The organism is Streptomyces sp. NPDC086766, from assembly GCF_044746005.1.
GTDB lineage: Bacteria > Actinomycetota > Actinomycetes > Streptomycetales > Streptomycetaceae > Streptomyces.
Window position 1 is genome coordinate 169381 of sequence record NZ_JBIVBI010000008.1, and the last position, 56773, is coordinate 226153.

General features: G+C 73.9%; 50 protein-coding genes (2 of these 50 running past the window's edge). 24 read left to right on the forward strand and 26 right to left on the reverse strand.

From position 1 onward, the window contains the following. Nucleotides 1-1228, reverse strand: partial view of an SAV2148 family HEPN domain-containing protein gene (locus ACIPM1_RS17605; protein WP_402435209.1) — the 5' portion only. The gene continues 11 nt to the left of window position 1, outside the view; 1228 of the gene's 1239 nt are visible here — the first part of the coding sequence; its start codon is at nucleotides 1226-1228; the stop codon falls past the left edge of the window. Nucleotides 1229-2088: 860 nt separating this feature from the next. Between ACIPM1_RS17605 and glgX the strand changes: the two genes are divergently transcribed. The 3 genes from glgX (at nucleotide 2089) to ACIPM1_RS17620 (ending at nucleotide 8167) form a co-directional block, all read left to right on the forward strand. After that, the gene (gene glgX, locus ACIPM1_RS17610) at nucleotides 2089-4206 is read left to right on the forward strand and encodes a glycogen debranching protein GlgX (RefSeq protein ID WP_402435212.1); all 2118 of its coding nucleotides are present in this window, start codon (nucleotides 2089-2091) and stop codon (nucleotides 4204-4206) included. A 171-nt stretch (nucleotides 4207-4377) separates the two neighbouring features. Then, a complete protein-coding gene (treY, locus tag ACIPM1_RS17615) occupies nucleotides 4378-6753 on the forward strand; it encodes a malto-oligosyltrehalose synthase (protein WP_402435215.1) in 2376 nt (791 codons plus the stop codon). A gap of 163 nt (nucleotides 6754-6916) precedes the next feature. Then, nucleotides 6917-8167: a M14 family zinc carboxypeptidase gene (locus ACIPM1_RS17620; RefSeq protein WP_402435218.1), complete on the forward strand. Its 1251-nt coding sequence runs from the start codon at nucleotides 6917-6919 to the stop codon at nucleotides 8165-8167. A gap of 142 nt (nucleotides 8168-8309) precedes the next feature. Here the strand turns inward: ACIPM1_RS17620 and ACIPM1_RS17625 are convergent, their stop codons facing one another. From ACIPM1_RS17625 to ACIPM1_RS17635, 3 genes are all read right to left on the reverse strand, one after another. Further along, the gene (locus tag ACIPM1_RS17625) at nucleotides 8310-8735 is read right to left on the reverse strand and encodes an SSI family serine proteinase inhibitor (RefSeq protein WP_402435221.1); all 426 of its coding nucleotides are present in this window, start codon (nucleotides 8733-8735) and stop codon (nucleotides 8310-8312) included. After that, nucleotides 8732-10096: a M14 family zinc carboxypeptidase gene (locus tag ACIPM1_RS17630; RefSeq protein WP_402435498.1), complete on the reverse strand. Its 1365-nt coding sequence runs from the start codon at nucleotides 10094-10096 to the stop codon at nucleotides 8732-8734. The genes ACIPM1_RS17625 and ACIPM1_RS17630 overlap by 4 nt, the downstream gene beginning before the upstream one ends. A 270-nt stretch (nucleotides 10097-10366) precedes the next feature. Then, a complete protein-coding gene (locus tag ACIPM1_RS17635; protein ID WP_402435224.1) occupies nucleotides 10367-10918 on the reverse strand; it encodes an FHA domain-containing protein in 552 nt (183 codons plus the stop codon). Nucleotides 10919-11091: 173 nt separating this feature from the next. Here ACIPM1_RS17635 and treZ point away from each other — a divergent pair, with 173 nt between their 5' ends. Beyond that, complete coding sequence (treZ, locus tag ACIPM1_RS17640; protein ID WP_402435227.1) at nucleotides 11092-12846, forward strand: malto-oligosyltrehalose trehalohydrolase; 1755 nt, start codon at nucleotides 11092-11094, stop codon at nucleotides 12844-12846. Nucleotides 12847-13052: 206 nt separating this feature from the next. On the opposite strand, the gene ACIPM1_RS17645 is transcribed toward treZ, so the two are convergent. From ACIPM1_RS17645 to cyc2, 4 genes are all read right to left on the reverse strand, one after another. Then, nucleotides 13053-13997, reverse strand: coding sequence for an aminoglycoside phosphotransferase family protein (locus ACIPM1_RS17645; protein WP_402435230.1), 945 nt, complete (start codon nucleotides 13995-13997; stop codon nucleotides 13053-13055). 49 nt (nucleotides 13998-14046) lie between these two features. Further along, a complete protein-coding gene (locus ACIPM1_RS17650; RefSeq protein WP_402435233.1) occupies nucleotides 14047-15174 on the reverse strand; it encodes an aminopeptidase P family protein in 1128 nt (375 codons plus the stop codon). 291 nt (nucleotides 15175-15465) lie between these two features. Further along, nucleotides 15466-16026 (reverse strand): PDZ domain-containing protein, encoded by a 561-nt coding sequence (locus tag ACIPM1_RS17655; protein WP_402435236.1) that lies wholly within the window; start codon nucleotides 16024-16026, stop codon nucleotides 15466-15468. 184 nt (nucleotides 16027-16210) lie between these two features. Next, complete coding sequence (gene cyc2, locus ACIPM1_RS17660) at nucleotides 16211-18367, reverse strand: germacradienol/geosmin synthase Cyc2 (protein ID WP_402435239.1); 2157 nt, start codon at nucleotides 18365-18367, stop codon at nucleotides 16211-16213. 152 nt (nucleotides 18368-18519) lie between these two features. On the opposite strand from cyc2, the gene ACIPM1_RS17665 reads away from it, so the two are divergent. Further along, nucleotides 18520-19302, forward strand: coding sequence for an alpha/beta fold hydrolase (locus ACIPM1_RS17665; RefSeq protein WP_402435242.1), 783 nt, complete (start codon nucleotides 18520-18522; stop codon nucleotides 19300-19302). Next, complete coding sequence (locus tag ACIPM1_RS17670) at nucleotides 19299-20564, forward strand: cytochrome P450 (protein WP_402435245.1); 1266 nt, start codon at nucleotides 19299-19301, stop codon at nucleotides 20562-20564. The genes ACIPM1_RS17665 and ACIPM1_RS17670 overlap by 4 nt, the downstream gene beginning before the upstream one ends. Before the next feature lie 51 nt (nucleotides 20565-20615). Here the strand turns inward: ACIPM1_RS17670 and ACIPM1_RS17675 are convergent, their stop codons facing one another. The 4 genes from ACIPM1_RS17675 to ACIPM1_RS17690 all read right to left on the reverse strand — a co-directional run bounded on the left by ACIPM1_RS17675 (nucleotide 20616) and on the right by ACIPM1_RS17690 (nucleotide 23616). Beyond that, nucleotides 20616-21794 carry a damage-control phosphatase ARMT1 family protein gene (locus ACIPM1_RS17675; RefSeq protein WP_402435248.1) on the reverse strand — a complete coding sequence of 393 codons (1179 nt, stop codon included), beginning with the start codon at nucleotides 21792-21794 and terminating at the stop codon, nucleotides 20616-20618. 5 nt (nucleotides 21795-21799) lie between these two features. After that, nucleotides 21800-21946, reverse strand: a complete 147-nt coding sequence (locus ACIPM1_RS17680) for a hypothetical protein (RefSeq protein WP_402435251.1) — start codon at nucleotides 21944-21946, stop codon at nucleotides 21800-21802. A gap of 30 nt (nucleotides 21947-21976) precedes the next feature. Continuing rightward, nucleotides 21977-22624: a ScbR family autoregulator-binding transcription factor gene (locus ACIPM1_RS17685; protein ID WP_356184388.1), complete on the reverse strand. Its 648-nt coding sequence runs from the start codon at nucleotides 22622-22624 to the stop codon at nucleotides 21977-21979. A 71-nt stretch (nucleotides 22625-22695) separates the two neighbouring features. Continuing rightward, entirely contained in the window at nucleotides 22696-23616 is a 921-nt protein-coding gene (locus ACIPM1_RS17690; protein WP_402435254.1) for a ScbA/BarX family gamma-butyrolactone biosynthesis protein, read from the reverse strand. A 175-nt stretch (nucleotides 23617-23791) separates the two neighbouring features. On the opposite strand from ACIPM1_RS17690, the gene ACIPM1_RS17695 reads away from it, so the two are divergent. The 3 genes from ACIPM1_RS17695 to ACIPM1_RS17705 all read left to right on the forward strand — a co-directional run bounded on the left by ACIPM1_RS17695 (nucleotide 23792) and on the right by ACIPM1_RS17705 (nucleotide 26336). Continuing rightward, nucleotides 23792-24439 (forward strand): ScbR family autoregulator-binding transcription factor, encoded by a 648-nt coding sequence (locus tag ACIPM1_RS17695; protein ID WP_402435257.1) that lies wholly within the window; start codon nucleotides 23792-23794, stop codon nucleotides 24437-24439. Nucleotides 24440-24442: 3 nt separating this feature from the next. After that, nucleotides 24443-25291, forward strand: coding sequence for an NAD(P)H-binding protein (locus ACIPM1_RS17700; RefSeq protein WP_402435260.1), 849 nt, complete (start codon nucleotides 24443-24445; stop codon nucleotides 25289-25291). 127 nt (nucleotides 25292-25418) lie between these two features. After that, nucleotides 25419-26336, forward strand: a complete 918-nt coding sequence (locus tag ACIPM1_RS17705; protein ID WP_402435501.1) for a lytic polysaccharide monooxygenase — start codon at nucleotides 25419-25421, stop codon at nucleotides 26334-26336. A gap of 18 nt (nucleotides 26337-26354) precedes the next feature. Here ACIPM1_RS17705 and ACIPM1_RS17710 read toward each other — a convergent pair whose 3' ends face one another. Further along, the gene (locus ACIPM1_RS17710) at nucleotides 26355-27008 is read right to left on the reverse strand and encodes a Tat pathway signal sequence domain protein (protein ID WP_402435263.1); all 654 of its coding nucleotides are present in this window, start codon (nucleotides 27006-27008) and stop codon (nucleotides 26355-26357) included. Between the two features lie 537 nt (nucleotides 27009-27545). Here ACIPM1_RS17710 and ACIPM1_RS17715 point away from each other — a divergent pair. Beyond that, entirely contained in the window at nucleotides 27546-28247 is a 702-nt protein-coding gene (locus ACIPM1_RS17715) for a DUF6230 family protein (protein WP_402435266.1), read from the forward strand. 4 nt (nucleotides 28248-28251) lie between these two features. Further along, nucleotides 28252-28737, forward strand: a complete 486-nt coding sequence (locus ACIPM1_RS17720) for a DUF6114 domain-containing protein (protein WP_402435269.1) — start codon at nucleotides 28252-28254, stop codon at nucleotides 28735-28737. On the opposite strand, the gene ACIPM1_RS17725 is transcribed toward ACIPM1_RS17720, so the two are convergent. The 10 genes from ACIPM1_RS17725 to ACIPM1_RS17770 all read right to left on the reverse strand — a co-directional run bounded on the left by ACIPM1_RS17725 (nucleotide 28728) and on the right by ACIPM1_RS17770 (nucleotide 39945). Further along, nucleotides 28728-31706: a glycosyl hydrolase gene (locus ACIPM1_RS17725; RefSeq protein WP_402435272.1), complete on the reverse strand. Its 2979-nt coding sequence runs from the start codon at nucleotides 31704-31706 to the stop codon at nucleotides 28728-28730. The genes ACIPM1_RS17720 and ACIPM1_RS17725 overlap by 10 nt on opposite strands. Before the next feature lie 329 nt (nucleotides 31707-32035). After that, complete coding sequence (locus tag ACIPM1_RS17730; RefSeq protein WP_402435275.1) at nucleotides 32036-32995, reverse strand: ABC transporter substrate-binding protein; 960 nt, start codon at nucleotides 32993-32995, stop codon at nucleotides 32036-32038. 147 nt (nucleotides 32996-33142) lie between these two features. Further along, entirely contained in the window at nucleotides 33143-33811 is a 669-nt protein-coding gene (locus ACIPM1_RS17735; RefSeq protein ID WP_402435278.1) for an ABC transporter permease, read from the reverse strand. Continuing rightward, nucleotides 33808-34524 carry an ABC transporter permease gene (locus ACIPM1_RS17740; protein ID WP_402435281.1) on the reverse strand — a complete coding sequence of 239 codons (717 nt, stop codon included), beginning with the start codon at nucleotides 34522-34524 and terminating at the stop codon, nucleotides 33808-33810. The genes ACIPM1_RS17735 and ACIPM1_RS17740 overlap by 4 nt, the downstream gene beginning before the upstream one ends. Then, nucleotides 34521-35687: an ABC transporter ATP-binding protein gene (locus ACIPM1_RS17745; RefSeq protein ID WP_402435284.1), complete on the reverse strand. Its 1167-nt coding sequence runs from the start codon at nucleotides 35685-35687 to the stop codon at nucleotides 34521-34523. Before ACIPM1_RS17745 ends, ACIPM1_RS17740 begins: the two co-directional genes overlap by 4 nt. 152 nt (nucleotides 35688-35839) lie before the next feature. Continuing rightward, nucleotides 35840-36214, reverse strand: a complete 375-nt coding sequence (locus ACIPM1_RS17750; RefSeq protein WP_402435287.1) for a DUF6479 family protein — start codon at nucleotides 36212-36214, stop codon at nucleotides 35840-35842. Nucleotides 36215-36344: 130 nt separating this feature from the next. Next, a complete protein-coding gene (msrB, locus tag ACIPM1_RS17755) occupies nucleotides 36345-36752 on the reverse strand; it encodes a peptide-methionine (R)-S-oxide reductase MsrB (protein ID WP_356184350.1) in 408 nt (135 codons plus the stop codon). A 14-nt stretch (nucleotides 36753-36766) separates the two neighbouring features. Further along, nucleotides 36767-38155, reverse strand: coding sequence for a UDP-N-acetylmuramate--L-alanine ligase (gene murC / locus ACIPM1_RS17760; protein WP_402435291.1), 1389 nt, complete (start codon nucleotides 38153-38155; stop codon nucleotides 36767-36769). 74 nt (nucleotides 38156-38229) lie between these two features. Next, nucleotides 38230-38703 carry an indole-3-glycerol phosphate synthase gene (locus tag ACIPM1_RS17765; RefSeq protein WP_356184344.1) on the reverse strand — a complete coding sequence of 158 codons (474 nt, stop codon included), beginning with the start codon at nucleotides 38701-38703 and terminating at the stop codon, nucleotides 38230-38232. 414 nt (nucleotides 38704-39117) lie between these two features. Further along, nucleotides 39118-39945: a pyrimidine reductase family protein gene (locus ACIPM1_RS17770; protein ID WP_356184341.1), complete on the reverse strand. Its 828-nt coding sequence runs from the start codon at nucleotides 39943-39945 to the stop codon at nucleotides 39118-39120. Nucleotides 39946-39982: 37 nt separating this feature from the next. On the opposite strand from ACIPM1_RS17770, the gene zapE reads away from it, so the two are divergent. The 6 genes from zapE to ACIPM1_RS17800 all read left to right on the forward strand — a co-directional run bounded on the left by zapE (nucleotide 39983) and on the right by ACIPM1_RS17800 (nucleotide 45863). Continuing rightward, the gene (gene zapE, locus ACIPM1_RS17775; RefSeq protein WP_356184339.1) at nucleotides 39983-41098 is read left to right on the forward strand and encodes a cell division protein ZapE; all 1116 of its coding nucleotides are present in this window, start codon (nucleotides 39983-39985) and stop codon (nucleotides 41096-41098) included. Between the two features lie 206 nt (nucleotides 41099-41304). Next, a complete protein-coding gene (locus tag ACIPM1_RS17780; RefSeq protein WP_402435295.1) occupies nucleotides 41305-41703 on the forward strand; it encodes a hypothetical protein in 399 nt (132 codons plus the stop codon). A gap of 360 nt (nucleotides 41704-42063) precedes the next feature. After that, the gene (locus ACIPM1_RS17785; protein WP_356184333.1) at nucleotides 42064-42642 is read left to right on the forward strand and encodes a carbonic anhydrase; all 579 of its coding nucleotides are present in this window, start codon (nucleotides 42064-42066) and stop codon (nucleotides 42640-42642) included. An 8-nt stretch (nucleotides 42643-42650) separates the two neighbouring features. Then, nucleotides 42651-44165: a SulP family inorganic anion transporter gene (locus tag ACIPM1_RS17790; RefSeq protein WP_402435298.1), complete on the forward strand. Its 1515-nt coding sequence runs from the start codon at nucleotides 42651-42653 to the stop codon at nucleotides 44163-44165. A 114-nt stretch (nucleotides 44166-44279) separates the two neighbouring features. Next, on the forward strand, nucleotides 44280-45209 hold the full coding sequence (locus tag ACIPM1_RS17795; protein ID WP_402435301.1) for a slipin family protein: 930 nt from the start codon (nucleotides 44280-44282) through the stop codon (nucleotides 45207-45209). Between the two features lie 105 nt (nucleotides 45210-45314). Beyond that, nucleotides 45315-45863, forward strand: a complete 549-nt coding sequence (locus tag ACIPM1_RS17800) for a YbhB/YbcL family Raf kinase inhibitor-like protein (protein ID WP_402435304.1) — start codon at nucleotides 45315-45317, stop codon at nucleotides 45861-45863. Nucleotides 45864-45963: 100 nt separating this feature from the next. Here ACIPM1_RS17800 and ACIPM1_RS17805 read toward each other — a convergent pair whose 3' ends face one another. Then, nucleotides 45964-46395: a hypothetical protein gene (locus tag ACIPM1_RS17805; protein ID WP_402435307.1), complete on the reverse strand. Its 432-nt coding sequence runs from the start codon at nucleotides 46393-46395 to the stop codon at nucleotides 45964-45966. 266 nt (nucleotides 46396-46661) lie between these two features. On the opposite strand from ACIPM1_RS17805, the gene ACIPM1_RS17810 reads away from it, so the two are divergent. From ACIPM1_RS17810 to ACIPM1_RS17820, 3 genes are all read left to right on the forward strand, one after another. After that, entirely contained in the window at nucleotides 46662-47564 is a 903-nt protein-coding gene (locus tag ACIPM1_RS17810; protein ID WP_402435505.1) for a polysaccharide deacetylase family protein, read from the forward strand. Nucleotides 47565-47635: 71 nt separating this feature from the next. After that, the gene (locus ACIPM1_RS17815) at nucleotides 47636-48376 is read left to right on the forward strand and encodes an aminoacyl-tRNA hydrolase (protein ID WP_402435309.1); all 741 of its coding nucleotides are present in this window, start codon (nucleotides 47636-47638) and stop codon (nucleotides 48374-48376) included. Between the two features lie 251 nt (nucleotides 48377-48627). Next, nucleotides 48628-50232 (forward strand): DUF692 family multinuclear iron-containing protein, encoded by a 1605-nt coding sequence (locus ACIPM1_RS17820; RefSeq protein ID WP_402435312.1) that lies wholly within the window; start codon nucleotides 48628-48630, stop codon nucleotides 50230-50232. A gap of 68 nt (nucleotides 50233-50300) precedes the next feature. On the opposite strand, the gene ACIPM1_RS17825 is transcribed toward ACIPM1_RS17820, so the two are convergent. Continuing rightward, entirely contained in the window at nucleotides 50301-50816 is a 516-nt protein-coding gene (locus tag ACIPM1_RS17825) for a hypothetical protein (protein WP_402435315.1), read from the reverse strand. Nucleotides 50817-50971: 155 nt separating this feature from the next. Between ACIPM1_RS17825 and ACIPM1_RS17830 the strand changes: the two genes are divergently transcribed. The 4 genes from ACIPM1_RS17830 to ACIPM1_RS17845 all read left to right on the forward strand — a co-directional run bounded on the left by ACIPM1_RS17830 (nucleotide 50972) and on the right by ACIPM1_RS17845 (nucleotide 56147). After that, complete coding sequence (locus tag ACIPM1_RS17830) at nucleotides 50972-52321, forward strand: BTAD domain-containing putative transcriptional regulator (protein WP_402435318.1); 1350 nt, start codon at nucleotides 50972-50974, stop codon at nucleotides 52319-52321. 287 nt (nucleotides 52322-52608) lie between these two features. Further along, a complete protein-coding gene (locus ACIPM1_RS17835) occupies nucleotides 52609-53391 on the forward strand; it encodes a DUF4142 domain-containing protein (protein WP_402435321.1) in 783 nt (260 codons plus the stop codon). Between the two features lie 107 nt (nucleotides 53392-53498). Then, a complete protein-coding gene (locus ACIPM1_RS17840; protein WP_402435324.1) occupies nucleotides 53499-54275 on the forward strand; it encodes a TIGR04222 domain-containing membrane protein in 777 nt (258 codons plus the stop codon). 156 nt (nucleotides 54276-54431) lie between these two features. Continuing rightward, nucleotides 54432-56147 (forward strand): alpha/beta hydrolase, encoded by a 1716-nt coding sequence (locus ACIPM1_RS17845; protein WP_402435327.1) that lies wholly within the window; start codon nucleotides 54432-54434, stop codon nucleotides 56145-56147. 31 nt (nucleotides 56148-56178) lie between these two features. Here ACIPM1_RS17845 and hemQ read toward each other — a convergent pair whose 3' ends face one another. Continuing rightward, on the reverse strand, nucleotides 56179-56773 hold the 3' portion of the coding sequence (gene hemQ / locus ACIPM1_RS17850) for a hydrogen peroxide-dependent heme synthase (RefSeq protein WP_402435330.1). Its footprint extends 137 nt past the window's final position; the window shows 595 of its 732 coding nt (coding positions 138-732); its start codon lies beyond the right edge, outside the window; it ends in the stop codon at nucleotides 56179-56181.

Genomic DNA, 56773 nt, shown 5'->3' on the forward strand with positions numbered 1-56773 from the left:
GGCGCGAATCCGCCCACATCAGCTCGAACTCCTCGCGATAGGTGGAGAAGAGACCGCCTTCGTCCACGTGGTCCGACTTGACGACCCGGTTGCCGTTGCGCAGCACGAGCACCGGCGCCTCCATGCCCCGGCTGTGCCGCAGATAGGACTGCACGACCGCGATGCCGTCGGAGCCGTCGCCGTCGACCAGGTAGGCCGTGGCGCGCGGCGTCTCGTCGTAGACCTGGATCTCGAAGGCGCCCGGGTCGCGCAGCCGGGAGCGCACCCGGCGCATGTGCAGGATGTTCATCTCCACGGACCGGCTCAGCTCGCCGCGCTTGAGGCCGAGTTCGCGCTCGCGCCGCTTGACGGCGCTGGAGGCCGGGTTCAGGAACAGCAGCCGCACCCGGCCGCCGGCCTCGCCCAGGCGCACCAGGCGTCGCCCGGAGAAGTTCTGCACCAGCAGGTTCAGGCCGATGCCGATGGCGTCGAGGCGGCGGGCGCCGCCGAAGATGTCCTCGGCGGGGAACTGGCGCAGCAGCCGCACCCGGTCCGGGTGCACCGCGACCACGTCCGCATAGCGGTCGCCGACCAGGTCCTCCACCGCGTCGACCGGCAGCCGCCGCGCGGAGGGCACGTCGCCACCCGTCCCGAGGATCTCCAGGAGCCGCGCCGAGGCGCGCTCGGCCTGGTTCAGCACCGCCTCCGACAGGGCCCGGTTGCGGGAGACGACGTTGCGGGTGACCTCCAGTTCGTCCAGGGCGAGTTCGACGTCCCGGCGCTCGTCGAGGTACGGCTCGAAGCAGGGCCAGTGCTGCACCATCAGCTCGCGCAGCTGCGGCAGCGTGAGGAAGCTGATCACGTTGTCGTCGGCCGGGTCGAGCAAGTAGCCCTTGCGGCGGCTGACTTCGCGGACCGCGACGGCGCGCTGCACCCACTCCTGGCCGGCCGGTCCGGCGGCGGCGACCACCCACTCGTCGCCGTGGACGGGTTCGTAGACGGGCCGCAGCACGGCGGAGACGACGGCGCGCAGCCGCTGTTCGACGAGATTCAGCCAGATGTAGGCCCGGCCGGCCCGCTGGGCGCGCGTGCGCACCTCGCGCCAGGCGTCGGCGTCCCAGTCCAGCTCCGGTCCGATGGCACCCGCGTCCATCGGCCGCGCCAGGGACACCGCGCCGGGCGGGACGTCTGCGGAGTTCCCCTCGTGACCTTCGTCACCAGAGGGCAGCTCCAGGCCTCCCGAGCCCACCCGTGCACCGCCTTCCGCTCCCCCGAGCTCTCCCCGTCCCAACGATCAAGGAAGGGTACTCCGGGACCGGTCCGCGGTGCAGCCGGATGGACAGCTCGTTTCTCAACTACCTTCTCGCATCCACCCGTTCCGATCGGCCGGCTGGGGCTGCGTGAGCGGATTCATAGCGGTGACGTCGCGCGCGACGAGGAGAAGCCCTGCCGGTGGACGTGGTGCACGGGAGGTGGTGCACGGACCCTTGACGTTCAGCCGTTTGCGGGTCCCCTGCAGGCCCGCGGCCGGCGGGCCGGCGGTCAGAAGGCGGGCGGCCGAGGTGCTCTCCTCCCGGCTCGGCGGCTGGACGCCGTGCCGGGTGCCGGTGTGCACGACCCGCCCGACGGCCGGGTCCACCGTCCGGGTGACGAGGGTGTCGTTCCGGTAGCCGCAGAAGGGGCGGGGGCGCGCAACGGGTGGCCGACCGGCTCGACGGTCACGTCGGCGCGCCGGGGCGGGTGCCGGTCGTCCCGCCCGTCCGGCCCGGGTGCGGCGAGCTCGGCGCCCGTGCCGGGCAGAGCGGCCGCCACCGCCGCGGCGGCCCCCGCCACCGCGACGGCCGTCCCGGCCACCGTCTCGCCCGGATGCCGGTGCACCGCTCCGCGCACCTCTTCCCCCTGCTCCCTTCGGTCACGGGAGTACTCGATTGCCCCACTGGTTCGGCATACGGGTGTACGCGCCGGTCGCTCGACAAGAGGGCGTCATACCGCGTATGCACTGGTCGACGGGTAAGAGGGACATAAGTCATGGGTGGTTCCCTCGCTTTCGGGGAGACTCGGAGGCAAGGCGCCACCGGCGGTGCCGCACACCTGAAAGAGTCGTGATCCATGCAGGTCTGGCCTGGAGAGGCGTATCCGCTCGGCGCCACGTACGACGGCGCCGGTACCAACTTCGCGGTCTTCACCGAAGCCGCGGACCGAGTAGAGCTGTGTCTGCTGCACGACGACGGCTCGGAAACGGCGGTGGAACTGCGCGAGAGCGACGCGTTCGTACGGCACGCGTACGTGCCCGGCATCATGCCGGGGCAGCGGTACGGGTTCCGGGTGCACGGTCCGTACGCTCCCGAGCGCGGTCTGCGCTGCAACTCCTCGAAACTGCTGCTCGACCCGTACGCGCGTGCGATCAGCGGCTCGGTCCAGTGGGGCGAGGAGGTGTACGGCTACCACTTCGACGACCCCGACCGGCGCAACGACCTGGACTCGGCGCCGCACACGATGACGTCGGTGGTGGTCAACCCGTACTTCGACTGGGGCGACGACCGTCCGCCGCGCCGCGGGTACCACGAGACGGTGATCTACGAGGCGCACGTCAAGGGCCTCACCATGCGGCACCCGGGGCTGCCCGAGGAGCTGCGCGGCACCTACGCGGCCCTGGCCCACCCGGCGATCATCGAGCATCTGACGGAGCTCGGGGTCACGGCGCTGGAGCTGATGCCGGTGCACCAGTTCGTCAACGACCACCGCCTGGTCGACATGGGCCTGAACAACTACTGGGGCTACAACACGATCGGCTTCTTCGCCCCGCACAACGCGTACGCCTCCTGGGGCGACCGCGGTCAGCAGGTCCTGGAGTTCAAGTCGGCGGTCCGGGCGCTGCACGAGGCCGGGATCGAGGTCATCCTCGACGTGGTCTACAACCACACCGCCGAGGGCAACCACCTGGGTCCGACGCTGTCCTTCAAGGGCCTCGACAACCCCCAGTACTACCGGCTCACGGACGACCCCCGGTACTACATGGACACCACCGGCACCGGGAACTCCCTGCTCATGCGGTCCCCGCACGTGCTGCAGCTGATCATGGACTCGCTGCGGTACTGGGTCACGGAGATGCACGTCGACGGCTTCCGCTTCGACCTGGCGGCGACCCTGGCCCGGCAGTTCCACGAGGTGGACCGGCTCTCGTCGTTCTTCGACCTGGTGCAGCAGGACCCGGTGGTCTCGCAGGTCAAGCTGATCGCCGAGCCGTGGGACGTGGGCGAGGGCGGCTACCAGGTGGGGAACTTCCCGCCGCTGTGGACGGAGTGGAACGGCAAGTACCGCGACACCGTCCGGGACCTGTGGCGGGGCGAGCCGCGGGCGCTGGCGGAGTTCGCCTCACGGCTCACCGGCTCCTCCGACCTCTACCAGGACGACGGCCGGCGGCCGCTGGCCTCGATCAACTTCGTGACCTGCCACGACGGCTTCACCCTGCACGACCTGGTGGCCTTCAACGACAAGCACAACGAGGCCAACGGCGAGGACAACCGGGACGGTGAGAGCCACAACCGGTCCTGGAACTGCGGGGCCGAGGGCGAGACCGGCGACGAGGAGGTCCTGGAGCTGCGCGCCCGCCAGATGCGCAACTTCTTCGCCACGCTCATGCTCTCCCAGGGCGTGCCCATGATCAGCCACGGCGACGAGTTCGCCCGCACCCAGCGCGGCAACAACAACGCCTACTGCCAGGACAACGAACTGTCCTGGGTGCGGTGGCCGGACCCCGACAAGAACGGCGACGAGCTGCTGGACTTCGTCCGGGCGATGGCCGAGCTGCGCAAGGAGCACCCGGTCTTCCGCCGGCGCCGGTTCTTCCACGGGCGGCCGGTGGAGGGCACCCACGACGACCTGTCCGACATCGCCTGGTTCACCCCCGAGGGGGCCGAGATGACCCAGCGGGACTGGGACTCGGCGCAGGCGTCGGCGCTGACGGTGTTCCTCAACGGCAACGCGATCTCGGAGCCGGGACAGCGCGGGGAGCGGATCAGCGACGACTCCTTCCTGCTGATGTTCAACGCGGCGCCGGAGCCGCTGGAGTTCCTCGTGCCGATCCATCACGGGCACGAGTGGCAGGTGGTGGTCGACACCGCCCGCACGGACCCGGTCCCGCCGGGCACCGGGTCGAAGGTGCAGGCCGGGGAGCGGATCACCCTGAGGGACCGCAGCCTGACCGTGCTCCAGCGGCCGAACTAGCGACGCCCGCGCCCGCCCGGGCAGGCCGAGAGGCCGCGCCGGGCGGGTTCCGGCGTCCGCGGGGCGGGTTCCCGCGTCCGTGGGCGGGCTCCCGTGCCCGCGGGCGGGCTCCCGTGCTCGGGCGGGTTCCCGGGTGACAGGAAAGCCGGCGGGGCGGGTACGTAACCTTCCATGACACAGGAGCGCCCCGCCCCCCTCGTGCCCACCGCCACCTACCGGCTCCAGCTCCAGCCCGACTTCCCGTTCGCGGCCGCGGCCGCCGCCGTGCCGTACCTGGCCTCGCTCGGCGTCTCGCACCTGCACCTGTCCCCCGTCCTGGAGGCCGTCCCCGGCTCCCCGCACGGCTACGACGTCGTCGACCACGCCCGGGTGCGCGGCGAGCTCGGCGGCGAGGAGGGGCTGCGCGCGCTGGCACGCACCGCGCGGGAGCACGGCCTCGGCCTGGTGGTGGACATCGTGCCGAACCACATGGCCATGGCGCCGCGGCACAACCGGGCGCTGTGGGAGGTGCTGCGGGAGGGCCCCTCGTCGCCGTACGCCCGGTGGTTCGACATCGACTGGGAGGCCCAGGGCGGCCAGGTGCTGCTGCCGGTGCTCGGCGGCCCGGTCGGCGAGGAGATCGGCGAGCTGAAGGCCGACGGCGACGTCCTGCGCTACTACGACCATGTCTTCCCGCTGCGCGAGGGCACCGGCGGGCTGCCGCTGCCGCAGTTGCTCGACGCGCAGTGGTACCGCCCCGTGTGGTGGCGGCTGGCCCGCACCGAGCTGAACTACCGGAGGTTCTTCAGCATCTCCGACCTGATCGGGGTGCGGGTGGAGGATCCGGAGGTGTTCGAGGCCACCCACGCCAAGATCCTGGAGCTGCTGCACGAGGGCGTCGTCGACGGACTGCGCGTCGATCACCCGGACGGCCTCGCCGACCCCGACACCTATCTCGCCCGGCTGCACGCGGCGAGCGGCGGCCGCTGGACGGTCGTGGAGAAGATCCTCGCGGACCACGAGCACCTGCCGGTGTCCTGGCCGGTGGCGGGCACCACGGGCTACGACGCCCTCCGGCACGTCGACGGCCTGTTCACCGACCCGGCGGGCGCGGGGGAACTCACGGGGGTGTACCGGCGGTTCGCGGCCCCGGGGGCGGACCGCGGCGGCGACTGGGAGGCGACGGCGCGGCGGGCGGCCTACGAGGTGATCACGCACGAGCTGGCCGCCGAGACGGACCGGCTGACCCGGGTGGCGAGCCGGCTGTGCACCGGCTCGCCCGACCCGGCGCTGCGCGACCGCGCGCCCTGGGCACTGAGCACCGCGCTGCGCGAGCTGCTCGTCCGGATGGAGGTGTACCGCCCCTACGACTCGGTCGACGCGGCCCGGGTGGTCACCGCGGACGCGGCGCGGGAGGCCCGGCTCGCGTTCACCGTGCCGGAGGAGGGCGGGGCGGTCGACGTGGTGCGCGGGGTCCTGCTCGGGCGGGCCGGCTCGGGGGCGGAGGCGACGGAGCTGCGGACGCGGTTCGCCCAGGCCTCGTCCGCGCTGCGCGCGAAGTCCCTGGAGGACACGGCGTTCTACCGCTATGTGCCGCTGCTGGCGGCCAACGAGGTCGGCGGCGATCCCGGGCGCCCCGGGGTGTCCGCCGAGGACTTCCACGCGTACTGCGCGCGGGTGCAGCGGGACTGGCCCGCCACCGGGACCGTGGTGACCACTCACGACACCAAGCGCAGCGCCGACGTCCGGGCGGCGCTGGCCGTGCTGACGGAGTGCCCCGGGCGCTGGGCGGAGCTGCTCGCCGAGGTGACGCGCGACGAGGAGGACGTGCCGGACGGGCAGCTCGCGTGGGCGGCCTGGCAGACGGTCTTCGGGCTCGGCCCGGCGGACGCGGAGCGGGTGGGGCCCGCCCTGCTGAAGCACGCGCGCGAGGCCGGGCTCCACACCAGCTGGACGGAGCAGGAGCCGTCGTACGAGGAGGCGGTGGCGCGGTTCGTCGCGGAGGGACCCTGCGGGGCGCCGGGCGGGCGGGTCGCGGACTTCCGGGACTCGCTGGAGCCGCACATCCGGGCGAACGTGCTGGGGACGGCGCTGGTGCATCTGACGATGCCGGGCGTGCCGGACCTCTACCAGGGCACGGAGGCCGAGTACCGGGCCCTGGTGGACCCGGACAACCGGCGGCCGGTGCGGTTCCCGCCGGTTGACCCCGGGGAGAAGGGCACGGTGACCGCGGCGGCGCTGGGGCTGCGCGCCCGGCGGCCGGAGGTCTTCGGCGAGTCGGCGACGTACACGCCCCTGCCCGCCGAGGGTCCGGCCGCGGACCACTGCCTGGCGTTCGCGCGGTCCGGCGAGGCGATCACGGCGGTGACCCGGCTGTCGCTCCGGCTGGCGGAGGCGGGCGGCTGGCGCGACACCCGGATGCCCCTCCCCCCGGGCCGATGGACCGACGTCCTGGCACCGGAACGCCGGTTCGAGGGCGAGGTCCCCCTGGCGGAGCTCTTCGCCCACCTGCCGGTGGCCCTGCTGGAGCGGGCCGAAGGGGGCGGGACCGCGACCGCCGGGTCCTGAGGCCTGTCCGGCGGTCGTGTCCGGAGGGCCGTGTCCGGGGGCTGAAGATCGGGTTCCGGTGGGTGTGCCACCGGGCGCCCCCGGGCGGCTCCCCTGGGCGTGCTTGACAGTTCACCGAGTCCGTGGGGTACTGCGGATGCGAAGCCGGTCGGACACATCGGGGGTGAGTCTCCTGCCGGAGCTGCGCTACCCCACCGTTCCCGAACTGGTCTCCGCCGCACGCGCGTTGGCCGCACAGCGGCCGGGCCTGTGCTCCCTGGAGCAGGTGGGCCTCTCCCGCGCGGGCCGGCCGCTGCACCTGCTGTCCGTGGGCCACGCCCGCCGCTCCGTGCTGGTGGTCGCCGGGGCGCACGCCAACGAGCCCACGGGCGGCTCCACCCTGCTCGCACTCGCCCACCGCGTCCTGGACGAGTGGCCGTTGCGGGCCGACACCTCCTGGCACTTCCTGCTGTGCGCCGACCCGGACGGGGCGAGCCTGCACGTGACGCCCGCCCCGCGCAGCCTGCTCGACTACCACCTCGGCTTCTTCCGGCCGGCCGGGCCCGAGCAGCCGGAGTGGTCGCCCTCCGTGCTGCCCCCCGACCGGCTGCCGCCCGAGACGCGCGCGCTGACGGGGGTCATCGACACGCTGCGGCCCTACCTCCAGGTCACCCTGCACGGCACCGATCTGGGCGGCAGCTGGGTGCAGTTGACGAGGGACGTGCCCGGACTCGCGGAGCCGTTCGCCAAGTCGGCGGCGGAGCTGCGCATCCCGGTGGAGACGGGCGCCTCGGACGCCGCGGGCTGGCCCGCCTCCGGGCCCGGGGTGCGGGTGATGCCGGAGCCCGGCTCGGATCCGGCCTACCCGAGCCTGCCGGACGACGCGCGGCACAGCACCTGGTACCACGTGCACCGCTACGGCGGCCTGACCGCGGTGGTGGAGGTGCCGATGTGGGCGAGCGACCTGGTGGACGACCCCGCCCCGCATCCCGCTCCGGCGGTGGCGATCCGGCGGCTGGCGCACCGGCTGCTGCGGGACGCGCGGGAGGTCGAGCTGGTGCTCGCCGACGCGCTGCCCCGGCTGGACGGGGTCGACGGGCCGCTGCTCCGGGCCGCCACATGGGTGCTGAGCCTGATGCCGGGCCTGGCCTCGGACTGGGTCCGCACCCCGCCGGCCGACACGACGCGGGCGTACGTCGGCAGCGTGGACGCCTTCGGCCGCCGGCTGCCCCTGCGCACCGCGGCGATGCTGCGGCGGGTGCTCAGGGAGACCGGCGACCCCGGCGCGCCGCGCATGGAGCGGCTGGTGACCTGCTGGAGCGAGGAGTTCGCGGAGCGCTTCCGGGCCCGCTGGGTGCCGCTGGAGCACCAGGTCGAGCACCAGTGCCGTACGGTCCTCGCCACCGCACGGCACGCCCGCGACCGGACGGCCTGACGGCGACCGCCGGGCGCGGGCGCGCGACGGGGCGGCCCGGCGGCGACTGTGACGCGCGCGGGCCCCACAGGCGACTGATTGCGCGCGGGCCCGGTGGCGGCCGTCGCACGCACGGGTCCGGCGGCCGCCCGCGGGTCAGCGGTCAGCGGTCCAGCGCGAACACCTCGCCCGTGCGCGCCTTCATCTCGCAGGTGTTGGCGAAGGTCTGCGTGTAGGTGACCGCCCGCCCCTGCCAGCGGCCCTTCGCATGGACGGTCACGGGTGCGTAGACCATCGCGCAGAACACCTCCCGGCGCGGGATGCCGCGGATGTCGCCGCGCGCCGAGCGGAGCTGGGCGCAGGCCTCGGCCGCGTGGACGTGGCCCCGGGGCGGGTCGCACAGCAGCAGGGCGCGGCGCGTGTCGCCGGCGCGGGCGTCACCGCGGGTGACCGTGACGTAGAGCCAGTCGGCTCCCGCGGTGTGCCGGTGCGCCGCCTGGGCAGGGGCCGGGCAGGCGAGGAGCAGGGCGGCCGCGGCCGGCAGGACGCGCCGCAGCCGCTTCGCGGCCGCCTTGGTGAAGAGTGTCATTCCCGGTGTATCGGCACGGCGGCCTGCGGACCCCAGTCCGGCTCACCCGAACGGGAGCGGGGGTGCGGGAACCGCCCGGCCACCCGGGCGGCGGCGAGCACCACCCGGGTCTGGTACTCGGCCTGCCGGGCGACCGGTATCCAGCGGGCCCCGAAGCCGTCGCGGTAGTCGGCGCACCACTCCTCGATGAGCCGCTCCAGCTCCGGCAGGGCGCCTGCCGGATCGCGCCCGGCGCCGCGCACGAGCCGGTGGAGCAGCCCGGCGGTACGCAGGGCGAGCCGCCGCCCGGCGATGCGCAGGGCGGCCAGGTGGGCGGTGGTCAGCGGCGGCAGCGGGCGCTCCACGCCCAGGGTGTCGGGGTCCCAGGCGTCGGCGAGTCCGGGGCAGACCAGTAAATAGTCGTCCACGGGAGCGAGCAGCCGGGCCGCGTCCGGCGTGTCGGCCAGGTGCGGCCGGACCCGCGCCAGCAGCCGCTCCAGGAGCCGGGTCTCGTGGCGCAGGCCGCGGCTCACCGTGCGCAGCACCGCGTCCGGGTCCGGGTGCGGGGCGGCGTCGGCCACCGAGGCCACGCCCCACATGGGGGCCTCCACCACCGCGGTCACCGTGCCGTGCCGGACCGGGTGGAACCACGTCGACTCCACGGCGGCCTCCGTGATGGCGGCGGCCAGGTCGCCCCGGCGCGGCGGCGGGATCCGGTAGACGGCGGGCCCCAGGCCCGGCCAGTACAGGGCGTCGTAGGCGCCGAGTTCGAGCGGGATGCCGAGGCGGGCCGCGGTGTGCGCGACGCGCTGCGGCAGGCCCGGCAGGTCGCGGGTCAGCTCGACGAAGCCGCCGCCCACGTCCACGCCGTGCAGCGAGCACTGCAGGAAGGGACGCAGCTCGTCCTGGAGGTCGAGCAGGGCGCGGGTCTCCGGCAGCGCGGCGGCCCCGGCGCCGTCGGGCAGCCACTCGGGCTGCTCCAGGAACCCCGGGCGGAAGAAGTTCCGGAAGTAACGGCCGAGGCTGTACGGGCCGGTGAGCCAGCCCTCGTTGCGGCGGGAGCCGTCGGGGTCCAGGCAGAGCAGCAGGTTCCAGGTGACGTCGCCGTCCCCGCCGGTGCCGGGTTCGGCGAGCACCCGTTCGGCCAGCCGGAGGACGGTGGCTCCGCCCACGGGTTCGTTGGCGTGGGGGCCGGCGACGACGAGGGCCTGCCGGTCGCCGTGCCCGACGGAGAGCAGCCACATCGGCGTGCCCGCACGGGAGGTGCCCACACGGCGCAGCCGGGCCTTCTCGGGGCGGCGTGCGACGAGTGCCGCCGCGCGGGCGCCCAGCTCGTCGACGGACGGATAGCGGAGGAGCGGCGGCAGGGCAACCTCCACAATGTGGCGCCGTCGGGTTCACCTGGTGTGCAAGGAGTACGCACAGTCAGTCACGACTTGTCGGGTACGTCAACAGTGCCGTCCGAAAAGGGACTTGACCGACCGCGCTGGGTGATGCACGGGCCAGAGGTGAGGTGGCGGCGCGGTCGGTGGCGGGCGCGGGAGCGGCGGGGCCGCGGGGGCGGCACAGCTCAGCGGGCTGCGGGCTTCGGGGGCCGGCGGCGCTCAGGGGGCGGCATGGCTCGGGGAGTGGTGGGACTCACGGGGCGGGGCTCATGGGGCGGCGAGACGGAAGGCGACCCGCCCGAAGCCGACCTGGTCGCCGGCGCGGACGACGGCCGCGCCGATCACGCGCCGCCCGTTGACGGTCGTGCCGTTGGTCGAGCCCAGGTCCCGCAGGACCCACATCCCGCCCTGGTGGCGCAGTTCGGCGTGCACGCGCGAGACCGTGTCGTGGTTCAGCCGCAGGCCGCTGGCCGGGTCGCGGCCTATGCGCAGCGGGTGGCCCGTACCGGGGTGCGGCAGCAGCAGCTTGGGCAGCCGCTCGGCCTGCCAGGACCTGCGCAGCCGTACGGTGAAGCCGGAGACGGCCTCGACGGTGCCGAACACCAGGCGGGAGACGCGGCCCTCGGCGCGCAGGTCCGAGGTGAGCACGGCGAGCTCGTCGGACCGGCGGGCGGCCAGGGCCAGCTCGAGACGCCGGACGAACGTGTCGTGCGACAGCCTGCCCATGGCGACGCCGTCACGGAGCACCCGCAGCGCCTTGTCGCGCTCCGCGTCCGACAACCGCGCGGGGTACGTGGAGAACTCGGAGGACGACGTCACGCCGGCGATTGTCCGCCGGCGCGTCCCGGGTGTCCAGCACACGCGGAGACCGCCCCCGGTGTGGGGATTCGACGACACCCGCCGCAAAAGCGAGGATGCGCAGGCGGACTGATGTCGTTTCAAGCACCATGGACGGGGCTACATCACGGTGAGCAGACGAAGGGGAACCGTCCGTGCAGTTCGAGGTGTGGGCACCGCAGGCCGGCCGAGTGACACTCCATTGCGACGGCGTCGCAGACGCGTTGGAGCACGATCCGGAACGGCCGGGCTGGTGGATCGGGGAGGCCGACGCGCGCGACGGCTCGCGCTACGGGTTCGCGGTGGACGACGGTCCCGTGCTGCCCGATCCGCGCTCCCGGCGGCAGCCGGACGGCCCGGACGGGCTGAGCGCGGTCGTCGACCACGAGCGGTACGCGTGGCGGGCCGCGGGCTGGTCCGGGCGCCCGCTGCCGGGTGCCGTCCTGTACGAGCTGCACGTCGGCACGTACACCCCCGAGGGGACCTTCGACGCGGCCGCCGCCCGGCTGGAGCACCTGGCCGAACTGGGGGTGACGCACGTCGAGTTGATGCCCGTGTGCCCGTTCCCCGGCCGGCACGGCTGGGGGTACGAGGGGGTGTCGCTGTGGGCGGTGCACGAGCCGTACGGCGGTCCCGAGGGACTGAAGCGCTTCGTCGACCGGGCGCACGAGATGGGTCTGGGCGTGGTCCTGGACGTGGTGCACAACCACCTGGGCCCGTCGGGCAACTACCTGCCCGAGTTCGGGCCGTACTTCACCGACACGCACCACACCCCGTGGGGCTCGGCGGTCAACCTGGACGCGCCCGGCTCGGACGAGGTACGCGCGTTCCTGCTCGGCAGCGCGCTGGCCTGGCTGCGCGAGTACCGGATGGACGGGCTGCGGCTGGACGCGGTGCACGCGCTGGTGGACACGCGCGCGTGCCACTTCCTGGAGGAGCTGTCGACGGCGGTGGACGCGCTCTCCGCCGACCTCGGCCGCCCCCTCTTCCTGATCGCCGAGTCGGACCTCAACGATCCGCGGCTGGTCACCCCCCGCGCGGAGGGCGGCCTCGGCCTCCACGCCCAGTGGAACGACGACTTCCACCACGCCGTGCACACCGCGCTGACCGGCGAGACACAGGGCTACTACGCCGACTTCGGGCGCGCCCCGTTCGCCGCGCTGGCCAAGACGCTCACCGGCGGCTACTTCCACGACGGGACGTACTCCAGTTTCCGGGGCCGCCACCACGGCCGCCCGCTGGACCGTACGCGGGTGGCGGCCCACCGGCTGCTCGGGTACGGCCAGACCCACGACCAGGTCGGCAACCGCGCCCAGGGAGACCGCCTGTCCACGCTCCTGTCCGGCTCCCCCGGGCTGCTGGCCTGCGCGGCCGCGCTCACCCTGACCGCCCCGTTCACGCCGATGCTGTTCATGGGCGAGGAGTGGGCGGCCGGGACGCCGTGGCAGTTCTTCACGGACCACACCGATCCGGAGCTGGCGGAGGCGGTGCGCCGGGGCCGGCGGCGGGAGTTCGCCGCGCACGGCTGGGCGGAGGAGGACGTGCCGGACCCGCAGGACCCGGCGACCCGGGACCGGTCCTGCCTGGACTGGTCCGAGCCGGACCGCGAGCCGCACGCGCGCGTGCTGGCCTGGTACCGGCGGCTGATCGCCCTGCGGCACGAGCAGCCGGACCTGACCGATCCCGACCTCGCGGACACCAAGGTGGCCCACGACGAGGAGGCCCGCTGGCTCGCCTTCCGGCGCGGTGACGTGCGGGTGGCGGTCAACCTGGGCAAGGAGCCGGCCGCGATCCCGCTGGGCACCCACCCGGCCCGCGTGCTGGCCGCCTGGGACCCGGTGGAGGCACCCGACGCGGCCGGGATGCTGCACGTGCCCGGGGAGTCGTGCGTGGTGCTGCTGCAGAGCTGACCGGCGGGTCGGACGGAGGGGCCTCGCGCCTCCTCCCGGCCCTGCGGCCCTCCCGCGGGGCCGCGGGGCCGACCGGGCCGGGGGCACGGGCACGGAGGGCCACGGTGCCGCGCTGTCTTCGCGGCACCGTGGAGCCCTCCCGCGGCCCTCGGCCGCTCCCCCAGTCGCGCACCGGGGCGCCCGCGTCCCCGCGGCCACCCGCGCGGTCAGGAGTGCTCGCTCCCGCCGTCCTCCCGCAGTTCCGTCACGCGTTCGAGCAGGATCGCCTCCCAGGCGTGGCGGAGCTGGGACCTGAGCAGCGCCAGTGGGGTGCCGTCGCGGCCCTCCAGGCGGTCGGCGAGGCGGATCACGGTGTCGCAGCGGGCGAGCCACAGGCCGCGCAGGCACGGCCGGGCGCCGTACCCGGCCAGGGTGGCGGCGCGTACCGCGGCGGGGGAACCGACGGCGCGGGCGAGGCCCGCGATGTCCTCGGCCGGGTCCCCGACGACCGCCCCCGTCCAGTCCAGGACGCCGCGCACCCGGCCGTCCGCGCTCACCACGAGGTGATCGCCGCCGAGGTCGTGGTGGATGAGGACCGCGGTGCCCGGCTGGGCGGCCAGTTGGGCCGCGGCGGTCGGGGGGAGCTGCGTCATCCGCGCGGGGTCGAACTCGTCGGCGGCGCCGAGGCGCTCGGCGGCGTGCACCGCCATCCGGCGCAGCGCCTCCAGGGAGCGCGGCGCGACCCGGGGGACGCCGAGCGTCTCCGCCTGGCGCGGGGGAACCTCGCGCAGCCCCGTGAACAGCCCGGCCAGGTCGTCCTCGCCGACGGCGGACACCTCGTGGCCCCCGGCCGTGCCGCCGGCGACCCTGGTGTCCAGCGTGTACGTCAGCCCCGGCGCCCACTCGCCGTGCGCGACGCTCGCCGGTACGGCGAAGGGCAGGTGCGGGCGGACCAGGTCGCGCAGGCGCAGTTCGCGGCGCTGGCGCGCGGCGGCCTCGCGGTCGGGGGCCAGCCGCAGCACATGGCGGGCGCCGACCCACCACGTGGAGTGCCCGCCGCCCTCGGCGACGGGCCGGATCTCGGGCCCGCCGGCGGGGCCCGCGTCCTCCTTGAGCAGGGTGCGGACCAGCCGGCGGACGGTGTCCGCGGTGGGTGTCGGTGCCTGGGTCATGGTCGCGCCGTGTCGTCCGGGTTGCGTGCAGGGGGCCGCTGGTCTCCGGTCAGTCCACTATCACCATCTCGCGGGTCGTGTCGTTGAGGCGGCGGCCGCCGTCCTCGGTCACCGTGACGATGTCCTCGATGCGTACCCCGAAGCGGCCGGGCAGGTACACGCCGGGCTCCACGGAGAAGCACATGCCGGGCACGAGGGGCTGCTCCTCCCCCTCGATCATGTACGGGGGCTCGTGCGTGGTGACGCCGATGCCGTGGCCGGTGCGGTGGATGAAGTACTCGCCGTACCCGGCGTCGGCGATGACCGCGCGCGCGGCCCGGTCGACCTCCTGGCAGGCGACTCCGGGACGCACCGCCCGGAAGCCCGCCTCCTGGGCCTCGCGCACCAGGTCGTGCACCCGGCGCTCCTCGTCGGTGGGCTCGCCGACGTGGACGGTGCGGGAGGTGTCGGAGCCGTAGCCCTGCTTCAGCCCACCGAAGTCGAGGACGACCATGTCGCCGCGCTCGATCACGCGGTCGCCGACCTCGTGGTGCGGGTTGGCGCCGTTGGGGCCGGAGGCGACGATGGTGAAGTCGACCTGGGAGTGCCCGAACCGGCGCAGCAGACCGGCGAGGTCGGCGGCCACGTCGGTCTCGTGGCGCCCGGCGAAGGGCACGTTCCGGATCTCCTCGAAGGTTTGGTCCGCGGCCGCGCCCGCGGCCGCCAGCAGCTCCAGTTCGGCCGCGTCCTTCACGGCGCGCAGCATCGGCAGGGCCTGGGTGAGGGAGGCGTAGGCGGTGCCGGGCAGGGTCCGCTGCAGGCCGAGCAGGTGCATGGCCCAGGCGTTGTCGCTGATGCCGTACCGGCCGCTGCCGTCGAGGAGGCCGGCGGTGAGGGCGTAGGGGTCCTTGCCGTCCGTCCAGTCGCGCAGGGTCAGGGCGGACGCGCCCGCCGCCTTCCAGGCGTCCGGCGCCTCCAGGGTGGGGACGACGAGGACGGGGTCGTGTCCGGCGGCCAGGACGAGGAGCGTGAGCCGCTCGGTGGCGGCGGGGGGCTCGTAGCCGGTGAGCCAGACCAGATCCGGACCGGGCGCGACCAGCAGCCCGGCGAGTCCGGCGTCGGCGGCGGCCCGCGCGGCGCGTTCCATCCGGGCCCTGTAGTCGTCGGCGGTGAAGGGCGCGGCAGCGCTGCCGGTCATCCGGTCCTCCGTGTGCGGCTCAAGGGTCGATGAAAGCTACGGGCAGCATCCTGCCCGCCCGGACGAGGCCGCGCGAGCCGATCGCCACTTGTTCCGCCTCTGCGGCGTGGGCGGCCCGGCCTCGACGTCGGGAGCGCGGACCGACCCGTCGGCCGGAGCGCGGGCCGACCCCCGGCCGGCGGGCGGGCCGACCCCGGCGGCCGGGGCGCGGGCAGGCCGGGCGCGTCCCCTCCGACGTGCGCCCGGCGCCGAGCCCGGTCCCGAGCGCGCCGGCCCGGTCAGGCAAGGGGGTCAGGTGACGATCCCCAAGGTCGCCGTGAGCTGCTGGTAGCCGCCGCTGCGGTGCCGGACCGTCAGGGTCACCGTGCGGCCCGGGCGGGCCCGGGCGACCGCGTGGGCGAGGTCCGCCGCCGAGCCGATCCGGGCTCCGCCGAACACCAGGAGCACGTCGCCGCGGACGAGGCCCGCCGAGTAGCCCGGCCCGGGGACGTGGACGCCGACGACTCGCGCGCCCGGCCGGTCGTCGTCCACCGCCTCCACGCCCAGGGTCATGCTCACCGGCGCCGGGCCGGGTCCGGGCGTGGACCGGGCCGAGGGCGCCGGGGCCGCGCCGGGCCCGGCCCCCTGACGCGCGTGCGCGGACATCTTGTTCATGCCGATCACCGCGGCGCCGACCGTGCCGATGCCGACCCCGGACAGCACCAGGAGCAGACCGGCGCACAGGCCGAGCAGCAGGGTCGCGACCCGGCGGCCGCGCCGGCGCGCGGCGTGCGGGTGGCGGTCGGAGCCGCGCGCGGTGCCGGCGGGATCCCGGCCGGGCATCGGCTTGGGACGCAACGCAGTCTGTTCCATGGATCGCCTCCGGCTGGTGAGCTACCCGGGGCACCCGGGCACCACGAGCCACGAAAGAGTGAGACTGACCGGAAGACCCGGCCCGGAAGACACCCGTCCGGGCGCCCCCGTCCCGTGCCCCGGCCCAGGAGTCCCGGGCCCGGGGCACGGGACGGACGGGCCCGGCCGGGCGCGCCTCGCGGGGTCAGCCGACCGGCAGGACGGGAGCGCGGTCCGGCAGGAAGCGGTGGGTGCGCCGGGACAGCCACGCCTCCTTGTAGCGGTCCACGCTCCGGTGCCAGTTGAGGATGCCCGCCATCCAGTTCTGCAGATCGGCCACATAGCCCCGCATGACCTCGCGCGCCTCTTCCGACAGCTCGAAGTCGTCGTACACGACGGGCAGTTCGTGGGCGACCACATGCTCGAACTGCCGCATCCGCTGGGTCATCAGGTCATGGACCACGGCAAGTGCGGCCGGGTAGTCGACGCCGAAGAAGTTCTGCACCACGAGCACGGCGTTGTGGATCTCACCCTCGAACTCGATCTCCTTCTGGTAGGAGAACACGTCGTTGAGGAGGCAGGCGTAGTCGACCGCCGCGTTCTCCAGCGAGCGGACCGGGCCGCTGCGGTAGACCTCGGGCGGGATCGCCGGGCCGTGGCCCATCCGGCACAGGCTCAGGGTGAGGTCGGCGCCGAAGGTGGCGCGCCGCATCTCCAGGTAGTCGACCGGGTCGGGGATGCGGTTCTGGAGCTGGTTGGACAGCTCCCACACCCAGCTCTCGGTCATCACGTCGATCGCGTGCCGGAAGGTGCGCCGCTGGTCCGGGGTCATCTCCGCCGTCGTGCGCGCCCACAGGTCGCCCAGGGCGCGCTCCATCGCGTTCACCGGGACGGGCGCCGGCTCCCCCTCCACCTGCATGCACGCCGACAACCGGGCCGTGGTCAGCCTGGCGGCGGCCAGGTCGCGCCGGTGCCCGAAGACCAGCGGGTAGTAGTCGTCGCCGTAGGTGCCGAAGGCGAGCCACTGCGCGCTGAGGTCGAGGGCCTCGGGCGTGGCGTCCGGGTCGAGGCCCGCCGAGCACAGCGCGAGGTCGTAGGCGGCGAGCTTGTCCTCGTCCCACACGCCCTCCTGGAGGATGCCCGTGCGGTGGCTCCACTCGACGAGCCGGCGCCGGGCGCCGTCCAGATGTCCGCTGAGCTCCACCGGATAGGGCATGTACAGGTCGGGGATGCGGGCGGGTCCGACCCGCTTGTGGGGGACGTGGGTGTAGGCGCGCAGCCTCCCGGCGCCGGCCGCGGCGAGCAGCGCGCCGACGTCGGCGGCCGAGGTGCCGGGGCCCGTGGGGTGGTGCCGGGGGGTGGCCGGCCGCGCCCGCTCGTTCATGTAGCGGCTGGAGCGCGTGTGCCACTCGTGGCCGCCGGACTGCCAGTCCTGCAGGCCCTTGGTGTACGCCGCCACCGCCGCGACCTCGCCGGGGGTGAGCCCCTGCTCGGCGGCCAGGGCGGGCACTTCGGTGAGCGCGGTGTGCTCGAACTGGTGCAGGCGCGAGGTGAGGACGTCGTTGACGGTGTCCGCGGCCTCCTGGGTGGTGCAGCCGAAGAAGGTCTCCAGGACGAGCACGCCGTTGCTCAACTCGCCCTCGTCCTCGACCTCCCGCTGGTAGGAGAACAGGTCGTTGCGCAGGTGCACGGCGTCGGAGAAGGTCTCCATCAGCACCCTGAGCGGCCTCGAACCCGCGACGGACACCGGCACTTCGGCGGTCGCGTACTCCACGAGCCCGGCCGACCAGGGGGCTCCGCCGACCTTGCGGCGCATCTCGATGTACTCGACCGGGTTGGCGATCCGGCCCTCGTTGATGTTGGACAGCTCCCACAGGGACTCGTTCAGCAGGTGCTCGGTGGCGAGCGCGAACCGCCGCCGCCAGTCGGCCGACATGGCCGGCACCGTGCGCGCCCACAGGTCCGCGAGTCCCGCCTCGACCGGGTTGCGCGGCTCGGGGACGGGGGCCGAGGGGTCCGGCGGCATGAACAGCGGCAGCCGGTCCAGGTGCGCCTTGCCGCCCGCACGGTCCTGGCTGCGCTTGAAGGTCTCCAGGAAGTGGTCGTCGAAGAAGAAGACCCACACGTACCAGTCGGTGACGAGCGAGAGCGCGGGTCCGTCGCAGTCGGGGTGGGTGTAGGCGCAGAGCAGTCCGTAGTCGTGCGCGTCGAGGTCGGCCTGCTCCCAGATCCCGGACCCCTCCAGCATGCCCATCCCGCGTGCCCATCGCGTCGAGTGGGCCCGGGCCTCGTCGACGTGCGGGTTCAGGCGCGCGGGATACGGCAGGTAGAAGCGCGGGAGTTCGAAGGGCTGGTGCGTCATGGCCGGGCCCTACCCGTGGCGCTCCGGCGGCATCCACCCGCCCGGACGTGATCACACCATCGCGTGAACCGGCCGGTGAACAGGGGACATTCACCCCCGCGTCCTCCGTCCGGACTCTTGCCGCCCCATGCTTCCCGGTCCACGGTGGTCGTATGACGACCTTCGTGCTTCCCCATGAAGTGCACGGCGACGGCGCCCACAAGGTGTTCGCCGTGCACGGCTGGTTCGCCGACCGGTCCGCGTACGCGGCCGTGCTGCCCGATCTGGACCGCGAGCACCTCACCTACGCGCTGGTGGATCTGCGCGGCTACGGCGAGGCCAGGGACGCCTCCGGGGCGTACACGACCTCCGAGGCGGCCCGGGACCTGGTGGACCTGGCCGACCGGCTCGGCTGGGACCGCTTCTCGGTGGTGGGGCACTCGATGGGCGGCGCGGTCGCGCAGCGGCTGCTCTCGGCGGCGCCGGACCGGCTGCGGCGGATCGCCGGGGTCTCCCCCGTGCCCGCCTGCGGCCTCGACCTGCCGCCCGGCCAGTGGGAGCTGTTCGCGGACGCGGCGGACCGGCCGGAGAACCGGCGCGCCATCATCGACTTCACCACCGGCGGCAGCCGGCCCGCCGCCTGGCTCGACCGCATGGTCGCCCGGTCGCTGGAGCGCAGCGACTCCAAGGCGTTCCGCGCCTGGCTTGACTCCTGGGCCGGGGAGGACTTCCACGACGGGGTGAGCGGGGCCGGCGTACCGGCGCTCGCGGTCGCCGGGGCCCTCGACCCGGCGCTGTCCGCCGCGCTGCTCCGGCAGACCTGGATGAGCTGGTACCCGCGGGCCGAACTCCACGAGTTGGCCTCGGCCGGGCACTACGCCATGGACGAGACCCCGCTGGAACTGGTCCGTGTGGTGGAGGACTTCCTGCGCGCCGACGACGGCGAGGGGGCGTGACGACGCACGCGGCCCCACCGGTTCCGGACGTGTTCGACCCGCGCCGGTACGGCGTCGCGGTGCCGTACGCCGCCTACCGGGTCCTGCGCGACCACCATCCGGTGGCCTGGCAGGAGGAACCGGAGGTGCTGGGCTGGCCGGCGGGCCCCGGGTTCTGGGCGGTGACCCGGCACGCCGACGTGGTGCGCGTACTGAAGGACGCGGCGACGTACTCGTCGTGTCTGGGCGCCACGCAGATCCGTGATCCCGACCCCGGGGACCTGCCGTTCATCCGGCGCATGATGCTCAATCAGGACCCGCCCGGGCACGGACGGCTCAGGCGCCTGGTCAGCCGGGCGTTCACCCCGGGCCGTGTCGAGCGGTTCGCGGCGGTCGTGGAGGAACGGGCGCGCGCCCTGTTCGCGCGGGCCCTGGAGACGGCGCGGGCGGCGGACGGCACCGTCGACCTGGTCACCGCCGTCACGGACGACTACGCCCTGCTCAATCTCGCGGACCTGCTCGGGGTGCCGGAGCGGGACCGGGAGCTGCTGCTGCACTGGACCCGGCGGGTCATCGGCTACCAGGACCCGGACGAGGCCGTCGCCCCGGTGCGGGACGCGGCGGGCAGGCCGGTCAACCCGCGGTCTCCGGCGATGCTGGGCGACATGTTCGCCTACGCCCGGGAACTGGCCGCGTTCAAGCGGCGGCACCCGGCGGACGACGTGCTCACCACGCTCGCCCACGAGCCCGAACTCGCGGGCGCCGAACTGGAGATGTTCTTCTTCCTGCTCACGGTCGCGGGCAACGACACCGTGCGCAGCGCCGCCCCCGGCGGGCTGCTGACGCTGGCCGAGCACCCGGAGGCGTACCGGCGGCTCCGCGCGGGCGAGCTGGAACTCGGCTCGGCGGTCGAGGAGTTGCTGCGCTGGCATCCGCCGGTGCTCACCTTCCGCCGCACCGCGGCGCGCGACACCGAGCTGGCCGGCCGCCGGATCCGCGCCGGCGACAAGGTGGTCGTCTTCCACGGCTCGGCCAACCGGGACGAGAGGGTCTTCTCCGCACCGGACCGGCTCGACCTCGCTCGTGGGCGCAATCCGCACGTCTCCTTCGGGGACGGCCCGCACGTCTGTCCGGGCGCGCACTTCGCCCGGCTGCAACTGCGGCTGCTGTATGCCGAGGCGCTGCGGGTGCTGCCCGCGCCGCCGGAGCTCGCCGGACCGCCCCGGCGGCTGGTGTCGAACTTCATCAACGGGCTGAAGTCCCTGCCGCTGCGGGTCGCCTGAGACCGGCGCACGCGCGGACCGCGGTCGCCCGCCGCGGTCCGCCGAGCCCGATCACGTCCTGACCTGGATCAGCGCGTGGGTGCCGCCGACGCGCCAGCGCCCGCCCTCGGCGGCGTCCAACGCGGTCTCGGTGTCCGCGTCGAGACCGCAGATCACGTCGGACTTCAAGGTGCGCAGGGCGGCCACCGGGCCGGGGAAGGGGGTCGCGAGGTCGGCGAAGGGGGTGGTCGGGGGCCAGAGCCGGTCCCCCACCAGGCGCCGGTAGTTCAGGTCGCCCTTCAGCACGGTCAGTGCGGCCGCGGCGAACTCCCCGCGCAGGTCGCCGGGCATGTCCGCGTACGGCAGCGGGGCGCAGGAGAAGGGGTGGGCCCGCACCGTCAGGCGGCCGTCGGCCATCGCCGACCACAGGCACCGGCCGTAGCCGGCGGCCGCCCCCGGCGCCGCCAGCAGCCGGCGCACGGCGTCGACGACATCGGCGGTGGTGGCGTCGGAGACGTAGTACGGGTACGGCTTGACGTGCACGACCGCCCGCCCGACCCGGCCGTGGTCCAGGAGGTGGGCGACGAGGAGGAGGTCGGGGACGAGTTCACGGCCCGCGTTGTCGGCGATCAGGCAGAGCGTGCCCGTGCCGGAGGGCGGCAGCAGCGGCCAGAGGGCGTCGCTGTCGTCGGCGACCAGTCCGGGGGCGGGCCGGTCCGCCCCGGCGCCGGACTCCGACAGCCGGAAGCCGAGGTCGGCGCGGTTGCCCCAGAGGGAGCCGTGCAGCAGCGCCCGCGCCCGCTCCTCGGCCGGTTCGCCCTCCAGTGCGTCGAGCGCGGCGAGTTCCTCGTCCGTCTCCCCGGCGTCGAGTTCGGCGAGCTTGGAGGGCCGGAAGGGGTCGATGCCCTGCCAGGGGCCGGGGCCGAAGTAGCCGACGGCGTCGAGGAGCCGGCGGTAGAAGTAGCTCTCGGACCACAGCCACGGCACGTCGAACCAGGGCCGGCCCGCGTACGAGTCCAGTCCCCAGTCCCGCCAGCGGTCGCGGTCGTGCGCGTCGGCGGGGAGCGGTTCGACGACGCCTTCCGCGCAGCTCTCCAGCAGCGCGTCGAGGGCGCGGTGCTGCTCGGGGCCGTAGGGGAAGGCGTCCCGCACCTGCCGGATGATGGCGGGGTGCCGCTCGGCCAGCACGCTGTGCGGGAACGAGCCGGGCTCGTTGCCGAGCAGCACGGGTGCGGACGGGATGTCGGGCATACGCCTCACCGTACCCCGCCGGTGTCCGCGTCCCGATCTTCCGCTCCCCGGGGCTCGCCGGGGTCGTCGCCGCCCGCCGGGGTCGTCACCGCCCGCCGCATCCGCGGCTTGCCCACCCCGAAGCCGTCGCGGCCCGTCGGAGTCGTCGGCACTCGGCGGCAGTCTCCACTCCGGCCGGCCGGTCAGACGGCGGCGATCTCCCGCTCCAGCTGGGTGGCGAGGGTGAGGTAGCGCGGGCGCCGGTGCACCGGAACCAGGCCGCGGATCAGGACGTGCCACATCTCGGCGGTCCGGCGCGGCAGCCGCGCCACCGGTTCCAGCGGCCGGCCCGCGATCCGGGTGCCGACGAAGAAGCAGACCAGCGAGTGCGCGACGGCGTGTACGTCGACGTCCGGGTGGAGGTCGGACTCCCGGACCGCGCCGAGGAGTTTGCGGGTGGCGATCTCCAGCCACTCGGTGAAGGGATGCCGCAGCGGCGGCCGCACCTCGACCCCGCCGGTCGCCAGCCGCAGACCGGCCCGGGTGACCGGGCCCTCGACGGTGAGCCGGGTCAGCGCGAAGGTGATGCGGATCAGCGCCTCCAGCGAGGAGCAGCCCCGCTCGTCCACCTCGCTCGTCACCCGGCGCGAGGCCCGGGACTGCAACTCCATGATGGCGTGGGCCAGATCCTCCTTGGCCGCGAAGTGGAAGTACAACGCGCCCTTGGTGACCCGCGCGTGCGCCACGATGTCGCTGAGGCTGGTCCGCTCGTAGCCGTGCAGGTCGAAGAGGTCGGCGGCCGCCGTGATGATCGTCGCGCGGGTCTGCTCGGCGCGTAACTGCCTCGGCATCGACAGAACACTCCCGGGGCTTGCAAAGAACGGGACATGCCGTTTGTTTCTGACTCCCCGTACACGATAGCTCACCCGCCCGCGGCGTTCACCACGCAGGTGAAGACGGTCGACTCCTCCTGGATTCCGGCGACGCGTATCCCGCCGCCGCTCGTGGTCTCCGCCTCGATCCACGTGGGCAGGTCCAGTTCGGCGTACCGGTGGAAGGTGGCGTGGAAGGCGGCCGGCGACCGGTCGGCGGGCATGCGCAGACGGGCGGCCTGGCGGGCGCCCTCCAACAGGAGCATGCCCGGAACGTGGTCGAGTGGATGGTCGAAGAAAACGGGATGCGCGGTATCCACCCGCAATTGCCAGCGGTCCTCCTCACGCGTCGGCGCCAGGACGACGTCGGCGGGCAGCGCGCGGTGCACGTCGGCGGCCGGGACGCCGGGAGGGACGGGCGGGGCGGTCACGCCGTCGGCGGTGCGCCCGCCGCGCAGCCGGCGGTAGGCGGACTCCCCGACGCTGGTGAAGGCGACGTGCGCGGTCGCCACCCGTTCCCCGTCGCGGCGCACGTCCACCTCGTAGGTCAGGGAGGCGGAACGCCGGGTGCCGGAGCGGGAGAAGCGGACGTCCAGGTCGGTTTCTGCGGGCAGGGGACCGACGGCGAGCCGCCCCGGGTACGTGGTGACGCGCAGCTCCTGGAGCACGAACTGGTGGTTCAGCGGCACGTCGTACTCGGTGTGGGCGAGCAACGTCCCGCTCTGGCGGACGGTTTCGACGACGAGCAGCGGCTCGTAGGCGGTCCGGTCCGGCGACACGTGTAACTGGTGGGCCCGCGGCCACTGCGCGGTGACGGTGAAGTGGTCGTCGCCGTTCCTGGCCCATCCGGTGAGGAAGGTCTCGGCCAACGCCGCGCGGTGCACGAGCTGGCGGGGTACGGTCGCCGTCAGGACGGCCCCCGGATCGGTGGCCGCCGCCGGGAACTCGGCGAGCTGCCGCAGTTGAGGCATGTCCCCTCCTGGGTCCCCTGAAAGCCTTGGCGGACGGCGAGTTGCCCGCGCCGGTGAGCGCTAGAATACGAGGCGACCGGTTTGTTTTCAATGAGATCGGGTGGACCGGGCCTGTGCGCGACCGGTCCGGCGCACGGGCGGTGCCCGGCCGACTCGGCGCAGTGGAGGGGTTCTTGTGGCGAAGCAGGAGCGCGCCATCAGGACGCGCAGGGCGATCCTGGAAGCGGCCGGTGCGGTCTTCGACGAGCACGGCTACACGTCCACCACCATCGCCATGGTGCTGGAGCGGGCCGATGTCACCAAGGGCGCCCTGTACTTCCACTTCCCGTCCAAGGAGTCCCTGGCCCAGGCGGTGCTGGACGAGCAGGTGGACTTCGGGGCGGTGCCGCCGCGGTCGAGCAAGCTGCAGGAGATCATCGACACCACGTTCGTGGTGGCCCGGCGCCTGCTCGGCGACGCCCTGCTGCGTGGCAGCGTCCGGCTGACCGTGGACCAGTGCGCACCGCCCGGCGTCGACCACACCGGGCCGTTCCTCCAGTGGGCCGAGCACCTCATGGGGCTCATGGAACAGGCCCGCGAGCAGGGCGAGTTGCTGCCGACGGTGGAGCCGCGCGAGACCGTGGAGCTGCTGGTCGGCGCCTTCGCCGGCATCCAGTTGATGTCGCGGGCCCTGACCGGCCGGGACGACCTGGGGCACCGCATCTCCGTGCTGTGGGGGCACATCCTGCCCAGCCTCGCGGTGCCGGGTCTGCTGCGCGCCCTGGACGCCGAACCCGACCGGGGCGCACGGGTGTTGGCCGCCCTCGAGACCGGCGGGTCCTGAGCCGTGATCCTGCTGACCGGTGGGACCGGCACCGTCGGACGCCTGGTGGCGCGGCGGCTCTCCGGTGTGGCACCCGTGCGGGTGCTGACCCGCGATCCGCGCCGGGTCGCTCCCGGCCCGCAAGTCGATGCCGTCGCGGGGGATTTCGGCGACCCGGCGAGCCTGGAACGCGCCCTGGCCGGGGTCCGGTCGGCGCTGCTGGTCACCGCGGACCCGCTGGCCCCCGCCCACGACGAGCACTTCGTGACGGCGGCGCTCCGCGCGGGAGTGGGCCATGTGGTGAAGCTGTCGGCGCTGGCGGTGACCGACGCCGGGGCCACGGACCTGATCACCGCCTGGCAGCGCGGGAACGAGCGGCTGCTGCGCGAGTCGGGGCTGTCGTGGACGATGCTGCGCCCGCGCGCCTTCATGTCCAACACCCTGAGCTGGGCCCGCTCCGTACGCGAGGAGGGCGTGGTGCGCGCGCCCGGCGGTCACGCGCCCAACGCGACGGTCGACCCCCGGGACGTGGCCGAGGTCGCGGCGGCCGCGCTGCTGGATCCCGACGCCCACGCGGGCCGCTGTCACGCCCTCACCGGCCCGGAGTCGGTGAGCGCCGCCGAGCAGACACGGGTGCTGGCCGACCTGCTGCAACGGCCGCTGCGCTACGAGGAACTGGCACCGGACACGGCGCGCGAGCTGCTCCGCGCCCGCTACCCGGCGCCCCTGGCCGACGCCCTGCTGGAAAGCGCCGCGCGCGGACGGTCCGGTGCCAAGGCCCGCGTGCGTCCGACGGTGGAGCAGCTGCTCGGCCGCCCGGCGCGCGGCTACCGGGACTGGGCGGCGGACCACCTGGAGGCGTTCGGGGGCTGAGTCCGGCAGGGCGCCGGGACCCCGCGGGCTCTCAGTCGCCCCGGGTCTGAACGCGCGGGGCGCCTGTTGCGTACTGCACGGAACAGACCGTTCCCGCGCCGGCCGAGGAGACGTCCCCGTGACTCGGATGACCGCCCCCCTCAGGGTCACTGGAGCCGCTGCGGCGGCCTCCGCCCTGCTCACCGTGTGGGCGGCGGTTCCCGCCCAGGCCCATGGCGCCCCGGTGGACCCGGTCAGCCGGGTGTTCGCCTGTTCGCCGGACGGCGGCGACGCCGGTACGGCGGCCTGCCGGGCGGCGATCGCGGCGAACGGCGCCCCCTTCACGGCATGGGACAACCTGCGGGTGGCGAACGTGAACGGCAGGGACCGCCGGACGATCCCGGACGGGAAGCTGTGCAGCGGCGGCCTGCCCGCCTACAAGGGGCTCGACCTCGCCCGCGCCGACTGGCCCTCGACCCGTCTGGCACCGGGCGCGAAGCTCACCCTGAAGTACGCCTCCACGATCCCGCACGAAGGCACCTTCAAGCTGTATCTGACCAAGCCCGGTTACGACCCCGCGAAGCCGCTGACCTGGTCCGACCTGCCCGCACGGCCGTTCGCCGAGGTGAAGGACCCGGCGTTCGCGGGCGGTGCGTACCGTATCGGGGCCACCCTGCCCGCCGACCGGACGGGCCGCCATGTGCTGTTCACCGTCTGGCAGAACAGCAGCACGCCGGACACGTACTACTCGTGCTCCGACGTGGTGTTCACCGGGGGCACGGGCGGGACCGGCACGGGCGGGGCGGGCACGGGCGGGCGCACGGCGTCGGGGCACGCGCCGGCCGGTCAGGGGGGCACGGCCGCGGCCTCCGGCACGTCCGCCCCGGCGGGCACGGCCGCGGCCGCCCCCCGTTCGGGCGGCGGCGCGAACCCCGACACCGGCCCCGTGGCGGCCACCACCGGTACCGGCTCGGGTCCGTCCGCGCCGATGCTGGCGGGCGGCGCCGCCGTGGTGCTGGTGCTCACCGGCGGCGCCGCCCTGGCGCTGCGTCTGCGCCGGCGCTGAACCTCGCTACCGCATCGCTCAGTTGACGAAGACGGGCGCGCCCGCGTCGGTCACCGGGGCGTACGTGGCGGTGAAGTAGCCGCTGCTGAAGCACAGCGACGAGCCCGACACCTTGCTGAACTGCTGGTTGGTGAAGGCGATGCCGTTGTCGGCGTTGTCGGCCCTGCCGCTGAGGCCGGAGGCCTGGTAGACGCAGGTCACGCTACCCAGCAGGGTGCGCAGCTTCACCGTGGTCTGGACGGTCGAGCCGCTCGCCGGAGCGACGGTGAGGGTGCCGTCGGAGGACACGGTCGTGCTGTACGGCAGGTTGTCGACGGTGATGCTGGTGACGCCGAGCACGCCGGTGACGTTGCTGGTGCAACTGGCGGGGTCGAAGGTCTGCGCGCTCACCGATTCGGTCGCCGTGCCCGGTGCGGCGGGGTTGTCCGTCACGGACGCGGTGAAGGTCGACGAGGTGCAGGAGACGCCGCTGGTGCCGGTCGCGCTGGAGTAGAGCGTGGCGGTGGTGCCGCTCGCCAGCTGGGCGGTGAGGGTGTCGCCGGCCGCGACGGCCGCCCCGCCGGCACTGCCGGTGGTGAGCACGGGGGTGCCGTCGGCGGAGGCGGTGCCGAGGGCGGGGAGCGAGAGTGCGGCGACCGCGGCGGCGAGGGTGAGGAGGGGGCGCGTACGCATGCGGGTACCTCGTTTCCGGAGTGGGGGGTGGGGCGAGCGGGACGCCGTGGGGCGTCCACCGGCGCGGAGCGCCGAAGGGGAAGGCGTCCGCACCGGTTCAGAGGGGATCACGGGTGCCGGGGGGATGGGGGGCGGCGTGCTGTGCGTCACGGGAGCGCGCGTCGGCAGGGCGGATTCCGGGAGGGCACGCGGTCGTGCGGCGCGCCGGATCCGGCGCCACGGATCCGGGGAGCCAGGCAGAGTTGTAGACCTACTCGCCAGTCAACGTCAAGGCATGGAAAGGCAGTTGACGCTCAGTCGGGGTCCGTGCGACTCCCGGACCGGACAGGCGGCACACAATCGGCACGCAACTTTTACAAGCACCTTGACCCGCAAATGTAACCACCGGTAACTTCCTCGAACGGCTACTGCCGCGTCATGAGAAAGCCCTTGCATCCGCCGGGAGGCGCGAGGGCGCCGCGCCGCAGCCGCTGTCCGCGCCAGGGCAACGGGCCGCCGCACTCCGACCGCACTGACCATGCCCATGGGAGTAGACACATGGCCTCGTCCTCGGACCCCACGTCGTCCGCCGGCAACACCCCCGAGCAGCCGGAAAGCGGTTCCGTCACCGAGACGCCCGGGGCGTCCGGGACGGCCGACGGCACGGAGAGAGGCGGCCGGGTCCGGCTGCGCCGCGCCGCGATCATGGCCGTACCCGCGACGCTGGTCGCCGCGGGGCTGGCGGTGCTCACCGCCCAGGGAGCGCTGGGCGTGCAGTTCGCGATCTCCGGGATGCCGTTCACGGTCACCGCGACGGAGCTGAACGGCACGGGCTTCGAGCAGTTCGGCGCTCTGGACAACATGGCCGAGGACAGCCCCAACGCGGGCGACACCGGCGGTCAGGTCCTGGTGGTGACCTCCGCGATCAAGAAGGCGACGCTGACCAAGCTCTGCCAGAGCGTCGACCTCGGCGGCACGAACCTGCTCATCACCGCGGGCAGCGGCGCGGACAAGGTGACCGCCGCCGATCTGACCACCGACTCGACCGAGCTGTCGGGCGACGCCGCCTTCGACGACATCGAGATCGGCAACGACGCGAGCACGCTCACCAAGGCGGGGGTGCGGGGCCCCAAGGGCGTGTTCAGCCAGCAGGCGGACACCGTCCGGATCGCCGACCTGCGGCAGACCAACTATGCCACCACCGCTGGTGTCTTCAAGCTGCCGGGCCTCAAGCTCCGCTTCAGTGGCTCGGGTTGCTGACCCCATGACGGACGACTCGCGACCGGGGACGCCGACCGGGCCCCGCCCGGGTCCACGGGCCGCCTTCCGCCGGTGGCGGGCCCGCCGCCCCTTCTGGGGCGGACTGCTGCTGATGCTGGGCGGGGCGGAGATCCTGCTCACCGAGAAGGCGTCCCTGAAGGTCGTCATGCACATCGGCATGCAGGGACTGGCCGGATACCTGCTGCCCGCGCTGATGGTGCTGTGCGGTCTGCTGACCCTGTTCCACCCGGTCCAGCGGCTGTTCTACTCCCTCGTCGGCATCCTGCTGTCCCTCGGCACCTGGCTCACCTCGAACCTGGGCGGCTTCTTCCTGGGCCTCCTCCTCGGGGTGACCGGCAGCTGCCTGGCCTTCGGCTGGCTCCCGGACCAGGAGCCGCGCCGCGGACGCAGGCAGCGCCGGCGGGAGCGGAAGGCAGGGGGCGGGGTCCGGAACCCGGTCCGCCCGCCTGCCGGCCCGGCTCAGGTGTAGGGCAGCCGCAGCACCGACAGACCGCCGGTGCCGAGGAGGTTGTCACTGTTGCCGAGCGCGCTCCAGACCTTGACCTGCACGGTTCCGCCCTTCAGGTCGCACGCCGTTCCGCTCGCCGAGGCGAGGCCCGCCTTCTCGGTGTAGTGCTCCCAGCCGTTCAGCGGGTCGGTGGCGAAGTACCGGTAGGTCTCCACGCGTTCGAAGTCGCCGTCACCGGTGCAGTCGTACGACACCTGGAGCTGGAGCGCGTTGCCCACGACCTGCTTGGCGTCGACGGCCAGGTCGAAAGTCAGGGCTCCGCCGGCGTACTTCAGGTTCAGCCCGTCGGCCTTCAGCGTGTACGGCTTGTACGGGGTGCCGTCGTGGTTGACTCCGTCGGCGGAGGCCACGGTGGCGCTGCCGTCGCTCCCGGCGGTGCCCACCAGGGTTCCGTCGCTCTGCGGATACAGCGTCGGCGACGACGCGGTGCCCGTCGGGGTCGGGGTCGGGGGCGGGGTCGGGGTGGGCGGGGTACTTGAGGTCGTGGTCGGGCTCGGGGACGGGCTGTCCGTGGGACTGGTGGTCGGCGTCGGGCTCGGCGGAGTGCCGCCCGCGGCGCTGCCGCCACTCCAGTCGAGGGCCCCGGAGGCGACCGTCCTGCCCGCGGGCACCTGCACGGTGGTCCCGTCGGAGAAGTGCACCGTCGCGTCCTCGGACGTCACGTTGGAGGCGACGTGGGTGCGCGCGCCGTCCTTCACGAAGACCGAGGCCAGGGGACTGTCGGCCGTGACACGGGTGTCCACGGTGCCGAGTGCGGCCAGGTTGCGGATCCAGTGGAAGGTGTGGGCCTTGCTCTCGCCCTCCTCGGAGGTGAAGGAGTTGTTGGCGCGGAAGGCGGCCAGCGCCGCGTCGCCGTCGCCGAGGGCCAGGTACTCGTACCAGATGTCGGTCCAGATGGACGGCTGTGTCTTGCCGCTCTGGTCCAGCATCTCCTTGTAGTTGGCCTTGACGTAGGCCGGGTCGCTGCCCAGGTAGAGGTGCCCGCCGGTCACCGGCAGCAGGTTGATGCCCTGGATCTGCTCGGGAGCGCTGGAGAACCAGGTCGAGTAGGCGCCGCCGTTGCTCCAGACCATGCCGACCTCCTTGTGCGGGAAGTCGCTCGGGTAGATCTGGTCCTCGGTGTCGAACCAGTAGTCCTGGATGGCCGCGGCCTGCGTGGTGTACATGTAGATGCCGGCGTCCCGGACGGTCTTGTTGCCGGTGGCGATCCCCCACTGGATGAGCGCGTTGTCGAAGTTCATCCCCTCGGACGAGGACTCCTGGTTGTTGCCCGCGGCGAACGAGCCGTGGCCGGAGGCCCAGTCGTGGCCGCTGTAGATGTCGAAGTCGCGCAGGTAGGGGAAGCGCTTGTCGCTGCGGTCGTAGTTGTTGGCGTCGCGGATGAGCAGGTCGACCATGCCGCCGTAGTGGCTCTCATCGGCCCAGGTGGGGTCGAACTTGGCGAGGGTCGCGGCCGCGGCGACGAAGTAGCCGTAGTGGAAGTGGTGGTCGTTCAGCTCCTGGTCGGACCCGTAGGAGGCCGGGTAGCCGATCAGGGTGCCCCACTTGTCGTCGTAGTAGAACAGGTGGCCCGTCTTGTCCTGGGACGCGGTGAACCAGTCCGTCAGCTTGGACTTGATCGCCGCGAGGGCGGCGTCGCGCACGTCCTTGTTGCCGGTCTGGTCGGCGATCTCCGCCAGCCGGGCGGCGCGGCCGAGGCCCTTGCCGGTCCAGTAGGTGTCGTCGCTCTGCTGACGGGTCGGGTCGGCCTTCTCCGCGTTCAGGTAGTTCTGCAGGGTCGCGGCGTCGGCCCCGGAGCTGTCGGCGACGGCCGGCACCTCGGGGAGCACGCCGTGGAAGACCATCGACGTCGTGAAGGACGTGATGCCGGTGAGCACCTTCAGCGGGCCGCGCGAGGAGATGTACTTCTGCGCCAGCGGGGTGCCGCCGGCGAGGTTGCGCCACTGGTGCGGCATCAGCGCCGCGACCGTGGCCTTGCCGGTCCCCTCGAGAGCGTCGGTGGTGAGGCTGTACTTCGTCGTGACGGTGCTGCTCGCCTCGTCGTACGAGTACGACACCGCGGTCCCGGTGACGTGGTTGTAGGCGTACTTGGCGTACTCGTCCGCCAGCGCGGCCCGGTCGGTGTCCGAGGTGGACGGCGTGGTCGGCAGCACGGCGATCGAGAAGTAGTCCTTGCCCCCGAGTGAGGAGGTGAAGGTGGTGCCGGAGCCGTCGACCGACCAGGTGGCACCGCTCGGGGCGAAGGCCACGTAGTCATGCCCGGCGATGGTGTAGCCGAGCATCGAACCGGAGTGGGACCACACGGTGGCCGTCGCGCCGGAGACCACCTTGATCTGCGCGTCGCCACCGCTCGCCCGGAAGTACGCGAACGGCAGACCGGAGCCGATGGTCGCCCGCAGCGTGTGCGCGCCGTCGCTCAGGACGGGGCTGACGGTCCAGTCGCTCCAGTCGTCGACCTTCACCTCGGGAGCGCCCAGACCGGCCACTCCGGCGACGAAGTCCTCCGTGTAGTTGAAGTGGTACTCGCCCACGCCCTTGGCGCCGCCGGATATCGCCGGCTTGGTGCTGTAGGAGAAGCCCAGTCCGCCGGACTGGGCCCGGAAGCCGAGGGGCTGGGCGAACAGGGGTTCTCCGTAGGCGCAGTTGGTGCGCTTCCAGAGGATCGACGACCACCAGTCGTTGGTGGGTACGGCACCCGACGGGGCGTTGGCCGTGACCCAGTGGCGCGGATTGGTGGACAGGTCCGCGCAGCCCGACGGCAGCGGGCCGGGCGCCTTGGTGGTGTAACTGCCCTGGCCCACCGTGTCGGCGTCGGCGGTGCGGGGCGTGAGGACGGCCAGGGCCGCGCCGAGCAGGGCGGCGACGGCCAGGAACACCGCCGCGCGCCGGTTCAGGGCCGTTCTGTGGGGCAGATCGCTGTCTCTTGACATGTGTGGGGATCTCCCGAACGTGGGGTCGCGCGTGCGCTCCGGCACGCGACGAGGTCGAGGACATGGAGACGTGCACCGCTCCCAGGTTTGAGAGCGCTCTCAGGACGTTGAGGCTAGGCAGGGCCTGACGGCGCGTCAATACATCGCGCAATCACCGTTTACCGGACGGTCACCCCGCAGCAACAACGGGGTGGTGGGGAACGGAGGGGCATCTGAACCCGACTCGGCGCTGAGAGCGCTCTCAGAAGCGCCTCCGGCCGCCGACAGCGGAACGGGCCCGGGCGAGACGCCCGGACCCGTGTGCTCCCTCTTGTCGGCTCGTCGGCTCGTCAGCCGAGGCCCGCGGACTTCAGCCAGGCCTTGGCCACGTCCCTCGGGTCCTTGTTCTGCGTCTGCACCTGGGTGTCGAGGTCCAGCAGGGTGGCCGTGTCCAGCTTGGCCGAGACGGCGTTGAGCGCGTCGACACCCTTCTGGTTCAGGCCCGACTTGTAGACCAGCGGCTGCACGTTCTCGAACCCGAAGAGGTTCTTCGGGTCCTGCAGGACCACGAACTTCTCCTTGGAGATCGTCGGGTCCGTGGTGAAGACGTCCGCGGCCTGCACGGTGTTCTTCTTCAGCGCCGCCTGGGTGAGCGGGCCGCCCGCGTCGAGCGCCTTGAAGGACTTGAACTCCAGCCCGTAGACCGACTTCAGGCCGACCAGCCCCTGCTGCCGGGTCTGGAACTCCGGCGATCCGCCGATGACCATGTCCTTCGCGGCGTCCTTGAGGTCCGCGACGGAGGACTTCTCCGTGAGGCCGTACTTCTTGGCGGTCTGCGCGTTGACCGTGACGGAGTCCTTGTCCTGCGCGGGCGCCGGCTTCAGCAGCGTCAGCTTGGGGTCCAGCTTGGAGGTGATGGCGGACGTCGTCGCCTCCACCGTCTTCGGCGCGGCCTTCTTGTCCAGGTAGGCCAGCAGCGCGCCGTTGTACTCGGGCAGGACGGTGACGGAGCCGTTCTTGAGCAGGCCGTAAGTGGTCTCGCGGCTGCCGATGTTGGGCCGGTAGTCGACCTTGAGGCCCTTGGCCTTCAGGGCCTCGCCGTAGATGTCGGCGATCAGGATGCTCTCGGCGAAGTTGTTGGAGCCGACGACGACGGTGTCGCCCGCGGCCTTCTTCTCCGCGAGCGGGTTGTCGCTCTTGCCGCCGGAGGACGAACACCCCGCGACGAGCGCCGCGGTGACGGCGAGGACGACGGCGGCGGCGCCGGAGCGCTTCGTGCTTGACCTGGTGCTCTTCGTGTGAGAAGTCACGGTTCCCGTTCCGGGCTGAGGAGTTGGCACGTCGTATTCCGATCCAATCCAGGGGGTTCTCGGTCAGTCAAGTGCGGCCGGGTCACCGATCGGCCTCGATGGACGCCCCCCCCCCGCCGAGGGGGAGGCCGGGTGCCCGTCCGCGGGTCAGCCGCTGCGGCGCACCCCGGGCGACACCGCCCAGCGCGCCACCGCCCAGAACAGCGCGAGCGTGGCCAGCGCCAGCACCGCGACCAGCGCGGCGCCGCCCACGACCTTCTCGTAGTCGCGCTGGTAGAGGCCGTCGACGATGTAGCGGCCGAGGCCGCCGAGGCTGACGTAGGCGGCGATGGTGGCGGTGGAGACGATCTGGATGGCCGCCGAGCACAGGCCGCTCAGGATCAGCGGGAGCGCGACGGGCAGTTCGACGTGGAAGAGGATGCGGGACTCCCCCATCCCCATGCCCCGCGCGGCGTCCACCGGCGAGGGGTCGACGGACCGCAGCGCCTCGTACGTGGTCACGAGGATCGGCGGTACGGCGAGCACGACCAGCGGGATCATCACCGGCACCAGGCCCAGCCCGAGCACGATGAACATCAGCACCAGAAGGCCGAAGCTGGGCAGCGCCCGACCGGCGGTGGCGATCAGGGCGAGGACGTTGCCGCCGCGCCCGTAGTGGCCCGTGACCAGGCCGACCGGGAGTCCGATGAGGGCGGCGAGCGCGAGCGCGATGAGGGAGTACCGGATGTGCTCCCCCACGCGCGTGGGGATGCCGTCGTAGCCGTGCCAGTGGGCGCTGTCGCCGAAGAAGGCGTTGACGAAGTGCAGTACGTTCACCGGGCGGCGTCCTCCAGGGCGGGCGCGGCCGCTTCGGGCCGGGCCTGGGCGGTCCGCGGGGTGCGGCGGCCGGTGCCGCGCGGCATCCAGGGGGTCAGCGCGAGGCGCAGGAGGACCAGCGCGGCGTCGGCGAGGACCGCCAGGGCGGCGGTGGTGACCACGGAGTTCACCGCCAGTTCGGGCCGGTGGTAGATGTTCGCGTCGTTCAGCAGGTTGCCGAGCGCGCCCTGGTTGCCGATCAGCATCCCGACACTGACGAGGCTGATGCTGGAGACGGTCGCCACGCGCAACCCGGCGATGATCGCGGGTGCGGCGATCGGCAACTGCACCTGGACATAGCGCCGTACGGGCCCGAGCCCCATGGCGGTGGCCGCGGCGAGCGTCTCCCGCGGCACCGAGCGGACCCCCTCGACGATCGCCGGGACGAGCACGACGAGGCTGTACACGGCCAGCGGGATCATCACGGTGACCTCGGTCTGGCCGGTGTAGTCGATGAGGACGACGAAGAAGGCCAGCGAGGGGATCGCGTACAGCACGGTCGTCACGCCCAGCACGGGCGGGTACAGCCAGCGGAACCGCACGCACAGCTGCGCGACCGGCAGAGCGGCCAGCAGGCCCGCGAGCACCGGCAGCAGGGCCTCGCGCAGGTGCAGGCCGATCAGGCCGAGCCAGCTGTGCTGGAGGTCGCTCGGGATGTCGAAGAAGCGGTTCATCGGGCGGCCTCGGCGTCGGCTGGGACTTCGGCCTCGGCGCCGGACTCGGCGTCGACGCGCCCCTGGGCGTGGGCGCTGCGGATCGCCTCGCCGATGGTCGCCTGCGAGACGACGCCGGCCACCCGGCCGGTGCCGTCCACGGCGACCGCCCAGCCGGTAGGCGACAGCACGGCGCCGTCGAGCGCGGCGCGCAGCGAGTCGCTGCCGTGCGCGAAGGGCCGCCCGTACGGCAGGAGCCGGGCGGGATCCACGTCCCCGGCGGTGAGCGCGGCGGGCTCGCTCCAGCCGAGCGGCCTGCCGTCCGCGTCCGTGACGAGCAGGTAGGGCGCGTCCGTCGCGGCGGCGGCGCTGATCCGCTCTGCGGTGGAGTCCACCGCGACGACCGGAGCCGTCGTCAGCTCCAGTCCCGCGGAGTCGAAGAAGGACAGCCGGCGGATGCCGCGGTCGGTGCCGAGGAAGTCCTCGACGAAGGCGTCCGCGGGCGCGGACAGCAGTTCGGCGGGCGGCGCGAACTGGGCGAGCCTGCCGCCGGTGCGCAGCACCGCGACCATGGTGCCCAGCTTGATCGCCTCGTCGATGTCGTGGGTGACGAAGACGATCGTCTTGCCCAGCTCGGCCTGGATGCGGAGCAGCTCGTCCTGGAGCCCCTTGCGCACCACCGGGTCGACGGCGGAGAACGGCTCGTCCATCAGCAGGACCGGCGGGTCCGCGGCGAGCGCCCGCGCCACGCCGACGCGCTGCTGCTGCCCCCCGGAGAGCTGGTACGGATAGCGTGTGGCGAGCGCGGAGTCGAGCCCGACCCGCTCCATGAGCTCCGCCGCCCGGGCGCGGGCCCGCTGTCTGCCCCAGCCGAGCAGGCGGGGGACGGTCGCGATGTTGTCGACGATGGTGCGGTGCGGGAAGAGGCCGGCGTTCTGGATGACGTAGCCCATGGACCGGCGCAGGGTGTTGACGGGCTGCTTCCTGACGTCGGCGCCGTCGAGGAGGATGGCCCCCTCGGTCGGCTCCACCATCCGGTTGATCATGCGCAGGGTCGTGGTCTTGCCGCAGCCGGACGGGCCTACGAGGACGGTGATGGAGCGGTCCGGAATCTCCAGCGAGAGCCGGTCGACCGCCACCGTGCCGTCCGGATACCGCTTGGTGACTGAATCTATCCGTATCAAAACGCCGAGTGCCCTTCGGGTCTGGCGGGATCTCCCCGCTCTCGCCCACGGTCGCGCGGGCCGTGCCCGGAGAGTCTAGACGCCCGAGGTGGCGGGCCCCCGGCGACGCGCGGCCCGGCGTCGAACAGGACACCGGGCCGGGCGTACGGTCGTCAGTGCGCCCCGGGGCCTCCGCTGCCGAAGGACCCGCTGCCGCCCGGACTCCAGCGGTGCCGGTGCTGGTCGTGGCTGCGCCGGGTGCCGGTGGCGTGGAGTTCGTACGGCATGAGCCGCGACCCGTCGTCGGCGTGTGCGTGCACCTCGTCCGGCTCCCTCAGCTCCCGGATCTCGTGGACCGCCCCGGTGACCGGCAGGTGCGGCTGTTCGGCCTCGCTGGGCCGGTCGGGCTCCCTGAGCATCACCCTGATGCCCAGCCAGACCGCCCACACCAGCCCCCCGACCACGACGAGGAGGCCGAGGATGAAGGCCGCGAAGAACGCCCAGGAGTGCGGCGACGCGGCCAGTACGACGTAGGAAGCTGTGACCATGTTTTTCCCACCCGCCTCCGCCGAGGAAAGTGAAGAGCGCCGGTGACGCGCAGAACGTCACCTGTGTCACACAGTGTCCCACCGTCCCGGTCCGCCGCAAAGCGCGGAGCCGCCGGGGCCGGGCACGGGCCTACTCGGCGGCCGGCGCCAGCCGCAGCGCGATGCTGTTGATGCAGTACCGCTGGTCGGTCGGGGTGGGGTACCCCTCCCCCTCGAACACGTGTCCGAGATGCGATCCGCAGCGGGCACACCTGACCTCGGTGCGCACCATCCCGTGCGAGTGGTCCGCCACCAGCTCCACGGCGTCGGTGTCCTTCGGGTCGTAGAAGGACGGCCAGCCGCAGTGGGACGCGAACTTGGTGGTGGAGGTGAACAGTTCGGCGCCGCAGGCCCGGCAGGAGTAGACGCCCTCGGTCTTGGTGTCGGTGTACTCACCGACGAAGGCGGGCTCCGTGCCGGCCTGGCGCAGCACGGCGTACTCGGCCGGGGTCAGTTCGGCCCGCCACTGCTCGTCCGGCTTCTCGACGTCGTACGGCATTCGCCCTCAGCCCCTCACTTCGACAGACGGTCAAGGATGCGCGGCCCGAGGTCGGTGACGTCGCCCGCGCCCATGGTGAGAACGAGATCGCCGGGCTCGGCCATTCCCGCGATCACGTCCGGCACCTCGGCCTTGTCGTGCACCGCCGTCACGTCGGCGTCCGCGGCCCGGGCGGCGGCGATGATCAGCTCGCTGGTGACACCGGGGATCGGGTCCTCGCGGGCCGGGTAGACGTCGAGGACGACGGAGGCGTCCGCGAGGGCCAGCGCCTCGCCCATCTCCTTGCCGAGCTCCTGGGTGCGGGAGAACAGGTGCGGCTGGAAGACCACGTGGATCCGGGCGTCGCCGGCCGCCGCCCGCATCGCCTCCAGGTCGGCCGTCATCTCCGTGGGGTGGTGGGCGTAGGAGTCGATCACCTGGACGCCGGCCGCCTCGCCCTTGAGCTGAAGGCGCCGCTTGACCCCGGCGTACGCGGCCAGCGCGGGGGCCAGTTCCGCGGCCGGGACGCCGAGGGCGGCGCCCGCGGCGAGCGCGGCGACGGCGTTGTGCGCGTAGTGGCGGCCGGGGACGGAGACGGTGAAGGTGAGCTCGGCGCCGTCCAGCAGGACGTTGACCTCGCTCTTCAGGCCCTGCGGCACGACGGACAGGATCCGCACGTCGGCGTCCGGCGCCTCGCCGTACGTCACCGTGCGCACCGAACCGGCCAGCCGCCGGGTGAGTTCGCGCGCGCCCTCGTGGTCCGAGGAGATCACCAGCGTGCCGCCGGGCACGATCCTCGCGGCGAACGTCTCGAAGGACTCGTAGATCTCGTCCATCGAGGCGTAGTTCGCGTGGTGGTCGAGCTCGACGTTGAGGACGATGGCGACCTCGGGGGCGTACTTGTGGAAGCTGCGGTCCGATTCGTCGGCCTCGGCGACGAAGATCTCGCCCTCGCCGTGCAGCGCGTTGGAACCGGGGGCGTCGAGGTCGCCGCCGATGGCGTACGACGGCCGCAGGCCCAGCTCGGTGAGCGAGACCGCCAGCATGGAGGTGGTGGTGGTCTTGCCGTGGGTGCCGGCCACCGCGATCGGGCGCAGGCCCGTCATCAGCGCGGCGAGCGCGTCGGACCGGTGGACCACCGGAATGCCCAGCTCGGCGGCGCGGGCCAGCTCCGGGTTGTCCTCGCGGATCGCCGAGGAGACGACCACACAGTCGGCGTCGTCGGCGAGGTGCTCGCGGGCGTGCCCGATGTGCACGGTCGCCCCGAGCGCCCGCAGCGCCTCGGCGGTCGCCGACTCCTTGGCGTCGCTACCCGTCACCTTCGCCCCGCGCTGGGCGAGGATCTTCGCGATGCCCGACATTCCGGCGCCGCCGATGCCGATGAAGTGCGGTCGGTCCATGGCGGTAGGAAGGCCGGGTGCCATGCGCGTTTCTCCCCAGGTGGTACGACGAGCGGTACGACGACGGTCGCGCCCTCCGACGGAGGGCGCGACCAAGACTATGCCTTGCTGTGGGAGAACAGTTTCAGCACCGGCACTCCCACCTTGTGGCGCGCCCGCGAGGCCCAGTCGCGGTGGAAGAACTCCTCCACGTAGTGCGGGTCGGTCAGGACGATCACCTCGTCGGCCCCGGTCTCGCCGACCAGGCCCTTCAGGGCGTCCAGGGGATGGTCCTCGACCAGCCGGCCCTCGGCCTCGCTGCCGGCCGCGCGCAGAGCCTTCAGGGACACCTCCAGGGCCTGCTGACCGGCGCTCTTGGCCTCCTCGCCCTCGGGGGTCTCACGCTCGCGCGCCGCCTCGTCGAGTTCGCCGAGCGCGATGTCGTCGATGGCCCGCAGCAGGCGGTCCGCCTGGTCGCCGCGCGGCTGGAGCAGCACGTGGAAGGCGACCGGCTCCTCCCCGTGAAGGGTGGTGACGAACTCCACGTCGGCGGACGTCAGGGCCTTCTCGATCATCAGTACGCTTGTGAACACCAGGCGCCTCTTCTCCTTCGAGGGCCCGCGGACCCTCTCTCCCCGTGGGCCGTCGCGGCCCCTGCGGAAACCATCCTGCCCCGTGATCGCACGGGTACTGCCGGATTTAGTGTGCCCAGCCGCAACAAAGCGGAACGATCAATTCCGCCAATCCCGGGACCAACGGCACCCGACTCCGGGACCACCGGGGTCCGCGAAGGGGCCCCACTGCCACCCCGCGGGGGCCCGCCGGCCGCCGCGGACGCGCCCGTTCCGTGGCAGTCCGCCGGGTCCGAGGCGGCCCGCTCGGGGCCCCGCGGCCGGGTCGTCGCGGCCCTCCCCGGGGCCCGGCGCGCCCGTTCCGTGCCCTCGTCGGACGGGCCTTCGTCGGCAGTGGCCGGCGAACGCACCCCGGTTGCCGGCGCCGGACGGCGGTCAGGCGCGGTGGTAGCGGGTGAAGAGGAAGCCGTCCTGCTCCAGGAGGGAGGCCAGGGTGAAGCGGCGCGGGACCGGGACCGGGGGGCCGCCCGCGATCCGCTGGGCGTCGCCTGCGGTCAGCATCGGGGAGACGGTCAGGCACAGCTCGTCGAGGACCCCGGCCGCCACCATCTGGCCCAGCAGGCGCGGACCGCCCTCGGTCAGCAGACGGGTGTGGCCCAGTCCGGCCAGCGCGGCGACCGCCCGCGCCGGATCGACGCCCGCGCCCTCCCCGGCGGTCACCACCTTCGCGCCCGCCTTCTCGGCCGCCGCGACCCGGTCCGCGGGCGCCGCGGCCCCCGTCAGGACCAGCGTCGGCACCAGCGGCGAGGTGAACAGCGGCAGGGAGAAGTCCAGCTCCAGGCTCGCGGTGACGACGGCGATCGCCGGCGCCGGACCCTGCCCGGCCGCCGCCCGCGCCGCCGCGAACTCCTCGCGCGCACGGGCCGGGCGGTACCCCTCCTGGCGTACCGTCTCCGCGCCCACCACGACCACGTCCGCCAGCGCCCGCAGCGTGCCGAAGATCCGCATGTCGGCGGCGCTGGAGATGGGCTGCGAACGCCCCTCGTGCTGGGCGGCGCCGTCGAGCGTGGACACCATGTTGGCCCGCAGCCAGGGCCGCCGGCCCCCGGGGCCGGGCTCCGGGTAGGCGTAGGCGGCGGCCAGCTCGCCGAGGCTCCACTCCCGGTCCGCCGGGACGCCGGGCGCGTGCGCACCACCGGCCCCGCCGGCCTCTCCCGGGGCCTGGGCTGCTGTTTCGTCGGTCACAGGGAACAGGCGTCGCATGACGTGCAGTGTTCCACGCGGCTTAGCATGGGGAACCGTGTCCTCCTCCACCGCCGCCTCCGGCCGCCTCCGTCCGACAGCCGACGCGGCCCCGCAGTCCCTGTGCGCCCGCGAGCCCCACGTCCCGGCCGACCGGCTGGTCGCCGAGATGGTGCCGCCGCCGCGCTTCGACGCGGTGCGCTTCGCCACGTACATCCCGGACCCGAAGCAGCCGAGCCAGACGGAGGCCGTGGGCGTTCTGGAGGACTTCGCGGCCGGACTCGGCGGGGCGCACGCCACCGGCTCCGGCAAGCGCGGCCTCTTCGGCCTCGGCCGAGGCCGGTCCAAGGCCGCGAAGGCCCCGGCCGGCCCCCGCGGGGTCTACCTGGACGGCGGCTACGGCGTCGGCAAGACCCACCTGCTGGCCTCCCTGTGGCACGCCGCCCGGGCCGAGCCCGCGCTCAAGGCCTTCGGCACCTTCGTGGAGCTGACCAACCTGGTCGGCGCCCTCGGCTTCCAGAAGACGGTCGAGACCCTCTCCGGCCACCGGCTGCTCTGCATCGACGAGTTCGAGCTGGACGACCCGGGCGACACGGTGCTGGTGTCCAGCCTGCTGGGCAAGCTCGTCGACGCGGGCGTCGCGCTCGCCGCCACCTCCAACACCCTGCCCGGCAAGCTGGGCGAGGGCCGGTTCGCGGCCGCCGACTTCCTGCGCGAGATCCAGGGCCTGTCCGCCCGCTTCCGCACGCTGCGCATCGACGGCGAGGACTACCGCCACCGCGGTCTGCCCGAGGCTCCGGCTCCCTACTCCGAGGAGCAGGTGACGAAGACGGCGTACGCCACCGAGGGCGCCTCGCTCGACGACTTCCCGCACCTGCTGGAGCACCTGGCCAGGGTCCACCCCAGCCGGTACGGCGCCCTGACCGACGGGCTGCGGGCCGTGTGCCTGACCGACGTCCGGCCGGTGCCGGACCAGTCGACGGCGCTGCGCCTCGTCGTGCTCGCCGACCGGCTCTACGACCGCGAGGTGCCCGTGCTGGCCTCCGGTCTGCCCTTCGACCGGCTGTTCAGCGAGGAGATGCTGAACGGCGGCTACCGCAAGAAGTACTTCCGCGCGATATCCCGGCTCACCGCGCTCGCCCGGGACGCCAAGGGGCTCGTCGACGGCGACTGACCGTCACCTACGGAGCTCAATACCCGAGCGGCTCGCACTGATCAAGAGCCGGTTCGCGCCAACGCACCCTCACTTTTGAGGCTCTCTTCGTCGCGCGACACGGAGTTCGCCCTGCAAACAACTTTGCAGGGCTACCGTGTCTCTTGACCAGTGATTGACCAACCATTGGCCGGAACCAGAGATGCGAAACGGGCGGAGGGAGGCGCATGTTCCGAGGTACGACGGCCAGAACCGCGTTCGCCCTCCTCACCGCCGTCCTGCTCGCCCTTCCCGTCTTCGCGTCGGTCCCGTCCTTCGCATCCGCGCATACCGTCCGTCACACCGAGGCCAAGACTCCGACCGGAATCACTCCCTCCGGCGCGGCTGCGCACCACGAGACGGCGACGCCCCGTGACTGCGGCCCCGCCGGAAACCCGACCGGCCCCCTGCGCACCCGCGACCGCCAGCGCGTCGCCGACTCCGCCCCCGAGGCGCCCGAGCGCCCCGCGCTGAAGGACGGCCCGGCGGCCGCCCACGAGGCGGCCGGCCCCGGCGCCGCCCACCCCCGCGCGTCCAGACCCCTGGCCGACCGCACCCCGGCGGCACTCCAGGTCTTCCGCTGCTGACGAGCGCGGCCGATCCCGCCGGACAGCACCGCACGCTGCCGGGCACCGCGCCCCGCCTCGGGACCCGCCCCGCGAAGCGGCGCACCGCGCCGAGCGGCACGCCCTGTTGAGCCACACCTCACCCGGCCCCCACCTCTCACCTGAGCCGAGCACCTCCGCCCTCACCTCCGCTCTCAGCTCAGCCGAGCGCCTCGGCCGGGAACCACCGCCGAGCGGCTCCGCCGAGCACCTCTCACCCTGCCGAGCAGCGACCAGTCCTGCCGCGCAACGGGCAGTCCTGCCGAGCAGCAGCGCAGTCTCCCCCCACCCGTCGTGCAGACCGGACGCGCCCCCACGGCGCGCCAGGAGGAGTCACCACACATGCAGCCCCTCATCGACAACGCCCGTACGTTCGGACAGCGCCCTGAGGAGTTCGCCGGGCTCGCCGAAGGCCAGTCCCCCCAAGTCCTGTTCATCACCTGCTCCGACTCCCGGGTCGTCCCCGCCCTGATCACGGGCGCCCGCCCCGGCGAGCTCTTCGAGCTCCGCACCGCCGGCAACATCGTGCCGCCGCACACCTCCGGGCACCCCACCGGCGAGGCCGCGACCATCGAGTACGCCGTGGAGGTGCTCGGCGTGCGGGACGTCGTCGTCTGCGGCCACTCGCACTGCGGCGCCGTCGGCGCCCTCGTCCGCGGCGACGACCTGGACGCCGTACCCGCCGTACGGGACTGGCTGGCCGGCGCCACGCCCCGGCCGGAGGGCCCGGCCGGGGACCCGGCCGTCGCCGAGGGCGTGCAGAGCCACGTCCTGACCCAGCTGCTGCGGCTGCGCGCGTACCCCTGCGTCGCCGGGAAGCTGGACAGCGGCCGGCTGACCCTGCACGCCTGGTACTACGAGGTGCACACCGGCGCCGTCCTGGCGCACCGCCCGCAGACCGACACCTTCACGGCCCTGTGAGCGGCGCCGTGACGAACAGGTTCCCGCATCTGCGGCAGGACTGCGCCGCCTCGCTCGTCGTGTTCCTCGTCGCGCTGCCGCTGTGCGTCGGCGTGGCCGTCGCCTCCGGCGTCCCGGCCGAACTGGGCCTGGTCACCGGCATCGTGGGCGGCCTCGTCACCGGACTGCTGCCCGGCAGCAGCCTGCAGGTGTCCGGCCCGGCCGCCGGTCTGACCGTGCTCGTCTTCGAGGCGGTCCGCCAGTTCGGGCTGCCCGCGCTCGGGGTCGTCGTGCTGGCCGCCGGAGTGCTCCAGCTGGTCATGGGCGCGCTGAAGTGGGGGCGCTGGTTCCGGGCCATCTCGCTCTCGGTCGTCGAGGGGATGCCGGCCGGCATCGGACTGGTGATCATCGTGGGCCAGCTGTACGCGGCGGCGGGGCTGAAGGCCCCGGCGTCCGGCCTCGCCAAGGTCGCGGGGCTGCCGGGGGCCGCCGTCGACGCCCTGCGCAGCACCGAGGCGCTCGTCTCGCTCGCGGTCGGGGCCGGCACCATCGCCGTGCTGGTGCTGTGGCAGGGGATGCCGCGGCGGGTCCGCGCGGTACCGGGCGCCCTCACCGCCGTACTGCTGGCCACGGCCGCCTCTCTCGCCCTCGGGCTGCCGGTGGCCACGGTCGAGGTGCGGGGCCTGTTCGGCGCGGTCCAGCCGCCCGGCGCCGACGCCTTCGGCGAGCTGGCCCGTCCCGCGCTCTTGGGCACGATCCTCGCCTTCGCGCTCATCGCGTCGGCGGAGAGCCTGTTCAGCGCGGCGGCCGTGGACCGGCTGCACAGCGGCCCGCGCACCCGGTACGACAAGGAGCTGATGGCCCAGGGGGCGGGCAACGCGGTGTGCGGGCTGCTCGGCGCGCTGCCGATGACCGCCGTGATCGTGCGCAGCTCCGCCAACGTCCAGGCCGGCGCCCGCACCAAGGCCTCCCGGGTCCTGCACGGCGTCTGGCTGCTGCTGTTCGCGGCCCTGCTGCCTGCGGCCCTGGCGCTCATCCCCCTGCCCGCCCTCGCCGCTGTCCTCGTGCACGCGGGCTGGAAGCTGATCCCGCTCCGGCAGCTCGTGTCGCTGTGGCGCGGGTACCGGGGCGAGGCGCTGATCCTGGTGGTGACGGCCGTGTCCATCGTCGCCGTGAACATGTTCGAAGGGGTGCTGATCGGTCTGGCCCTGTCGGTCGCCAAGACCGCCTGGGAGGCGTCGCACGTGAAGCTGGAGGTCCTCGACGAGGGTGCCGGTCCGGTACGGGCGCGCCTGGCGGGCAACGCGACCTTCCTGCGGCTGCCGAAGATCCTCGACAGCCTGGAGGCGCTCCCTCCGGACCGTCCCGTGGAGCTGGACCTGTCCGGACTGCACCATCTGGACCACGCCTGCCGTACGGCGCTGGAGAGCTGGGCCGAGCGGCACAGCGCGGCCGGCACCGAGCCGGTGAAGGTCACGGCTCCTCCGGTGAAGGTCGCGGCTCCGCGGGCCGCGGCGGCCGCGGCGAAGGCGTCCGCGCCGTGACCGTCCCGCACGCCGGACCGCGGTCGTGGCCCTGGCTCGACCGCGGTCTCATGCCGGGCATATCGTTTGGAAAAGGCGCAAAAGCGCCGAAACGGCTGACGAGAGGTCGTCGTCATGCTTCAGGAATTGGTGGCCATACTGATCGCCGCCGGGGTCGCGGGCCTCGTGTACGCCGCGGCAGGCGTACGGATCGTCAAGCAGTACGAGCGTGGGGTGGTGTTCCGGCTCGGCCGGCTGGCGGGGGACGCGCGTTCGCCCGGCCTGGCGCTGATCATCCCGTTCGTGGACCGGCTCTACAAGGTCAACATGCAGATCGTCACGCTCCCGATCCCCGCCCAGGAGGGCATCACCCGGGACAACGTGACCGTGCGCGTGGACGCCGTCGTCTACTTCAAGGTCGTCGACGCGCCGAACGCGCTCATCCGCGTCGAGGACTACAAGTTCGCGGTCTCGCAGATGGCTCAGACGTCCCTGCGGTCGATCATCGGCAAGAGCGACCTCGACGACCTGCTCTCCAACCGGGAGAAGCTCAACCAGGGCCTGGAGCTGATGATCGACAGCCCGGCCGTCGGGTGGGGCGTGCAGATCGACCGGGTCGAGATCAAGGACGTGTCCCTGCCGGACACGATGAAGCGTTCCATGGCCCGGCAGGCGGAGGCCGACCGGGAGCGGCGGGCCCGGATCATCAACGCGGACGCCGAGCTCCAGGCCTCCAAGAAGCTGGCGGAGGCGGCCCAGCAGATGGCGGCGACGCCCTCCGCTCTCCAACTGCGGCTGCTGCAGACGATCGTGGCGGTGGCCGCCGAGAAGAACTCGACCCTCGTCCTGCCCTTCCCGGTCGAGCTGCTGCGCTTCCTGGAGCGCGCCCAGCAGCCGGAACAGGACCAGGCGCACCCGGCCGGGCAGGACGCCGCGGCGGACGGCGGCGGCGCCCGTACGGCCGCCGGGCCCCCGGGCATCGAACCGTCCCTCGCCCCCACCCAGCCGACGCCGTCCGCCCCGCTCCCCCGGGACGTCCAACCGGCGCCGACGAGCACGCCGTAGGAGGGGCGCGGAGCCGCCGGGGCGGGTCGGCCGGGGCGCCGGCGCGGCCCCTTCCGGTGCCGGTGCGGCTGGCGGGGCCGCCGTGGCGGCACTAGCGTGCCCGGCATGCGCAGCAGGCTCATGATCTTCGCCGCGGTGGCGGCCCTGGGGCTCGTCTCGTCGTGCGGGGACGGCGAAGGCTCGGGCGTGCCCACGCCCACGGCCGCGCGGCGGATCGCCGTGTCGAGCCCGGCCTTCCGCGACGGCGGCACCATCCCCCGCCCCTACACGTGCGACGGCGAGGACGTCTCGCCGCCACTGGCCTTCGCCGGTGTCCCCGCGCACACGACCGGCCTGGTCCTGCTGCTCGAGGACCCCGACGCGCCGCGCGGCCCCTTCACGCACTGGCTGATGTGGGACATCGACCCGCACACCACGGGGGTGCCCGCCGGCCGGACGCCGGCGGGAGCCTCGCAGGGCCGCAACAGCTTCACGAAGACCGGTTACAGCGGCCCCTGCCCGCCCATGGGCAAGCCGCACCGCTACGTCTTCACGGTGTACGCCACCGACCGGCGGCTCGGCCTCGCCACCGACGCCACGGCCGACGACGTACGACGGGCCGTGAACGGCCACGCGCTGGCCGTCGGATCCCTGACCGGCCGCTACGGCCGCTGACCCCGCCGGCTCCGTCCCCTTCCGTGCGGGCACGCCGCCCGGCCGGGTGCCTGTGCGCGCCGGACCGGCACCCGGCGGGCACGTGGCGCCCGGGGCCGGGTCAGTCGAAGACGGCGCGGACGACCAGGTACGCGATGCCCAGGAGGATCCCGAGGGCGAGGGCCGGTATGGCCAGCAGTTCGGCCGTCCACGCCAGGCTTTTGGTCACGCTGGTCGACGCCATGGAGTACCGGTTGGGGCGGGCGGCGGCGTCGTACGCCCCGACCGCGCCGCAGATCAGCGCCGCCAGCGCCGTGAGCAGCGCGGTGGTTAGCGACGGCAGCAGCGGGGTGCCGCGGACGTGGTCGACGAGGTGGCTTCCATGGGCGTGGGTCCAGTTCACCACCGCCGGCACCGCCGCGACGGCTGCCACGACGAGGGTCGTCACCGACGTGAGGGCGAGGACCAGGGCGGCGGTGGCGAGTGCGGGCGCGCGCCGGGCGGAGCGGCTCGTCGGCCCCGGGGCGGGGTCCCGGTCACGTGTCGAGTCCACCGGTCGAGCGGGCCGGCCCTCCGAACCGCCCGACCACGGGAGCCGGCCGCGCCCGCCAACGCCCGCGCCGGACTGCCGTCGCCGTCCTGGGCGGGGGCCGGCCGCTCAAGGACCGCTTGCCCCGGAGCCGCGGGCTCGGGGGCCGGGAAATCGGGGCGCACTCCGGATCCGCCGGGCGGCGGCCGGGCGGGTGACCGCGCGGTCGCGCCGCCGTTCATATGACCGGAGATAGTCCTAACGTACGTTCGGTGATCCCCTTCGTCAGACTGGTAAGACCTGTAAGCCCTGTACTACGCGTACCACTTGTACGACGGGCGACCGCCGTCTGTCTCCTGGGCACCGCCCTCGCCGCCTGCGGGACCACCCCCGCACCCCGCGCCGACCGGCCCGGCCCCACGAGGTCCCCCGCCTCCCCCTCCGCAGTAGCTCCCTCCCCCTCCGCCGTGGCGCCCTCCCGGCCGCCCTCCCTGGCCCCCGGCCCCGGCGGCCTCACCCCGGTCTTCAGCCACGGCCCGCGGAACAGGGGCAAGACGGTCGCGTTCACCTTCGACGCCGACATGACCGCCGACCAGGGACCGCGCGCCGCGGCGGGCGAGCACTTCGACAACCCGGCGCTCATCGCCACCCTGCGCGCGCTGAAGGTGCCGGCCACCGTGTTCATGACCGGCCGGTGGGCCGAGGAGTACCCGGAGGAGGCCCGCTCCATCGGCCGGGACCCGCTCTTCGAACTCGCCAACCACTCCTACAGCCACTACGCGTTCACCGGCGACTGCTACGGCCTGCCGAGGGTCTCCGCCGCCCGGATGCGGCCGGACGTGGAGCGCGCGTACGCGGAGTTCCGCAAGGCGGGCGTGCCGCACCCGATGCCGTACTTCCGCTTCCCCGGCGGCTGCTACGACCAGCGGGCGCTGCGGGCGCTCAGCGGGCTCGGGGTGACCGCGGTGCAGTGGGACGTGATCAGCGGCGACGCCTTCGCGACGGACGCGGCCGCGGTGGAGCGACAGGTGCTCGACGGGGTGAGGCCGGGATCGGTCGTCGTCATGCACTGCACCCGCAGCGCGGCCCCGACCACCGCGCGCGTGGTGCGCGCCGTGGTGCCGGAGCTACGGCGAAAGGGGTACCGCTTCGTGAAGGTGTCCGAGCTGATCGGCGAGTCCACCGGCCGCTGACCACCGGTTGCGCGCCGAGGGCGGCCCACCTGCCCGCCGTGCGCGCGGCGCGGGGTTGCACACTGGTGGGCGTGAACAACGACACCCCCGTTCAGGAGAGCCCGTTCCGGTCCGAGCCCGGGGTCCGCGACCAGGCGCCGCAGTTCGTGCTGCCGCTGGTCGTGCGGATCGAGCGGGCCGCTCCCCCGGCCCGTACGGACGCGCTGGAGACCGCCGCCCGCGCGGTCCTGGTGATGCTCGCCGACGAGCGGTCGCTCGGCGACGGGGAGTGGGCGGGGGCCGTACGGGACTGGCAGGACGCCCGGATCCGGAAGGTGGTCCGGCGGGCGCGCGGTGCCGAGTGGCGGCGCGCCGAGGCGCTGCCCGGGATCACGGTCACCGGCAAGTCGGCGGAGGTCCGGGTCTTCCCGCCGGTCCCCCTGGACGGCTGGCCCAGGGAACTGGCCAAGCTCCAGGTCTCCGGCACCGATCTCGACGACCCCGAACCGCCCGCTCCCGCCGACCCGGGCACGCCCGTGCTGTGGCTGAGCCCGGACCTGGAGATGTCCGCGGGCAAGGCGATGGCCCAGGCCGGGCACGGGGCCCAGCTCGCCTGGTGGGAGCTGACGGACGGGGAGCGCGAGGCCTGGCGGGACGCGGGGTTCCCGCTCGCCGTGCGCACCGCCGGGCCGGACCACTGGCGCCGGCTGACCGGGAGCGGGCTGCCGGTGGTGCGCGACGCGGGCTTCACCGAGATCGCTCCCGGGTCCTGCACGGTGGTCGCCGACCATCCGGCGTTGCGTCAGCGCCGTCGCCCCCGTCCCGTCCCGTAACGCACTGCCCCGTAGCCCCCTCGTCCCGTCACACACCGCCCCGCCGCCCGGCGCCCCGTTCCCCACCGTCCCGTCGCCGCCCGAACCTCAAATGTTGCTCTGAAGACGGGTGCGCGCGGGTTCGGGGGCGCGCCGCGGGGCCATACCCCCGTCACGCCGGTACCGGCCCCGCCGCAGGGGCCGAGGGGCCGAAGGGACGGCCCGGGGGTGCCGGGCGCGGGGAGGCGGGCGGGGGCCCGGAGGAGGGGGCGATGGAGCGACTGGGGACGGGTATCGGCTGGCGGCCGGAGATCGCGGACGCCGTGGAGCACATGCCGGGCGTCGACTGGGTCGAGGTCGTGGCCGAGAACGTGTGTCCGGGGCACCTGCCCGAGTCGCTGCTGCGGCTGCGGGCCCGCGGGGTGACCGTGGTGCCGCACGGCGTCGGACTCGGCCTCGGCGGCGCCGAACGGCCCGACGAGGCCCGGCTGACCGCCCTCGCCGAGCGGGCGCAGGCGCTGGGGTCGCCGCTGGTCACGGAGCACATCGCGTTCGTCCGAGGGGGCGGCCCGCTGACCGCCTCGCCGCGTCTGAAGGCGGGGCACCTGCTCCCGGTGCCGCGCACCCGGGACGCCCTCGACGTGCTCTGCGAGAACGTGCGCATCGCGCAGGAGGCGCTGCCCGTGCCGCTCGCGGTGGAGAACGTCGCCGCCCTGCTGGCGTGGCCCGCCGAGGAGATGACGGAGGGTCAGTTCCTCTACGAGCTGGCGGACCGTACGGGCGTCCGGCTGCTGATCGACGTGGCCAATCTGCACACCAACCACGTCAACCGGGGCGAGGACCCGGCCAAGGCCCTCGCCGAACTGCCCGTGGAGGCCATCGCCTACGTGCATGTCGCGGGCGGCTTCGAGCGGGACGGCGTCTGGCACGACAGCCACGCCCATCCGGTCCCGCGGCCGGTCCTCGGCATCCTGACCGACCTCGCCTCGCGGGTGTCGCCGCCCGGGGTCCTCCTGGAACGGGACGAGAACTTCCCCGAACCGGCCGAGCTGGAACGGGAGTTGGAGGCGATCCGGCAGGCGGTGCACGCGGGCCGCACAACGGCCGCGATCCGGCCGGGCACCCCCACAGCACCCCGGCCGGCGAACCTGGCCGCCGACGGCCGGCGTCCGGCGGCCACTGCCGCGGTGCGGGACCCGGCGAACCCCACCGCCGTACCGGACCGGGCAGTCCCCACCGCCACCGCACTGGACCCGGCAGTCCCCGCCGCCACCGGATCCCGCCCGGTGGACCCCGCCACCGCCCCGGAATCGTCGGACACCGCCGTATCGCCCCCGGCGCACACGGCGAGCACCGCCGTGCCGCCCCAGGCCGGTCCCGCCGCCGGCGCGCGTCCGGCGGCCCCCGGCGCCGGTCCGCGTCCCGGCCCGGACGGCGCCCCGCGGGAGGCCGGTCCCCTCGGGGGTGCGCGGCAGCGGGTCGCGCTCGCGCAGACCGCGCTGCTGTCGGCGCTCGTCGCCGGGACGCCCGCGCCCGAGGGGTTCGACCGGGTGCGGCTGGGGGTGCAGGCGCGGGCGCTCGCGTCGAAGCGGGCGGGCGTGGTGGCGAAGGTGGCGCCGGAGCTGCCCGTGATCCTCGGGGAGGGGTACCGGTCCGCCTTCCTCGACTACGCGCACGGGCACCCGATGACCGGCGGCTACCGGCGGGACGCGATGGAGTTCGCCGCGTTCCTGCTCGACGCCGGGCGGCCGCGGGACGTGGAGGCCCGGCGGGTGTTGCGGGAGTGGTGGCGGGAGCGGTCGGGCCCGGCGCCGAGGTCGCGGCGCCCGGCGGTGCGGATCTCCCGCGCCGCCCGCCGGATCCTGTCCCGGCGCTGACCGCTCCCCCCGCACGCCCGCGTCCCTCGCCTACCTCGCGTCCCCCCGCGTCTGGCACATCTGCCGCGTCAGCCGATGTGTGTGCAGAGGGCGTCGATGGCGGCGTGCTGGAGGGTCAGCGTCTTGTATCCGGTCGCGCCGATCTCCATCGTGTACGAGCCGTCGACGGTGTAGAGGCCGCGCGGCAGGGTGCCGCGGTTCTCGGCGAACCCGATCAGCACGGGGCCGCGCACCCGCCAGAACTGGGAGCCGTCCTCGCGGTAGTCGACGACGGCCCGGCCGCCCGCGTCCGCGTCGTAGGAGGCGCCGGTGTCCTTGTTGGTGACCCGCACGACGAGGTCGCCGCGGTACACGACCCGCTTCGTCCGGCCGTCGGGGTAGGTCTCCAGCACGTGCTGCTCGACCTCGTCGACGACGGGTTCGCCGTGCACCGGGAAGTCGCACCGGACGCCGGCCGCGACGTCCCACGGGCCGGACGGGGCGGGCGTCCAGGGCGAGTTGGGCGCCGCGGTGGCGGCCGACACGGGCACCGCCGCGAACAGGAGCGCGGCAAGTGCGGGCAGTACGGCAAAAGTTCGACGCATGATGCCTCTCCAGGACATGAGGTGTCTCGGTGTGCGGAACTCATGCTGGCGCCGCCCCCTGACCGGATTCTCACCACGCGGAACAGGCTCTGGTGCTGTGGCCGGAAAGGTTTGCCGGTGAACCTTTCCGGCCACAGCGCTAGAGTGGCGCGGTCATGGAATTCCGACTGCTGGGCACGTTCGAGGCGCGCCACGACGGCGAGCGGGTCACCGTGGGCGCCCGCCGGCAGGAGCGCTGCCTGCTCGCGGTCCTGCTGCTGGAGGCGGGCGGTGTCGTGTCCACCGACCGCCTCATCGATCTGCTGTGGGACGGAGCCGCCCCGGCCTCCGCGCGCGGCACGGTGCACACCTACATCGGCCGGCTGAGGGCGCTTCTCAGGCCGCACGGTGTCCGGGTCGAGACCCGGCACGAGGGCTACACGATCGACCCCGGCCCGCACACCGTCGACGTCCGGGACTTCCTCGGCCACGTCGACCGGGGGGCCGCCCTGGGAGACCCCGGGGAACGTGTACGGGCCTACGACCGGGCACTGGCCCTGTGGCGCGGCCCGCTGCTCGCCGACGTGATCGACGACCGGCTGCGGGGCCGGCTCGGCGGCCGGCTGGCGGAGCTGCGGCTGACCGCCCTGGAGCGGCGGGCGGAGGCCCAACTCACCCTGGGCCTGCACGAACGGGTCCTCGCGGAGCTGACCCCGCTGACCGCAGAACTACCGTCCCGCGAGCGGCTGGTGGTCGCCCAGATGACCGCGCTGTACCGGTCCGGACGCCGGGCCGAGGCCCTGGAGCTCTACCGGACCACGCGCCGGGCGCTGGTCGCCGAGCTGGGCATCGAGCCGGGCCCCGAGCTGACGACGCTGCACGAGCGCGTCCTGCGCGCGGATCCCCGGCTGGACCGGCCGAACGCCGCGCTGTACGCGGTGCGGGTCGGCGGGGAGTGGCTGCCGTGGATCACCAGCGGCCATCCCGCCCTGGAGTTCTGCAACACCTACGCGGGCTGGGGCGGGCCCGGTCTGCCCGGCTCCGAGTGGCTGCGCGGCTACTCCACGCTCGCCGTGTGGGCCGGCCACCTCGACCTGGCGGACGAGCCGCTCGTCGCCCGGCTGCTCGACCTGGCCCGCCGCCGTCCCGGCGAGGCGGCCGCGGCCCTGGAGGAGGCCCGGCGTTTCCGCGCCGATCTGTACGCCTGCCTCACCGACGCCCAGGACGCGCGGGCCTTCCGTGCCGTGGCCGCGGCGGCCCAGGAAGCCGCCGCCTCCGCGGTCTTCGTCCGGGACGAGGACGGTCTGGGCCACTGGCGTCTGCCCCCGTCGTCCGAACTGCGTCTGCCGCTGCTGGCCACCGCGCGCAGCGCCGCCGATCTCCTCGCCGACCCCCGCCGGTTCACGATCCGGGCCTGTCCGAGCGAGGAGTGCGGCTGGCTCTTCCTCGACACGAGCGGCCGCCGCCGCTTCTGCTCCATCGCCACGTGCGGCAGCCGCTGCCGGCCGTCTCAGGCGGCCGGCTGACCGGCGACCGGTGGGCGACAGCCCACCGAGGGCCGGGCAACCGGCGAGAGACGGACGGCCGGCCGCGGTGTGCCGGACTTAACAGGCCCTGGACCGCCAACGCCCGACTCACCCGCTCCCCTCCCCCTTTACCGCGACATGTCCGCCGCACATCCGGGCGCACAACGCACCCCGATACCTGAATCACCCCTTTTGCTTCCCCCCGACGACCACTCCGCCCCCGCAGTAATATGCCAACTCCCCCGTCCCGAAGCGCACTGACGTGCGGTGCCGCAACAGGAGGCACCATGCGGCCGCGACCCCCCGTCAAGGGCAGAGGCGTGTTCAGCGGTACCGGGATCATCGTCTCGGCGCTCGCCGCGACGCTCGTGGCGCTGCTCTTCCCGCTCTGGTCCTACGCCCACCGCCCGGCCGCCGCGTCCGCCGACGTGCTCAGCGCCGGGACGGTGGCGACACCGTACGGGCCGCTGTCCGCCGTCGACCGCGACTTCGTCACCAAGGTGCGGCTGGCCGGGCTGTGGGAACTGCCCGCGGGGCGGCAGGCCCAGCAAAAGGGCACCACCAGGGCCGTACGGACGGCGGGGCGGCACCTGGTGGCGGGGCACGTGTTCCTGGACGGGCGGGTGCGCGACGTGGCCGCCCGGCTGGGGCTGGGCCTGCCCAACGAGCCCACCGCACAGCAGAAGCAGTGGCTCGCCACCCTCAGCGCGGCGCGGGGCGGGGAGTTCGACCGCCGGTTCGCCAACATCGCGCGCCTCGCGCACGGCAGGGTGTTCTCGCTGGTCGCCCAGGTCCGGGCGAGCACGCAGAACACCCTAGTGCGCGCCCTCGCCGACGACGCGAACACGACGGTGCTGGACCACATCCGGGTGCTGGAGGCCACCGGGCTCGTCGACTTCGCCGCGCTGGCCGGGGACCTGGCCGCGAGCGCCGGCCCCTCCGCCCACTCCTCCTCCGGCACGCCCGTCCCGACCGTCGGCGCGGGCGAGGTCGTTCCGCTGACCCCGCCGGCGTCCCCGGCCTACTCGCTCCCGCCGGCCGCCTCCAGCCCGCCCCCGCGGACCCCGTGACCCGACCCGGCCCCGGAGAGCCAACGGAACGTCACATCTCGGCCACACCGCGTCCGTATGGTGAACAGGGCATGGCGTTTCCCAGGCCGTCGGCATAGAAACGCGTCATGTTCTGGGTCCTCCTCCTGCTGCCGGCCTGGGCCGTCGCCGGTGCGGCGTGCACGCGGCTGTGCCTGGCCGCCGTGCGCGCGGCGGCCGTCGACGTGGACGCCGCCCGGGGACACGATCTGACGCTCTACGAGGCGGCGTTCCTGTCCGGCGGCCCCGCCCGGGTCGCCGACGTGGCCCTGGTCTCCATGGCGCGCCAGCGCCGGCTGCTGCTCGCGCACACCGGCTGGGCGACGGTGGTCGACCCGCGCGGCCGGGACGAGATGGAGCAGTCGGTCATCGGCGCGATCGGGCCGGAGGGACAGTCCCGGATCGCGCCGCTGCGGGCGGCCACGGCCGCCGCCGACGCGGTCCGCGGCCTCGCCGACCGGCTGGTCCGCGCGGGCCTGGCCGTGCCGGACGGGGCGCGGACGACGGTCGCGGCCGGGGTCCGCCAGGTACGGGCCGCCGCGCTGGTGGTCCTCGCGCTGGGCGTGACCGCGCTGCTGATGCCCGGCCCGACCGGGATGCCGCGCGACCTGGTGGCCCTCTGGTTCGCGCTGCCCCTCGCGCTCACCCTGAGCTGTCTGGCCATCGCCCGGGTGGAGGTCCACCCGTACTCGCCGTGGGCCTCCCCGGCCGGGCAGCGGCTGCTGGGCGCGCTGCCCCGGCGGATGACCGGCGGCGGCGACGACCGCTCGTATCTGGCCTCGATCGCCGTACGCGGCATCCGCGCGATCGGCGAGCCGGAGCTGCGGGCGGCCCTCACCCACCGCGACCAGCCCTGGCACGACTGACGGACCGCCCCGGACGACCGGGGCCGGCGGACACTACGGCGCCCGTACGGGGCGCATCGGGCGCATTGGCCCGACACCGGGCGGCCGGTGCTTGCCTTCACCCGGGGGCGTACGAAATATCCCTTCTGTTGCCGTCGTGCGCCGAAGGGATACGCGATGAGAGCTGCTGCCGTCTGCACGGCCGCCGGGTCCTTGGTCCTCACCGCCCTCGCCACCGTCCCGGCCGTCGGCACCGGCGGCACGACGGCGGCACCGCGGGCCGGGGCCGGAGCGGCCCCGCACGGCACGGCGGCGGCCCCGCACGGGACCGCGGCGGCCGAACCGGGCGGCACGGCGGCGGCCGCGGCGCGCGCCCGGGCGGCGGGCGTCGACTTCGGCACGTGCGCCGGCATCCCGGGCGCGCCCCGCACCATGGAGTGCGGCACGGTCTCGGTGCCCCTCGACTACGCGCACCCCGGCGGCAAGCAGATCCGCCTCACCGTCAGCCGGGTGCGGGCCACCCACAAGGACCCGCGCAACAGCAAGCGCAAGGTGCCCCGCCAGGGCGCCCTGGTCTACAACCCGGGCGGTCCGGGCGGGTCCGGCCTGCTCTTCCCGCTGATCGGGCGGCTGCCGGAGTGGAAGCGGATCGCCTCCGCGTACGACCTCGTCGGGTACGACCCGCGCGGGGTGGGCCGGTCGGCGCCGCTGTCCTGCGAGGATCCCAAGGGCCACTTCAAGGGCCCCTCGGCCGCGCCGGCGCACCCCTCCGAGGCGTACAAGAAGCGGCGCGTCGCCGAGGCGAGGGCCTACGCGCGGGGCTGCGGCCGGCGCGCGGGCTCCGCGCTGCGGTTCTACACCTCCCTCAACAACGCCCGTGACCTGGACGTCCTGCGGGCGGCGCTCGGTGAGGACCGGGTGACGTTCATGGGTGCCTCCTACGGCACCTACTTCGGCGCCCTCTACGCGATGCTGTTCCCCTCGCACGTGCGCCGGATGGTGTTCGACTCGGCGGTGAACCCCGATCCCGCGCGGGTCTGGTACCGCGACAACCTCGGCCAGTCGGCCGCGTTCGAGGGCCGCTGGGCGGACTTCCGGGAGTGGGTGGCCCGGCACGACGCCGTGTACGGCCTCGGTCGCACGGCCGAGGCGGTGCGGCGCAGCTACGAGCGGGCGCGGTCGCGGCTGGCCGCGAAACCGGCGGGCGGCGCGGTGGGGCCGGAGCAGTTGCAGGGCGCGTTCCTGAGCGCCGGGTACGACGACGACTACTGGCCGCGGAGCGCCGGGGCGCTGTCGGCCTATCTCAAGGGCGACCCGAAGCCGCTGGTCGCGCTGGCCGCGCCGGTGAAGGAGGGGGCCGTCGAGGCGGAGAACGGGGCGGCGGTCTACACGGCGGTGGAGTGCAACGACGCGCCCTGGCCGACGGACTTCCGGGTCTGGGACCGGGACAACACGCGGCTCGCGCGCGTGGCGCCGTTCGAGACCTGGGACAACGTGTGGACGAACCTGCCATGCGCCTACTGGCCGGCGCCCCGGCAGCGGCCGCTGGACGTGCGGACCGGGCCCGGTGAGCTGCCGCCGACACTGATCCTGGCCGCCGAGCGGGACGCGGCGACGCCGTACGACGGCGCCCTCGAACTCCATCGGCGGCTGGCGGGCTCGGTGCTGGTGACCGAGCGGGACGCGGGCACCCACGGCATCGCCGGCGGGCCGAACGCCTGCGTCAACGCGCACCTGGAGGCCTACCTGCTGGAGGGGCGCCTTCCGGTGCGGCGCGCGGCCTGCGCGCCGCGCCCGGAGCCCCGGGCGGGGAAGCCGCAGGCCCCCGCCGAGCGGAAGGGCCCGCGCGAGTCCCCCGGCGGGAGGGCCGGCCGGCTTCCCGCCCGGGGGTGACCGGTCCCGCCGCGGGACCGGCCGTCAGAGGTCAGGCGAGACCCGCGACCAGCTCCGCGACGTCCTTGCGGCGGCCGGTGAAGAACGGGACCTCCTCGCGCACGTGCATGCGCGCCTCCGAGCCGCGCAGGTGCCGCATGAGGTCGACGATCCGGTACAGCTCGTCGGCCTCGAAGGCGAGGATCCACTCGTAGTCGCCGAGGGAGAAGGAGGCGACCGTGTTGGCGCGCACGTCCGGGTAGCCGCGGGCCATCTTGCCGTGGTCGGCGAGCATCCGGCGGCGGTCCTCGTCGGGCAGCAGGTACCAGTCGTAGGAGCGCACGAAGGGGTAGACGCTGATGTAGTTGCGCGGCGTCTCGTCGGCGAGGAACGCCGGGATGTGCGAGCGGTTGAACTCGGCGGGGCGGTGCAGCGCCATGTTCGACCAGACAGGCTCCAGGGCGCGGCCCAGCTTGGTGCGGCGGAAGAGGTTGTACGCGTCCTGGAGCTGGTCACTGGTCTCGGCGTGCCACCAGATCATGACGTCCGCGTCGGCGCGCAGGCCCGAGACGTCGTAGGTGCCGCGGACCGTCACGTCCTTGGCGGCGAGCTGGTCGAACAGCTCCTGGACCTCGTCGGCGTAACCG

Excerpts from the sequence above, each read along its gene's own strand:
- glgX (WP_402435212.1), top strand. The coding sequence starts at position 2,089 with ATGCAGGTCTGGCCTGGAGAGGCGTATCCGCTCGGCGCCACGTACGAC.
- treY (WP_402435215.1), top strand. The coding sequence starts at position 4,378 with ATGACACAGGAGCGCCCCGCCCCCCTCGTGCCCACCGCCACCTACCGG.
- ACIPM1_RS17625 (WP_402435221.1), bottom strand. The coding sequence starts at position 8,735 with ATGACACTCTTCACCAAGGCGGCCGCGAAGCGGCTGCGGCGCGTCCTG.
- ACIPM1_RS17645 (WP_402435230.1), bottom strand. The coding sequence starts at position 13,997 with ATGACCCAGGCACCGACACCCACCGCGGACACCGTCCGCCGGCTGGTC.
- ACIPM1_RS17650 (WP_402435233.1), bottom strand. The coding sequence starts at position 15,174 with ATGACCGGCAGCGCTGCCGCGCCCTTCACCGCCGACGACTACAGGGCC.
- ACIPM1_RS17655 (WP_402435236.1), bottom strand. The coding sequence starts at position 16,026 with ATGGAACAGACTGCGTTGCGTCCCAAGCCGATGCCCGGCCGGGATCCC.
- cyc2 (WP_402435239.1), bottom strand. The coding sequence starts at position 18,367 with ATGACGCACCAGCCCTTCGAACTCCCGCGCTTCTACCTGCCGTATCCC.
- ACIPM1_RS17665 (WP_402435242.1), top strand. The coding sequence starts at position 18,520 with ATGACGACCTTCGTGCTTCCCCATGAAGTGCACGGCGACGGCGCCCAC.
- ACIPM1_RS17675 (WP_402435248.1), bottom strand. The coding sequence starts at position 21,794 with ATGCCCGACATCCCGTCCGCACCCGTGCTGCTCGGCAACGAGCCCGGC.
- ACIPM1_RS17685 (WP_356184388.1), bottom strand. The coding sequence starts at position 22,624 with ATGCCGAGGCAGTTACGCGCCGAGCAGACCCGCGCGACGATCATCACG.
- ACIPM1_RS17690 (WP_402435254.1), bottom strand. The coding sequence starts at position 23,616 with ATGCCTCAACTGCGGCAGCTCGCCGAGTTCCCGGCGGCGGCCACCGAT.
- ACIPM1_RS17705 (WP_402435501.1), top strand. The coding sequence starts at position 25,419 with ATGACCGCCCCCCTCAGGGTCACTGGAGCCGCTGCGGCGGCCTCCGCC.
- ACIPM1_RS17710 (WP_402435263.1), bottom strand. The coding sequence starts at position 27,008 with ATGCGTACGCGCCCCCTCCTCACCCTCGCCGCCGCGGTCGCCGCACTC.
- ACIPM1_RS17715 (WP_402435266.1), top strand. The coding sequence starts at position 27,546 with ATGGCCTCGTCCTCGGACCCCACGTCGTCCGCCGGCAACACCCCCGAG.
- ACIPM1_RS17720 (WP_402435269.1), top strand. The coding sequence starts at position 28,252 with ATGACGGACGACTCGCGACCGGGGACGCCGACCGGGCCCCGCCCGGGT.
- ACIPM1_RS17725 (WP_402435272.1), bottom strand. The coding sequence starts at position 31,706 with ATGTCAAGAGACAGCGATCTGCCCCACAGAACGGCCCTGAACCGGCGC.
- ACIPM1_RS17740 (WP_402435281.1), bottom strand. The coding sequence starts at position 34,524 with ATGAACCGCTTCTTCGACATCCCGAGCGACCTCCAGCACAGCTGGCTC.
- ACIPM1_RS17750 (WP_402435287.1), bottom strand. The coding sequence starts at position 36,214 with ATGGTCACAGCTTCCTACGTCGTACTGGCCGCGTCGCCGCACTCCTGG.
- msrB (WP_356184350.1), bottom strand. The coding sequence starts at position 36,752 with ATGCCGTACGACGTCGAGAAGCCGGACGAGCAGTGGCGGGCCGAACTG.
- murC (WP_402435291.1), bottom strand. The coding sequence starts at position 38,155 with ATGGCACCCGGCCTTCCTACCGCCATGGACCGACCGCACTTCATCGGC.
- ACIPM1_RS17770 (WP_356184341.1), bottom strand. The coding sequence starts at position 39,945 with ATGCGACGCCTGTTCCCTGTGACCGACGAAACAGCAGCCCAGGCCCCG.
- ACIPM1_RS17780 (WP_402435295.1), top strand. The coding sequence starts at position 41,305 with ATGTTCCGAGGTACGACGGCCAGAACCGCGTTCGCCCTCCTCACCGCC.
- ACIPM1_RS17785 (WP_356184333.1), top strand. The coding sequence starts at position 42,064 with ATGCAGCCCCTCATCGACAACGCCCGTACGTTCGGACAGCGCCCTGAG.
- ACIPM1_RS17795 (WP_402435301.1), top strand. The coding sequence starts at position 44,280 with ATGCTTCAGGAATTGGTGGCCATACTGATCGCCGCCGGGGTCGCGGGC.
- ACIPM1_RS17800 (WP_402435304.1), top strand. The coding sequence starts at position 45,315 with ATGCGCAGCAGGCTCATGATCTTCGCCGCGGTGGCGGCCCTGGGGCTC.
- ACIPM1_RS17820 (WP_402435312.1), top strand. The coding sequence starts at position 48,628 with ATGGAGCGACTGGGGACGGGTATCGGCTGGCGGCCGGAGATCGCGGAC.
- ACIPM1_RS17825 (WP_402435315.1), bottom strand. The coding sequence starts at position 50,816 with ATGCGTCGAACTTTTGCCGTACTGCCCGCACTTGCCGCGCTCCTGTTC.
- ACIPM1_RS17830 (WP_402435318.1), top strand. The coding sequence starts at position 50,972 with ATGGAATTCCGACTGCTGGGCACGTTCGAGGCGCGCCACGACGGCGAG.
- ACIPM1_RS17835 (WP_402435321.1), top strand. The coding sequence starts at position 52,609 with ATGCGGCCGCGACCCCCCGTCAAGGGCAGAGGCGTGTTCAGCGGTACC.
- ACIPM1_RS17840 (WP_402435324.1), top strand. The coding sequence starts at position 53,499 with ATGTTCTGGGTCCTCCTCCTGCTGCCGGCCTGGGCCGTCGCCGGTGCG.
- ACIPM1_RS17845 (WP_402435327.1), top strand. The coding sequence starts at position 54,432 with ATGAGAGCTGCTGCCGTCTGCACGGCCGCCGGGTCCTTGGTCCTCACC.